Here is a 57,671-nt window from a genome sequence, read left to right as displayed (position 1 = left end):
TTAATATTTTAAAAGATGCATTGAAAGATAAAGGCATGTCTTTTAGCAATATAGATGAAGATTTAAGAAAATTAAAATTTACCGTAATTGGTGATTTGAAATGTGATAATGCTCCTAAAAGGAAAATTATGAGAGATTTATTGATTGCTACTACTGTAGGGGATGAAAGTACAATTAATGAGTTACTAACTGATGATTTTATCTGGCATGTTCCTGGTGAATTCGATTTATACGGAAAAGACAATTTTATACAAGAAATAAAAAAGCATTTACAAAAAGTTTCGAGTTTAGAAGTTAAGACGATGCTTTCACATGGAAAAGAAGGTTCTACGCATGGGACGATAATTAACACAACTGGAGAGAAAGTATACTTTGCGGATATGTACACTTTCGAAAATCATAAAAAAGATGCACGGATAAACACTATTACTTCATATATTGTGATGAAACCGTAAAATTAAGAGCTTTATTATTAGGAATGTGGTAAATTATAGATGAATTATCAAATTTTCGGAGGTTTATAGATGGAAGCAATTTTACCTAATTGTCCTGAGTGTGAATCAGAATATACTTATGAAGATAGAGGGCTTTACATTTGCCCGATGTGTAACTTTGAGTGGACAGCTAATGATGAGAACACAAATGAAGAAGAAAATGTAATTAAAGATGTTAATGGTGTTGTACTGAATGATGGAGACACTGTTACAGTAGTAAAAGATTTAAAAGTCAAAGGTTCTTCAACTGCAATTAAACAAGGTACAAAAGTCAAAGGTATTAAGTTAGTTGATCCTGAAGATGGCCATGATATTGATTGTAAAATACCAGGCTTTGGCCAAATTGGACTGAAGTCTTCAGTTGTTAAAAAAGTAAATAAATAATAAATAAATTATAAAACATGTACTCCCTTAAAGCAGACACTAAAATGTGAAAGCTTTAAAGGGAGTATTTTTTATAGAAAAGTATAATAGGCATCCGTCTTATTAAATTTGCTTATAAATGTTAAGATTATATTATTCGATAAATCGTTACTTATATGATCAAAATCTTTTAGATGAAATAAAGAAATGATTTTAAAAGAAGGAGAAAATTATATGGCTAAAGGCGAAAATTCAATATTTATTAAGAATCTCCCTTTATTTATTGTGCTTTTATCGGGAGCTTTTATTACGATTTTAAATCAAACTTTGTTGGGAACCGCGTTGCCTTCCATTATGAAGGATTTACAAATCAATGAAAGTACTGTGCAGTGGTTGCAATCAATTTTTATGTTAGTTAACGGGATAATGATTCCTATCACTGCTTTTTTAATTGAACGTTATACTTCTAGACAACTATTTCTAACAGCAATGAGTTTGTTCACATTAGGGACGCTTATATGTGCGGTAGGACCTAACTTTGCTGTGTTATTAATAGGACGTGTATTACAGGCATCTGGTGCGGGGATTATGATGCCATTGATGCAGACAATTTTATTCCTATTATTCCCAACTGAAAAAAGAGGTACAGCAATGGGGCTGTTTGGCTTAGTAATTGCATTTGCACCTGCTATAGGACCTACTTTATCAGGTGTATTAATAGAACACTTCCCTTGGAGAAGCGTGTTTTATGTGATCTTACCAATCGCAGTATTTAATATTATTTTTGCTTACTTTTTATTAGTTAACGTAACCGAATTAACTAAACCTAAGTTAGATAAACTATCAGTCATTTTATCTACATTAGGATTCGGTGGTTTATTATATGCGTTTAGTATTGTAAGTGAAATAGGATGGGCGAATGCTACTTTCATTATTATACTTATCTTAAGTGCAATAACGATGTTTATTTTTGTAAGAAGACAATTAAAACTGGAAAGACCTTTATTAGAATTTAGAGTCTTTTCTTATCCTGTTTTTACACTTGGAACAGTTTTAAGTATGTTTGTTTTTGCGGCAATGATAGCTACAAATATCATATTACCGTTATATATGCAGAATATGTTGCACTTTTCAGCGTTACAATCAGGACTCGTTTTATTACCTGGCGCTATATTAATGGGGGCGATGAACCCAGTTACTGGATATTTATTTGATAAGTTTGGAGGGAAATGGCTTGCTCGTATTGGACTATTCTTATTAATTTTAACGACATTGCCATTTACACAATTAACTTCAGACACTAGCTTTACATTCTTGTCAGTTGTTAACATGTTCCGTATGTTAACAATCGCAATGGTTATGATGCCTATGACAACTTTATCAATCAACCAGTTACCTAAGCGCCTTATACCTCATGGAACTGCAATGAACAATACATTCAGACAAATGGCAGGCTCAATAGGAACGGCTTTATTTATAACAATAATGACATTATTTGCAATACCTAGCGAAGGCATATCAGGGTTGATACACGGCGTTAATATATCCTTTGTAGTTGCTGTTATTATTACAGGCTTAGCATTTGTACTATCTCTCAAATTGAAAGATGAAAAGTAAATGTTAGCTAATTAAAATTTAAAAATCTACTATCTATATGAAGAACCAGTCCGAGGACATTTATATATGTTCCAGACTGGTTTTTTATTTATAAAATTGTTAGATGTGCTAAATACAGATTATTCAAATGAACTATAAATTTAAAATAATAATAACCTTTAATGTTTCGAATTAATAATAAAAAATTATTTTTTAAAAGTATTTATACAACAATTTTTTTATGTACATATAATTAAAATTGTGGTACATATGGTATAGTAGTACGAGAAAAAAATAGCTTTATTAAGGGGAGAAAAATATGAAGGCTTATATGCAAAAATTTGCACAGTCCCTCATGTTACCAATTTCAATATTACCTGTAGCAGGTCTGTTACTAGGTATAGCATCATTTATTGATTCTGGTGCAATTAATGGGGAAGGAAACAGCGTTGCTAACTTCTTAGCAAGTGGAGGATTAGCAGTTATTGATAGTTTACCGATTCTATTTGCAGTCGGTTTAGCTTTCGGGATGTCAAAAGATAAAAACGGGGCAGCTGCATTAAGTGGGCTTGTATCATTTTTAGTCGTGACAAATGTTTTAAGTACGGAATCGATGGCTAAGACGTTACATATAGCCGAAGGAAAAGTAGATTTAGCTTTCGGAGATATAAGTAATGTGTTTGTCGGTATTATTTGTGGTTTAGTTACAGCAGCTATATACAATAGATTTAAAGATACTAAATTACCAACAGCATTCGCGTTCTTTAGTGGTAAACGTTTAGTACCAATTTTATCTGCAGCAACGATGTTGGTTATCTCAGTAGCGTTAATGTTTATATGGCCACCAGTATATAATTCACTTATTATGTTCGGTGAATTTATTTCTAAATTAGGACCAACAGGAGCAGGGTTATATGGGTTCTTTAACCGCTTATTATTACCGTTTGGTTTACACCATGCTTTAAACCAAGTGTTCTGGTTTGATATAGCAGGTATTAATGATATTGCCAACTTCTGGTCAAGTAATGGAGAACAAGGTATTACTGGGCGTTATCAAGCAGGCCTATTCCCAATTATGATGTTCGGTTTACCGGCAGCAGCATTAGCAATTTGGAAAAATGCTGAAAAAAGAAATAAAAAAGTAGTAGGCTCATTAATGTTAGCAGCAGGGCTTGCTTCATTTATAACGGGTATTACAGAACCACTTGAATTTTCATTCTTAGTTGCAGCGCCGTTATTATTCGGTATTCATGCAGTACTAACAGGTATTTCACTATTTATCGCAGCAACATTCCAATGGACAGCAGGATTTACATTTAGTGCAGGATTGATTGATTACTTGTTAAGTTTAAGTATTCCAATAGCAAATAAACCAATTATGTTGTTAGTATTAGGACTTGTTATGGGAGTTATATACTTCTTAGTATTTGATTTTGCGATAAGAATATTCAACTTAAAAACGCCAGGTAGAGACGGTCTGATGGAAGAAGCGGTTAAACAAGATCCAAGCTTAGCAGAAAACGGGGAAGGTTCACTAGGCAAAGATGGCGACTTGAATGTATCTAATAAAACGAAATTAATTTATGAAGCAATTGGTGGTAAAGATAACATTGAAGCTATTGACCACTGTGCAACAAGATTAAGATTGACGTTAAATGATACAGGAATCGTAGATCAAGAAAAAATTAAAAAATCTGGTGCTTTAGGCAATAAAATAATCAGTGATAAGAATATACAAATCATTATAGGTACAGATGTACAATTTACAGCAGATGAACTGATGCAAATGGAACAAGAGGATAGATAAATAAAAAACAGCCATTCGTTTAATCAACGAATGGCTGTTTTTTATTGGTTTTTAGTTCACAATATAATCAGGCTCTTCGCCATTTAATTTTTTGATTGTATTGTTTGCGACGATTTCTGCCATCATATCTCTGGCTTCGAAAGTTGCATTACCAATGTGTGGTGTTAACACAACATTGTCCATAGATTTAAGTTCGTCTGTGATTTCAGGCTCGAATTCATATACGTCTAATGCAGCACCTTCAATTTCTTTATTATTTAATGCATCTACTAAAGCTTTTTCATCTACTATTGGGCCACGTGATGCGTTGATAAGATACGCTTTTTCTTTCATTTTTTTGAACGTTTCTTTATTAAATAAATGATGTAAATCATCAGAATATGCTGCGTTCAATGTGATGAAATCGGATTGTTCTAATAGTTCATCTAGACTAACATAAGACGCCCCTAGAGCTTCCTCTTGTTCTGGTTTTCTGTTTGGTCCAGTATATATAATGTTCATGTCAAAACCCTTGGCACGTCTAGCTACAGCTGAACCTATTTCTCCTAGGCCAACTATCCGATAGTCTTACCGGAGACTTCTCGACCTCTAAAGAATAAAGGCGCCCAACCATTAAAGCCTGTTGTGCGACAAAGTTTATCTCCTTCTACAATTCTTCTCGAAGCTGCAAGTAAAATACCAATCGTTAAATCAGCAGTTGCATTTGTTGAAGCTTTTGGAGTATTTGTAACATCAATACCTTTTTCTCTTGCATATTTCACATCGATATTGTTAAAGCCAGCTCCGTAATTAGCAATGAATTTTAAGTTTTCAGCTTGATCAATTACTTCTTTATCTATATTAGTAGAAAGTGGACTGATAATTGCATCAGCATCTTTTACATTTTCAAGTAATTCTTCTTTAGTAATTAATTTTTCACCTTTGAAAACAGACACTTCGAAATGTTCTTTTAATAAATTTAAACCTTCAGTAGGTATTTCCCCTGTTATAAAAACTTTTGCCATAATATTTTACCTCCTAAAAATCTATCCATATCTCATATATCATATATTAGTCTATACCCTGATGTAGCTGTTTCCATTCACTATACTTTCGAACAATTATTTCAAAAGCTATATGGTAAGGAAGAAAGCTTGAATATGATATTTGGTTAAACAATTGTATTGGAGAACTATTAACATAAATATTGTATTTAGCATTTTGCGCTAAGAAGTTATCTTTTAATGTTGTAATAGAAATATACTGTATGTTTCGTGTATGCATAATCTCAATGTTTTGTTTAAGGTGCGCTGTATCACCAGATAAAGAAATGATAAACAGTAGGTCGTTCTCATCCATTTGATCCATCGCTATTTTTAATTCATTTTCATCATTGATGACCATTACTCGTTTATTAATAGATAGAAAATGACGTTGAGCTTCTCTTGCAGCATTTAATTGTGCAATACCAGTACCATATATATAGATGAAAGGCGCCTTATCAATTTGCTCACTTATAAAATCATAATCAATCATCTTCAAGTGTTTAAATGTTTGTTGTAAATCTTGTTCTAAACTATCTATTATATCAGTTGAAACTGTTGTGAATTCTCTGTTCAGTTTAATATATGCCTTGAAATCACTGTAACCATCAAAACCGAGTTTACGTGACAGTCTATGAATAGAGGAAATAGAAGTATGTGAAATATCAGCTAATTCCTGGATTTTCAAACGATGTATAAGATTAATGTTTTGATTCATCGTTTGTATGATGTGTATGTCATTATCATTTAATTGTTGATAGTATTTATTGACGAGTTTATCCAAAATCATAATGCAACCTCCAGTTAGTGTGAAAAAAATTTCAATACATGAAAATATAATCTAAGTTTACTATGTGATTTCTATTTACGTCAAACCTATTGGAAATTGTAAGCGCTTCCTATAGTCTAAAGGTAATCAATGATACAAAAGGGGTGTTGGTATGAACGCAATCAAACGATTTGGTAGTGCGATGATAGTACCTGTATTACTATTTGCGTTTTTCGGGATAGTTGTAGGGTTAGCAACTTTATTTAAAAATCCAGATATAATGGGCTCTATAGCAGACGAAAGTACGATGTGGTTTAAAATATGGAGTTTAATTGAAGCAGGCGGTTGGACTATATTTGATCATATGGAACTTGCATTTGTAATTGGGCTACCGATTTCACTAGCGAAAAAGGCGCAAGGTAGAGCGACGCTAGCAGCTTTAATGATTTACTTAGTATTCAATAATTACATTAATGCGATTTTAACGTTATGGCCAAAGACATTCGGTGTCGATTTATCTAAAGGCGTTGAGAATTTAACAGGTGTTAAAGAAATAGCTGGAATACCAACTTTAGATACAAGTATTATCGGAGCAATTTTTATTTCAGCAATTGTTATTTGGATACATAACCGTTTTTACGATAAAAAATTACCGGAAATGGTCGGTATATTCCAAGGGTTACCTTTTGTTGTAATGATAGGATTCTTCGTTATGATTCCACTAGCATTTATTGTTTGTACTGTTTGGCCAACTGTTCAAGACGGTATTGCTTCATTACAAGGCGTCATGGTGAAATCAGGATTTGTAGGTGTATGGTTGTTCCATTTCTTAGAAAGAATTTTAATACCTACAGGCCTGCATCATTTTATTTATACACCATTTGAATACGGCCCAGCTGTAGTAGATGGGGGATTAAAACCTTATTGGATAAAGCATTTATCTGACTTCTCTAGCTCAGCAAAATCGTTAAAAGAAGCTTATCCGTACGGCTTCTTATTACAAGGAAACATTAAAATGTTCGGTTGTTTAGGTATTGCATTAGCGATGTATGCTTCGACACCAAAAGAAAACAAGAAAAAAGTTTTAGCATTAGTATTACCAGCAGGATTAACAGCTGTATTTGCAGGTATAACTGAACCACTAGAGTTCACATTCTTATTTATTGCACCGTACTTATTCTTAATTCATGCATTGTTAGGTGCAACAATGGTAACAATCATGTATTTATTTGGTGTAGTTGGTATTCAAGGCGGAGGGGCTATTGAAATCGCGGCCATAAACTGGATACCGTTATTCTCAAGTCACGGCAATACGTATATTGCCCAATTTATAATTGGTATTATTTTTGTAGTCATTTACTTCTTCGTATTTAAGTTTATTATTGAAAAATTCAACGTACCATTACCTGGACGTGTTCCGGAAGATGGAGATGCTAAATTATATACGAAAGAAGATTATAAAGCGAAACAAGGAAATGGTGATAATGTTCCTAGTGACGCATCAGAATATGATACAAAAGCAATTTATTATTTAGAAGGTTTAGGTGGAAAAGATAACATTAAAGATGTTACGAATTGTGCCACAAGGTTAAGGGTGACTGTTAATGATCCAAGTCTTGTGAAAGATAATGATTATTTCACACATAACCAAATGGCTCACGGCGTAGCTAAGAGCGGTACTAACGTACAAGTAATTGTCGGTTTAAGCGTTCCTCAAATCAGAGATTCATTTGAAACAATGATATAAAAATAAATGGAGGTTGTTATGATGAAAAAGTTTAATATATCAATAGCAGGTGGCGGTAGTACATTTACGCCTGGAATCATACTTATGTTGTTAGATCATTTAGAGGATTTTCCAATTGATACAATCAAATTATATGATAATGATGGGGAAAGACAACAAACGATAGCAAATGCCTGTGAAATACTACTTAAAGAACGCGCTCCAGAAGTAAAATTATTAGCGAGCACAGATCCAAAAGTAGCTTTTGAAAACGTTGATTTTGTAATGGCACATATACGTGTAGGTAAGTATGCGATGAGAGAGCAAGATGAAAAGATTCCATTAAGACATGGCGTAGTAGGACAAGAAACTTGTGGGCCGGGGGGAATAGCTTATGGTATGCGCTCAATAACAGGCGTCTTAGAAATTATCGACTATATGGAAAAATATTCACCAGATGCATGGATGCTTAACTATTCAAATCCCGCTGCAATTGTTGCTGAAGCAACACGTAAATTACGACCTAACTCTAAAATATTAAATATATGTGATATGCCTATCGGAATTGAAGAGTTAATGGCTAGTAATATAGGATTATCTTCAAGAAAAGAAATGGTCGTAAAATATTATGGTTTAAATCATTTTGGTTGGTGGACAGATATAAGAGATAAATCAGGTAAAGACTTGAAGCCTAAAATTATTAAACATGTAGAACAACACGGTTATGCAACTGATACAGGTAGCGATATGGAAAAAGAAGCAAGTTGGAGTGATACATTTAAAAAAGCACGAGACGTACAAGCAATAGATAAAGATACATTGCCAAATACTTACTTAAAATATTATTTATACCCAGATTACGAAGTAGCACATTCAAATAAAGAATATACAAGAGCAAATGAAGTGATGGCAGGAAGAGAAAAATTTGTATTTACAGAATGTGAAAATATCATCAATAAAGGTACAGCAGAAGGAACAGAATTAACGATAGATGAACATGCGTCTTACATCGTTGATTTAGCTAGAGCAATCGCATTCAATACGAAAGAAAGAATGTTAATGATTGTTGAGAATAAAGGCGCAATATCAAACTTTGAACCTACAGCAATGGTTGAAATACCATGTTTAGTGGGTAGCGAAGGACCAGAACCATTATCAGTAGGTGAGATTCCTAGATTCCAGAAAAGTTTAATGGAACAACAAGTAGGCGTAGAAAAACTTACAGTAGAAGCATACGAAGAACAATCTTATCAAAAATTATGGCAAGCACTTACTTTATCGCGAACAATACCAAGCGCTAAAGTTGCTAAAGATATATTAGATGATCTGATAGAAGCAAACAAAGGATATTGGCCAGATTTGAAATAGAAATAGAATAGAGTAGGTACAAATTTGATTTAAAATAAACCCTCCAACCGCTGGAAATAGAAGCGGGTTGGAGGGTTTTTGGTTATTACAATATAAATCAAGATGAATACAGGTCTAACGAGCTTGTTATCAAACTCTTGCCCGTTAGAAAATGTAACGAGCTTGTTTAATTTTTCTTGCCCGTTAGAAGGCTATATCGCACGTAATTAGGATAAAATTCTATTTAGAGGATAAGGAATGAAGGTCTAACGTGCTTGTTATCAAACTCTTGCTCGTTAGAAAATGTAACGAGCTTGTTTAAAATGTCTTGCCCGATAGAGACACTACTCATTAGTCATTTATCCATCATAAATAAAACAAAGGTAAGATACTTAAAAATATAATTTAAATTTCGTTATTTATTTAGAAAAATAAACAAAACTCTTACTAGTTTGCTAAAATTTATAGTAGCAAATTTAAGGAGTGGTGAGGAATGAATATAACTGAATTTCAAAATTGGGTAAATGATTATTATGAAGATAGAGGATGGTCAGGTTTAGATATTTTTATACGTATAGGTTTTTTAGCTGAAGAAACTGGGGAAGTGGCGAGATCTATAAGAGCTCTTGAAATAGGGAGAGATAGACCAGATGAAATAACAGATTCATTTATGAACAACAAAAATGATTTGATAGAAGAATTGGGAGACGTATTAGGTAACGTTATAGTGATTGCTAACAAATATGATATTTCTTTAGAAGAAGTGTTTAACGCTCATAAAGAAAAACTTTCGAAGCGGTACACTGATGAATAATAAATATAATTGAAACAAAATCACAAAAGTCATTCGTTTATAACTAAGTAGTTCAGTTTTGGAGTACAAAAAGTGAAAATGTAAACCTAAATGAGTATCAAATTGCAACTGAATTTGATACTCGTTTTTTATTGTTAAATCAACGTTTGTTGTTAATTTACACCACAAAATGTAAGTTAAAATGTATATAAAAATGCGAACGTGAAATAATTATTGTAGGAATGCAAATTGGTGTGTTAAAATGGTTACAATTTACTAAGCAAAAAGGGGTGCATTTTCCTATGCAATTTCTTGAGCCAAAAAATAAGAACGCTAAGTCTGTGGATTGGGAAATATCAGAGCAAGTAAGGGTGATAGTTAAGCAATACGCTGAATATGCAGAGCGTACTGAAAGCGAAGCAGTGGATGAATTCTTATTGAACATTTTAGACGATAAGAAGTTTATTGAATGGATTGCCAACAAGCGAAGTAATAAGCGGATTGTTGAAAAAATGGGTATCAAAGATAGAGTGGGTTGATAGACAATGACCAAGCTTAAAAGATTAGCCACGAAGGAAGATGAAATTGTAGATGTTAAAATTCCGATTTCAAACGAAGAATTAAAAGATAGGGCTAAACAATATGATTTATTAACTCCAAAACGATTTGCAACAAGGTATAACAAAATGTTGTTCTTGCCAACGTCTTTTAAATGGAACGGTTCTGAATATCCCATTCAATATAATTACTGCATCAATCCGTTTTGTTGTAATTTTGGGAAAGAACAGCACAAATTCAAAGATGTAAAAGGGAAACCAAGTCGATATAAAATGACTGGTAGTTCCAAAGATAAAGGTCATAAAGGTATGTACTGCAATGACAATCCTATTGGCAGAGGTGTATCGCAAAACTGTACAGTAACCCCTTTATCTAATTGGTCTGTTGTTGAAGAAATTAAACGCCTTATAGAAATCAATAGCATCCAAGATGTTGAGCCAGATTATCAATTTCATAAAGAAGGCTGCTCGGAAGAAGAATCAACCCCATTCAATGAGCCGAAGCAATTTTACAAAAGGGGGAAAAGTAGGGGCAAATCTCAACGCTATCAATGTAAGGCGTGTAAGAAGTTCACTAATGTTCTACCAAAAAGAGAAGAAACCACTACTTATCACCAACAAAAGAACACCATTCTTCCAATGTTCGCTAAGATGGTTGTTGGAAGGGTTTCAGTCAGTCGTACTTGTGATATTTTAGGAATTGGAGTTGGAACCTACTATCATAAGCTGGAGTGGCTGTATAGGCGTTGTTTGGAGTTTTTAGAACGATATGAGACACAACCCCTTCAAACAAAGAAATTTAACGAGATGTGGCTTAATACGGACAAGATGCACTACTACCTAAATAACGTCCGTAAGAAAGGACAAGGTTCAAAGAAATATACGGGGTTTGAAGACCTTAATATGCAAACGTATATAGTTGTATCTGCTGAGGTCTTATCAAGATATGTGTTCCGTTCTGATGTTGCCTATGATTGGAATATTTCAATGGATGAATTAAATGAAGATACAAGAAAATTCAAAGAAGACCATCTCAATACTTTTAGTCGTAAAAATGATAGGTTAGATTGGTCTTATTATCCACAAGAACCATCCGCTAACGATAGCGAAAATAGGAATGCTTATCTTCACGAATTAGGGAAAATTACTAATAGGAGTAGATTTGTCGATGGTTTAAATGTTGATGCTCCTTATACTACAACTGCTCACTATTGGTTAATTAAACAAATGGTTAATGCCGACGAATGGCGAATGATTAGTGATGATGACTTCTCTATTAGAAACGCCTTTTATAGAGTATTCACGAAAGAATTAAGGTTGAGCGATGCACATCATTTTATTTGCCAAGTTAACAAGACGAAAAGCAGAAAACAATGCTTAAAAGAATTCGGACAAGCAAAAGCAGAACTGCTCGATTGGGGAGATATCAGAGGATTCAAAACAAAGTTTCTACGGACTTTGGCATCTCATTATCTAACTGAATTACTAACAAGTCATCAATTCCACGAAGAGGCTATTAGTAAAGATGGAGAAAGATATCGCAAATATGCCGATAACCCTATCAAACATCCATTAGCCACTAAGGATAAAGGATTTTATTCAGTTGATTGTAGAACGGATTTATCTGCTCTGGAACCAAACGAAATCGCAAAGATGCTATTAAATGTTAATGACCATTCGACCAATAGCTTTATTCAACAGATAAGACGTTATATATCATCTCTTGAAAGACCATTAACAACAGCTCGTGGTGATAAGAAGAGCTATATTTACGCTAACTTCAATCCGAAGTATGCTCAATTTGCGATTACAATTCTAAGAACTTACTACAACTTTTGTCGCCCTTTTAAATCAGCGGATAAAAAGGTTTTGACACCTGCTCAAAGATTAGGGATTACAGATAAACAATTTGATTGGAAAGATATAATTTATTTCAAATGACAAAAAGAGCTTGGAGTAATCCCAAGCTCTTGTGCTTTATCTTTACTGTTCTTCTTCAATTAACGCACCCGTTAACTCAATAAGTTTTTTCTTTCATATACATGAAAATAGTAGTTATACGGATTTTTATCATTCTTTATCCCTTTTTGGGCAAATACCTCATTCCATTCCTCATAATTCACTTCTGGAAAAAAAGTATCTCCTTCGAATTCATGATGTATTTTTGTGATGTACATTTTCTCAACATAAGGGAAAAACAAATTATAAATCTGTTCTCCTCCGAAAATAAAAATTTCTTCTTCGTTTTTACATAACTCAAAAACATCTTCTATTGAATGAACAATTTCACAACCATTAAAGGTAAACCCCTTATCTCTCGTCAGAATAATATTTCTTCTGTCAGGTAAGGCTCTTCCGATTGATTCAAGGTTCTTCCTACCTAATATTATCGGATGTCCCTTTGTAGTATTTTTAACATATTCCCAGTCCTTGGGAATCCTCCAAGGAATGTCATTCTCTTTGCCAATCACTCTATTCTTATCCATCGCAGCAATCAAAGAAACTTTCATTTATAACACAGCCTTTTTAACTAATTTACCATCTAATTTCTTATTTCTATCAAAAAACCTTTTCTCATTATCCTGCCCGTTAGTTGAATAAGCAATTTTTTCTATAAGTTATATTATCATAATACCACAAAATCACAAATTTTCATTCAATTATCATTTTCAATTGCATTTTATAAATCATTTTGTATGTAATTTGGTATGTAAGTTAAAATGAAAAAAGTAGTCCATTTTGAAGTACATTTTGTCATTTTGTACTCCAAAACTGAACTACTTAGTTTATAACGATTGGCTTTTTTTGATTTTTAGAGCGTAATAAATCTATATTAGTAAAAGTATATATTCATTTAGGCAGAATCTTAAAAAAAATATTCAATAAATTGTCACTTATTTGGTGAATTTATTTTAGCTACAATTAAATATATGATTGCTACAGAATGAGAAGATAATATCATAAAATAGGAGGAACAAGAGTGAATATACTAAAAAATGAATTACCTAAAGACAAAACACCTTATGTGATTGAAAATGGGGAAGGTGATCATTATATTTGGAATAAACAGGTTTATACAATCATTGCTACAAATCAAAGTACAGGAAACTTGTTCGAAGTTATTACAATAACTGGTGCTATGAATGAAAGCTTTCCTATGCATCTTCATAAAAATATGTATGAATCATTATTGGTGACTGAAGGCGTTGTTGATATACAATTAGAAAAAGATATAATCACTTTAACTCGAGGAGATTATATTCTTATTCCACCTGGTATAGTACATAAATATGTTATGAAAGCTCATAGAACAAAAATTTTATCATACGTCGTTAATGGAAGTGCAGTAGACATATATAAAGCTTTAGGAGTACCATATAATCATTCTAAACACCCATCATATATAGAAGAAACTTATTCACTTAATAAACAAGAATATAGAATATAATTATGATATAGAATTTACTTTTAACAATATCAGTAATGAAGAAATCACTTATTGGCGGTCAGGTGAAGGGGAAAATCTTTTAACAGGAGATCAATTGCATTCAATAATAACTACACAAAAAGACACTAACGATAGATACATAGTCGTTTCTTCAGAAGGACCAATTGGCGATCCTATTGTTCCACATTACCATGAAAAACATACTGAAACATTTTATTGTTTTGAGGGTAAAGTAACAATGTGGGTAGGCAATCAAAATGAAAAAGTTACATTATATCCTGGAGATTTTTTACATGCACCAGCCGAAACTGTTCATTCATATCGACTAGATGCACACTATACAAAAATGATAGGTTTATTAGTTCCAGGTTTATTTGAACCGTTTTTCAGAACCCTAGGAGAGCCATATGAACATAATACTTTCCCAAATCTTCCTAGTTCATTAGACTTTAAAAAAGTTATAGAAAACATAGATTCTTTAGATCTTAAATTTATTGAGTAATAAGTCAGCAATTTCATAAATAAGCTACAAGAATTTATAAAATATAGCAACTTCAGAAATAGACGAAATATGTAAAATCATGGTATAATATAAATGTATATAAAGGACAACATGCACGAACATGCTGCCCGAAGAGCCCGTTAAAAAGACGGTGACTTAGTTAAAATTGATTAAAAATAACCATTAACCGGTCAAAGTTGGATGGTTATTTTTTATGGTCTAATTTAATAATTGCGATGACTACACTTATGAGAGCCAGTATAAACATACCAAAACTAAACATGAGATGTAAGACATCAACAAACGTTACCACAAAAGGCTTCTCCTTTCTAAAGATTTTGTAGATACGTACATACGCATCACCTCACTTTATACTGAGATAGCCACCATCTATCCAATTTGCTCAATGATATTATACCAAAAATTAGAAAGTGACTCTTGATTAATTTCCTATAATATATATTGAAATCTGCTTTCAGAAATAGACAAATTGTGTAAAATCATGATATTATTTAAGTGTAAAAATAAAGAAGGACAACATACGTGAACATGTTGTCCAAAGAGCCCGTTAAAAAGACGGTGACTTTCAGTAAATTAAGAAATAACCATTCTACCTACTCGGTCAAAAGTTGGGATGGTTATTTTTTATGGCTTAATTTAATAATTACGATGACTACACTTATGAAAGCCAGTATAAACATACCAAAACTAAACATGAGATGTAATGCATCAACAAACGTTACCACAAAAGGCTTCTCCTTTCTAAAGATTTTGTAGATACGTACATACGCATCACCTCACTTTATACTAAGATAGCCACCATCTATCCAACTTGCTCAATGATATTATACCAAAAATTAGGAGATGAACCTTGATTAATTTCCTATAATATATACTGAAATTATCTTTCAGAAATAGACAAATTATGTAAAATCATGATATTATTTAAATGTAAAAATAAAGAAGGACAACATGCGCGAACATGTTGCCCAAAGAGCCCGTTAAAAAGACGGTGACTTATAACTCTAATTTATTATAAAAATAACCTCTAGTTACTTCGTCAAAGTTTACGCTAGATGGTTATTTTTTATGGTTATAATTACTAATTAATACTAAACCAATAACTGTAAGTACAATCATCAGCATTTCATAACCAGATATGCTATTTATTACTCACCACTCTTAATTATCCTGAATGATGCTTTCGAATTCTTCTCTTACTTGTGGTACTGATAATCCGACAATCACCTGTATGCTTTTACCACTTTTAACTAAACCATGTGCCATTCTATCTTGTAAGAAATAATCGTTATCTGATACTTTATTTTCATCGTTAACTGTTAAACGTAGTCGGGTAGCGCAATTTGTAACGTCTTTTATATTTTCTTTACCACCTAGTCCGTCTAAGTAATAGTATGCTTTATCTTTAAATTCATTCCCTGTTGGAATATTTTCCTCTTTTTTACTGTTTGAGGATTGTTTACTCTCTTTATAGTCTTTTTTGCTATATAGTTTAATATTTTCTGCTTTCTTTTCACGCCCTGGAAGGGGGATATCAAATTTTAATATTAAATATCTAAATAAAACAAAATAAATACCTGTAAAGCTAAGGCCTATGATTACTTGGAGAACATAAAGTGACCAATAATTAGCGCCTAATGGAATCCAATTTGTAGCGACAAAATCAATTAGGCCCCCGCCAAAGTGTCCGACGATACCTACACTGTACATTATTAATGCCATAGTTGCTGTTAGAACAGCATGTAATACAAACAAGTATGGTGCGATAAATAGGAAAGTAAACTCTAATGGTTCTGTAATTCCTGCAACTACTGCTGTTAATGTTGCGGGGATTAATAATGCTGCTACTTTTTTTCTATTTTCTTGTGGTGTTGTAAAGTACATTGCTAATGCAATACCAATAGAGCTAAATATTTTCGCATTTCCTTGTAACATGAAACCATATGGAAATTGTTCTTTTAATGACTTTGAGCTGTTCGCAAATTCACTTACATGCTCAAACCAATACGCTTTTAAACCCTGATTTATTACTACAGGACCCATATCTATTGGTGTCCAAATGAAGTGATGCAATCCTGTAGGTATTAGAACACGTTCTAAGAAATGGTATAGCCAAACACCAATGTATCCTGAACCTATAATATAACCTTGTACTGAAGAGATTCCATCTTGTATGGTAGGCCAAATAATACAAGTTATAATTGCTGCTACTAAAGTAACGAAAAAAGAAATTGAAACAACAAATGTTAATCCTTGGAATACTTCTAACATTTCAGGTAGTTTTTTGCCATAATATCTATTATGTATCCACGTAATAATACTAGAAATAATAATAGCACCTAATATATTCGTATCTAGTGTTTCAATGCCTCCAATGGCTTTCATACCAGTAACATTCTCAACACCTTTTTCTAAGTTTGCACCAAATGTGTGAGGCCATTCTGTTAAGATAATGTTTATAAATGTGTTAAACATAAAATAGCCTATTAAAGCTGCTAAAGTTGCATGAGCAGGGGCTTTTTTAGCTAAGGAAATAGGTAATCCAACAGCAAAAATTAATTCCATATGATCAAACACAGTCCATCCACCTGCTTCAATAACAGACCATGCTTTAAACCAAGCTGTTCCTTCTTCAGCAAGACTTCCCATAATTGTTGGGTTTAAAAATACAGTGGAAACACCTAATACTATACCGAAAAAAGCAAATGTGAGTACAGGGACAATCATGGCACTTCCAAAACGTTTGATAACATTCATAACGGTTCCTCCTTAGATAGCTTCACATACTTATGTATGAAATTTGTGAAATAATATATATTCTAATTTTTCTACTTTAAATTGGTTACATTCAAACATTTCTTAAATTACACTTATGAAAAAATTTCTTTAATTTAATTTGAAGTTGTACTTCTAAACTTGAAGTTACCTTTAATCTTGATACGTCTGTTTGTGTTTAAGTCTCCTTTTAATAAAATTTTTATAGTTTCATTAACCATCGTTTCTAATGGTTGGGACCAAGTTGTTAATTGATAATTTGGCCAAGAAGCCATTTTAATATCATCAAAACCAATTATTTCAACCTCATCTGGAATATTAAGGCCTATCTCTTTTACTGCTTCTAGTACACCAAGAGCCGTGATATCATTAGCTCCAAATATTGCGTCTGGAATATTGCCAGCTTTCAAATAATCTAACGTTAGTTGATAAGCAGTTTCGAAAGTATAATCTCCTTTAATAACTTCAATTTCTTCATTTTTTTGTTTAAAAAAGCTATTAAAACCATAAAATCTATCTCTGTTAGTAGAAGTGTTATGGTTACCCGAAACATATAAAATTTTTTTATGCTTTTTATTATAAAAATACTTTGCTATTGATTGAGAAGCATAGATATTATCACTAGAAACGGTATTACATTGTAAATCTTCATTCTCTCTATTAAACAGAATGACTGGGATGTTTGCATTTTTTAATTTCTTAACCAAATCTGATGAGAGAAAAGCATCTGTGACAATAATTGCTTCTACATTATACTCCCAAAATTTAGCGATTTCTTCTTGCTGTATTTCTTCATTTTCAGTGTGGACAAATAACACAGAGAATCCATGATCTTTTAATTTTTGTGTGAATAAAGATAATACTTCATAGTAAAAAGGGTTTTGTTTTTCTTTCATAGCTATTCCAATCAATTTTGATTTATTAGTGATTAATCCACGAGCTAATGCATTAGGCTTATAATTAAATTCATTAGCAATATCTAAAACTTTTTTTCTTGTTTTAGCAGAAACATTGGAATCAGGGTCGAACGCTCTAGACACTGTTGATTGAGAAACTTGCGCTAATTCAGCAATTTGGTCAGAAGATATTTTTTTACGCATTACCAATCCTTCTTTCTATAACGAGATGAAGTATAGTAACAATCATTATTTTTAACAATAATTATCGTATCCTTAGAATTAATGCATACGTATTCATAAGGTTATCAAAATAATAAAGGGAGCGCTTACAATTGTCAAATTAAATTTATAATGAAAAATTACAAATGTTATATTTTGATTTTGTTTATTAAAAATAAATTTCGCCATGTCTTACGATTTGTTATTATAAAAATAAATATAATTTGAAAGATGAGTATTAGAAAAAGTTCATTCAGAGGTGTTAAGTGTGGATAATAGAAAGTTGTTTAGTTGGCCTATATTTTTTGTAGTAATTCTTAGTTATGTATTGATGTTATCTTTATTTTTATGGGTTTCTAACATTAGTAGTTTAAATACTTTTATCATTACAATTCCATTTCTTTTAATGACAATACTTTACGTATGTAATTTTATAAAATATTGCAGAAGACAACAGAAATATACTTAGAAAAAATACTGGAATAGGCTAAATGTAAATATTAATACAACAAATAACTTTATTAGCGAAGAATATAAGTAAGACACGAGAAAGTAATCATTCTCGTGTCTTTTTTATACCTTGTTATTATAAGTATAGTTATCGTTTATTCCTTATCTGGAATAATATATTTTGTTGAAATAAATGATAAGAACATAAATAAAGTACATACAAGAAATGCAATAAAGCTACCCATAGTACGAGATACTTGTTCATCAATAGCGAGATAAACAGTAGTAAATATAGTAATACCGAAAGCAGCTCCTATCGTTGCGACCATTTTATAAATACCTGATGCAATGCCTAGTTTTTCTTTAGGTGTGTGAACTACAGCAGTATTTAGTGCAGGCGTGGCGAAGAATCCGAGTCCCATACCGAAACATAAGAAACCTATTAAACTAACTATGATATATAGTGTTTGTGGTAAAAATGATAACGACAGTAATAAAATACCTACTGTTACGATTAGTGAACCCATTTTCATTGGTTTCTTAGCTTCATATTGTTCCATCATTTTCTCACCAATTCTAATTGTTGCGAGTACACCAAACATGTATGGAAGGGTGATTAATCCTGAAATAGAACCGGATATTTGAAAATGTTGTTGTGTAAAAAGATTATATAAAGATAGTGCTCCAATCGAAGTATTTAATAAAAAGTTAGATGTCACTGTTCCAATGAAATATCTGCTTGAAAATAGTGAAAAATCAATTAAAGGATTTTTTTTATGTTTTTCATAAAAATAAAAGAGTACCACTGAAATGATGAATATAAGTAGTAAAACAATAATGATAGGGCTTGTCCAACCAATTTCACTACTTTGTGTAATTACTATATTAATGCTTAACATACTGATAACAAATAATAATAAACCTAAGAAATCAAATTTCGACGTATTCTTTCTGTCGGCTTTAATTTCAGGTACATCCTTAATAAGTATAAGTACAATACCAGTCACAATAATGGATACTATGAAAATCCACTGCCATCCAATATATGCTGCAAGAAAGCCTGCAAATACAGATGAAAGTCCTGTACCACCATATGAACCTATAGACCACATACTTAATGCTTTATGACGTTCTTTACCATGATAATATGTATTAATTAATGAAATTGTTGCTGGCATTAAACAAGCTGCTGAAAATCCTTGAATGCCTCTACCTATTAGCAATAACGGCGTCAAATCAGATGAAATTACAAAAATAGAACCTATAATATTTAAAATCAGTCCTACGCGCATAATTTTTACGCGACCATATTTATCTGCTGTACCACCAGCTGCAACCATAAACACCCCAGTAAACAGTGATGTCAAACTAACCGCAATACTGATTATGGCATCATTAGTCATGTACGTTTGTTGTACAAGTGAGCCGATATTCAGAAATGATTGCGCAAAAAGCCAATACGTTAAAATCGACAATACAATGGCTAGAAGTAATTTATTTCCGCCAACATAAGTTTCATTTTTCAAAATGCCACCCCTTTATATAGTTAATTTGAGAAATAATAGCGCATACTATGCCTACGATATCAGCAAATAAAAACGCTTTCAACAGTGGGTTTAAACACTTTTAGTAAAATATTCAGAAAAGTGCAAAAAGTTATTTGTTTCTTTAATAAATGAAATAATAAACAAAATTTAAGTAATAACCTTTAATAAGTGGAAATATTAAATGGTGTTCCGCTCTTTTTACCATTTAAACAAAAAGTGTTAAAGTAAACTTTTAAGGTCGTTGACTTAAAGAGTAAGTTGGTTTTACAAAAGAAGGGGGAAGAGAAATGAAGCGAAAAAGTATTGTTTTTTTAATCGCACTCGTTTTAATACTTAGCGGGTGCCAAAGTGGGAAGCAACATGTAAAGAAAAGAAAAAAAGAGCATAAACACCAGAATAAAATAGAAAATAAATATGATAAAAGACATCATAAGGATGAAAAAAACTTAGTAGAATATGATGGTAAAGTAAGTCATGTCTTTTTTCATCCTATCATCTCGGATCCACAGAAAGCTTATACAGATAATCAACAACAAGCAAAAGGGAATTATGATTGGATGGTTACAGTAAATGAATTTAATAAAGCTATTGAAAAACTTCATGAAAATAACTACATATTAATAGATCCACATGATGCTTATGATTTAGAGTCAACGCCTGTTAAACGAAAAAAACTTAAATTACCTAAAGGGAAAAAACCATTAATAATGTCCATGGATGATATGAATTATTATGAATATATGCAAGGAAATGGTTACACAGAACGTTTAACTTTAAATAAAGACAACGAAACAGTTGCTGAAAAGAAAAATGACCAAGGGAAAATGGAACAATCAAAAACAAACGATGCAGTACCACTATTAAATGATTATGTAAAAAAACATCCTGATTTTTCATATAAAGGACAAAAAGCAGTTGTTGGTCTGACAGGTTATGAGGGAGTACTTGGTTATCGAACAAATGATTTGGAACATCCTAATTATGAAAAACGAAAAAAACAAGCTAAAAAAGTAGCTGACTCAATGAAAAGAGATGGATGGACATTCGCAAGTCATTCTTATGGTCATATTAATTTTGAAGATAGTTCAGATGAGCAAATTATTGAAGATACAAAAAGATGGAAAAAAGAAGTGGAACCTATTGTAGGTAAAACTGACTTATTCATCTTCCCACATGGAGCTCAAGATCGAAATTCTACTTCCTATAATTATATGATAGACGAGGCTGGATTCAAATACATGGCAGGTGTTGGTCCAGATAATTTTACAAGCCTTTCAAACAAAGATATATATCAAGATCGTGTTGCTATAGATGGCCTAAACTTACATCAATTCAAATATAAACTTAAACCGTTTTTCAAACCTGAAGAAGTTTATAATAAAGAAGATAGACAATACTATAAAGGTAATAAGGATTATGAAATAGAATAATACAGTTATAATTTCCTTATAACAATTTTAACCATAAACCTGTTTGAGAGTTTAGTAATAGAAAATTACTTTATACTAAATTCCCAAACAGGCTTATTTTTCTTTTACAAAAGTATATTTAGGGTACTATATAAGTAAGAGGTACTTTAGTACTAAAAACATGGAGGTTGGTAAATATGTTTAATAATGTTTTATTACCTTATGATTTCGGGAATGATTTTAGTTCTATTCCAGCGCAATTAGAAAAAGTAGTAGATAAAGACTCCACAGTCATCATTTATCATGTTGTAACTGAAAATGATCTTGCAACTAGCGTTAAATATTATAATAAGCACTCAAATGATATTGCTAAAGAAAAAGAAGAACAACTCGCGCCATTTTTACAAGAGTTAGATGAAAGAGGTATTCGTTACAAAGTAGAAATAGAATTTGGACCTATTAAAGATACAATTTTAGAAAAAATTAATAAGGGAGATATAGAAAGTGGGGATTTCGATTTAGTAATAATGAGTAACCACAGAGTTAGCTTGAATATTAAACATGTTTTAGGAGACGTTACACATAAAATTGCTAAAAGAAGCCCAGTTCCAGTATTAATTGTTAAATAAGGGTTGTTTCAGGTAGTCTTTTAAAATTATTTCAAGAAATATAATGATTATTATAAGAGTTTGAGACATAAATAATTGTCTCAGACTCTTTCATTCATTGTAATACGATATTAGTGTGAATTATCTTTAGTATTTGTGTTGAAGGCGAATATTACAATTAAGATAATTAAAGGAACTATTAAACTTTTTGCCACTTCTAATTCTCTACCTAAAATAATCTCTATTGAGTTAAATGTCATGAATAAAAATAAATAATATAATAAAAATTTTAGTAAATATCTCATAAAAACTCCTAATTTAATTTTATAGAAAGGATGTATAGTTTGGAAAATCTAAATAATTATGAAGGACATAAAGACTATTGGAACCCTGATTTGTATGATAAAAAACATTCTTTCGTTTCTGAATATGGTAACAATTTAATTGAATTATTAAAACCTCAAAATGATGAAAATATACTAGATCTTGGTTGTGGGACAGGGGATTTAGCTCATCAAATCTATCAACAATGTCCTAACGTTGTCGGCATTGATAAATCAAATCAGATGGTTAATCAAGCTAATGAAAAGTACCCTTATATTTCTTTTTCAACACAAGATATAATTGATTTTAGCTATTCAGAATCGTTCGATGCGATATTCTCTAATGCTACAATGCACTGGATTAAACAACCTGAAGAAGCTTTGGAAAATATTTATAAATCTTTAAAACCAGGCGGACGATTTGTTGCAGAGTTTGGGGGTAAACATAACGTTCAAACCATCACTGATGAAGTGATCCATCAAATTCAAGAAGAAAACATAAATTATGATAGTAAACACTTTCCTTGGTATTTTCCTAGTATTGGAGAATACACGACTTTAATGGAAAGAATGGGATTCACGGTTACTTTTGCCGAATATTTTGATAGACCAACACCTTTAATAGGAGAAGAAGGGTTAAACAATTGGATTCAAATGTTCAGTAATGAAATATTTGAAGGTTTGAACGAAAATACGAAACAAAATATTATTAAAAATACTGAAAACAATTTAAAGTCTGTCTTACATGATGGAGAAACGTGGATAGCTGACTATAAAAGAATACGTGTTGTTGGAGTAAAATAAATCTACTTGCTATATTAAAATAATATATTGGTTGTTAAAATGAGTCTTTCAATAAAGTTTGAACTAGATATAATTAATTTAAATCTTAAAGAGTCTGGGACATAAATAATTGTCCCAGACTCTCTTTTTGTATTGGCAGTAGCTGACTGTTATGAAAATGCGCTTATAACAAGCTTTTTTCATACCTAGTCATCCTTGCCGGGGTGGGACTACGAAATCTTTTTAATAAAATGAGATTTCTGTCCCACTCCTTTTGTTTTAGAATGAAGATAGTTTTTCATAATATTCGTCTATATTGATTGACTGACCTTGATTTAATCTTGATTCTTCTGCAGCAAAAGCCATTAAATGGCTAATTAAAGACTTACTAGCTACTGATCTAGAAGCTTTTTCATCAGACTCATTAATTGCGTCAATAAAGTCTCTTATAATTCCTTCGTCGCCACCACCATGACCACTGCTCACTTCAGGGAATTTAACAACTTTTTCTTCTCTTGTTAAAAAGTCGAAAATGCTTATTTCATTTGTTTGCATATTCCCTCTAATTTCTCCTTTAGTACCCATTATTTGAACAATTCTTGTTTGCTCTCTTGTAAATGCGCTCATGCTAAACGTTGCTGTTGCACCATTTTCGAATTCCATATTAACGACTTGGTGGTCAACCACGTCATTATCTGATTGAAACACACATTTACCGTAGTCAGTATGATTTAATCTTTCTACAATTGCTTCATTAGAATTCTCTTCTGTAAATTTCATCGCCCAACCTCGTCCGATACCTAAATAATAACGTCCTGCATGGAATGGGCATTCATTCTCTACTGGGCAACCATCTAAACAGCGTAACGGTGCTCCTTCAGGTTTGTTATTTTCATTAAAGTACATGAGTGATCCGAAAGAATTAATCCTTTTACAGTCTTTATCCATAATATAGCTGATAATATCCATATCATGACATGATTTTGCCAATATCATTGGACTTGATGTTTCTTTATTCTTCCAATTACCTCGTACAAAACTATGAGACATGTGCATATATTCAACATTTTCATTTAATTGAATGGAAGCAATCTCACCGATATCACCATTTTGTACAATTTTTTTAATTCTGTCCCAAAACGGAGTATATCTTAAAACGTGACATATCGTTAATGTTCTATTCATTTCATCAGCTTTTTCCACCATTTTAATACATTCTTCTGGACTAGGAGACATCGGCTTCTCAAGTAATACATGATAGCCTAACTCCAACGCCTTCATAGTTGGTTCAAAGTGTGCTTTATCTTGTGTGCAAATAATTGCAATTTCTGCATCTGGTTTCAAATCGAGTAAGCTTTTCCATGATTGCTGTACTAAGTTATCATCAAGTTCATGATTTCTCTTTATTCTTTCTCTTCGTTCAAGTACAGGTTCTGCTACACCTACTAGTTGTATTTTGTGAGGCAGTGACTTTATTAAATTCGCATAAACTCGACCCCCTCTATCACCTGCACCTAACAAAATTGCTTTTTTAATTGTCATTGAAAAGTCCCCTTTATGCTTTAAAAGTTTTATATTAATATAATAGATTGCTTGTTAAATATGATTTTTTAATATTGTTCATAGTTGATTGTCCTATCGGTCTAATTTTACATGTTTATATTCTTTTGTCCCTACGTAATGAATAATACGCCCATTTACTTCTTTCTTTGTTAATCTCGCTTTACCTTTTTGATAAAGTGGTATGACCATCGCATCTTCTAGCAACATTTCTTCTGCATTTGCTAATTCATCCCATCTTTTATCTGGGTCTTTAAGCAATGTTGTTTTACCGTCGTTTATTATTTTATCGTACTTAGGATTATTGTATCCCGTTTCTCCTTTAGTAGTTTCGCTCAGGAATAAATCTAAAAATGTCATAGGGTCTGGATAGTCTGGGCCCCATCCTGTTAGAGCTACATCATAGTCACCTTTTTTAGTTAAAGCGATTTTTTGTTTGTTAGGTTGTTGCTTAATTGACATCGTAACACCAGGTAGATGTTTTTCAACTTGTTCTTTAAAATATTCTGCGTCTCTTTTAGCATTGTCTTGATCAAATGTTAAAAATTCAATATTGATTTTATCTTTTCCTAAATCTTTTTTAGCTTTTTCTAACGATGCTTGTGCTTTTTTAACATCGTAAGAATAAGGTGGGTTAACTAATTTGTTATAATCTTGTTTCTCGTCATTTGTAAAAACTTCTTTAGGTGTAAAAGTATCAATTGGTGCTGAACCATCGTTTAAATTATTGTTAACATATGCTTTTTTATCAATCGCTTGTGCAATTGCAGCTCTTAAATCTTTATTTTGAAGGTCTTTATTTGTCTGTGTGTTTATTTGTATATAGTAAGTTGCAGATTCTAGTTTTGTGTCGAAACCTTCTTTATCTTTATTTGAATTTACATTTTGTGAACTTAACTCTGTCGTATCAACTTTGTCATTATTATATAAATTGAGTGCTGTTTGCTCATCTTTAATAACGCTGTAATCAATACCTTTAAGTGCAACATTATCTTTATCCCAATACTCTTTGTTTTTCTTAAGTTTATAGTTATCTTCAACTTTCCAACTCTTCATAACAAACGGTCCGCTGTACAATGTTTTATCTACTGATGTACCATATTTACTGCCTTGTTTCTTAACAAATTTTTCATTTAGTGGCATGAATGTACCAAATGTTAACAATTCTTTGTAATACGGTAATTCTTCGTTTAAAGTCAGTTCTAAAGTATGATCATCAATCGCTTTAACACCTAATTCTTCAACCTTTTTCTCACTTTTATTAATAGCTTCAGCATTTTTAATGTCATACATGATATATGCATATTCAGCAGCTGTTTCAGGATCTACAGCTCTTCTCCACGCGTAAACAAAATCATGTGCTGTGACTGGTTCTCCATTTGACCATTTAGCATCTTTTCGTAAATCGAATGTCCATGTCCTACCGTTATTTGATTTTTTAGGATCACCTTTTGCAATTGCAGGTTCTGCTTTATCATCTTTATCTAAACGATATAAACCTTCTTGGGTTGCGTTCATGACTTCAAATGCTCCAGCTTCTACTGCCAAACTAGAATCCAAGGTCGTTAAATCGGAAGGTGCTATTAATCTCAGTGTGTCCTTAGGCTCTTTCTTCCCCGCATCTGTTCCACTACATCCAGCTAAAAATATTACCAAACCTAATACATAAATGCCCATTTTATAAAAATTATTCATCAAATCAATCCCCTTATTTGTTTGATAGTGTTAAATCATGTTTATACTATCATAGAAATTTGAATTTTCAATTAATTTTATGCAATAAATATTTTTATTGAAACAATGACGAGCGATTTTTAATATATAATTTTATACGATTGAGAGGCTTTATAACGGTGTTTCTATAAGTATTGATTCTTTATGTTTTGGTGTGAAAAAATATTATTATAATGTGTTTTATGAAAAAGTTACTCATTTCAAAAAAATTTGTTATTATAAATAAACATAATCAATCAAAAAACAACAATATTATTTTAAGCTAAAATTCAAAAGCTTGGTGAAATATGAGAAAAATAATGTGACTTTACATTTAATTTTAAAAGTATTAAACTAAAAGTGGTCATAACCAGCAAGGAGAAAAAATGAAAAACTTAAATACACCTTTATATTTTCAAGTCTATAAAGACATAAAGTATAAGATTCAAAATGGTCAATACAAAGAAGGAGAAAAATTACCTTCTGAACGAAATTTATATTCGCAATATGATGTTAGCCGTATAACTATAAGAGAAGCTCTAAAACTTCTAGAAGAAGAAGGCTATATTAGACGAGAACATGGACGTGGATCTATCGTACTAGGCAGTCAGTACAATCAAATGCTAGATAGTCTTTATAGTTTTAAAGATGAGATAGAAAAGAATGGAGACCAACCAAGCACGATAATGTTAAGCCTTAAAAAAATTGCTTCTACAGAACATTTACAAAAGAAAATGGGGATACTGCCACATCAAGAAGTTTATGAATTACGTCGTTTAAGGTTAGCCAACGACAAACCATTGATTTATGAAACGAGTTATTTACCAGTTAAGTTTTGCGAGGGTTTAGAAAAATTCGATTTTAATAGCCATTCTTTATATAACACATTAGATAAATACTATGATATCCAAATTATTCGCGCGTATGAAAATTTAACTGCAAGAAAATTATCCGAATCACAAGCTAAATATTTAGAAACAGATATAAACGATACTTGCATGTTTATAGAGCGCTTTAGTTATATTGAAGAAGGCATTATTGAATATACTGAAACGGTTGCCAAAGCAAAAGATTACAAATATACCGTTAAATTAATTGGCTAGATTTAACGGTATATAATTTAACAATACTGGTTATGACAACATGACCAATTAGGAGGATTTATATGTTGAATGAAACAAATACTTATAAAGAAATCAGGCAACAGCCAAAAATATGGAAAGAAACAGAAGGTATTGTAGCCTCATCTAAACAGGAGTTCGTTGATTTTGTAAATAAAGTTAATGAACATGCGGATGGTAAACCTGTGAAAGTTTATTTTACTGGTGCAGGTTCTTCAGCATATGTAGGCGATATATTACGCTTAGCTAAATCAAATAAATTTAGTGAAGGTTGGGATTTTGAGAATGTCTCTACAACTCATTTCGTAACTAATCCACTTTCATTTATTGAAGAGGGAACTGTTTATGTATTTGTATCATTTGCTCGTTCAGGAAATAGTCCAGAAACAAAAGGGACAATTGAAATAGCTGATCAATTAGCAGATAAAGCGTTTCATATCTTTATTACGAATAATAAAGATGGTTTTTTAGGTACATATGAAAACGACAATATTTTTAAAATTATATTACCTGAGGAAACAAATGATAAATCACTTGCTATGACTTCAAGTTTTTCTTCTATGCTTTTATCAGCATATTTGTTATTTGGCGGCGAAGTGTCCAACGACTTTTATGATAAAGCTGAAAAATCATTTGATAGTATCGATGAATTAGCTGACAAAATTTCTGGATATGATTACAAAAAAGTATTTTATGTTGGTACTGGGATTATAGGTGAGCTTACACGTGAAGTTGCTTTGAAGTTAAATGAATTAACTAGTGGTCAGATTGGTATATCACGTGAAACAACACTTGGATTTAGGCATGGTCCAAAAGCAGGGCTGAGTAAAGAATCAATATTTATACTATTGCGTAGTAATCACTCATACCGTCGTCAATACGAAAAGGACTTAATTAAAGAAATAGAAAGTGGTAATCCAGATTATCAAATACTTATTTTAGGGCCTAATAATGATGATTCCAATCAAGCGGTTGCTTTAAATAATGCTGAAGATTTCAATGACTTCGAATTAGCTTTAACTTATCTCATATTTGGTCAATTGTTAGCAAGCAAGCAGTCTATTAAATTTGGTTTGAATCCTGACAATCCGAGTCCTACAGGTTTTATTAACCGCGTTGTTAAAGGCGTTACAATTTATGACTTTGAGGAATAATGGAGGTATTTCATGATTATCACACATACTTTTAATCCATCCATAGATATCACTTACAATGTTGAGCAATTACAGTTAGGGAACGTACACAGACCTGTTCAAACAATTAAAAATGCGGGCGGAAAAGGGTTAAATGTTTCCAAAGTGTTATTGCAGCTCGGAGCAGATTTAAAAGCTCATACTTATTTGGGTGGAGAAAATGGCCAATGGATAGAAAGACAACTGAATGAAATAGGTATACCGACAATTGCTACTCATATCAAAGGCAGTACCCGCCAGTGTATAGCTATTAACGATGGCTCGAAACAAACAGAAATACTTGAGCAAGGCCCTGAAATTTCACAAGATGAACAACATGATTATCTAGATAATTTTCAAAAGAATCATAATCATATAGATGTTATGGCTATTAGCGGAAGTACACCTGCATTACAAGGCAATACACCAAAGAATCATGTTAAAAGCATTTTAGAAAATTCGAGCGATAGTTATAATATTTTAGATATAAGGGCGTCAGAATTAATAGATATATTAGAAACGAAAGCACCGGTACACTGTATAAAACCAAATGAAGAAGAATTTAAAACGTTAGTAAAAGAATCAAGTCTGAGTGACAAAAAAATTTACAACTTATTGAAAGCGCATACATTATTTAATGATTTAGATGTGTTTGTCACTCTTGGAGATAAGGGAGCAATAGTTAAATTAAAAGATAAAATATACAAAGCAGAAATACCTGAAATTACAGCTGAGAACTCTGTAGGTTCAGGTGACGCCACAGTTGCTGGTATTGCATTTGGTATGGAAAAATTTTATAACGAAAATGAAAAAATAATACGTTTAGCACTATCATGTGGTATGTCTAACGCAACACAAAAAGAAACAGGTCATATCAATCCAGAACAAGCTCAAGAGTTTGCTAACAAAATTAAAGTGGAGTTGTTATAAATGACAAAAAAAGATTTGAGTAAATTATTAGATGAAAATGGTGTATTTTCAGCTATTGCGATTGACCAAAGAGGCGCTTTGGAAAGGTTATTGAAAGATTATGCAAATGAAGAAAACATTTCATCATTTAAAAGCCTAGTTTCAGAAATATTAACGCCTTATGGTTCTAGTATATTATTGGATCCAGAATATGGGATGGAAGCGGCGCGAAAAAAAGATAAAGATGCAGGGTTAATTCTTGCATATGAACAAACAGGATATGAAAAAAGTGTGCCAGGACGTTTACCAAGACTTATTGAAAATCAATCAGTGCAAAAATTAAAAGAAAAAGGTGCAGATGCTATAAAAATTTTGATTTATTACGATGCTGATGAGTCTGATGAGATTAACGATAAGAAAAAGGCGTTTGTGGAGCGTATCGGTAGCGAATGCGAGACAGAAGATGTGCCGTTCTTACTAGAAATATTGACTTATGATAGTCATATTACTGATGAAAAAGGACCTGAATTTGCTAAATTAAGACCGAACAAAGTTATTCGTGCAATGAATTCATTTAGCGAACCACGTTATAAAGCTGATGTATTAAAAGTAGAAACACCTGTAAACATGAACTATGTAGAAGGATTAGGAGATAAAGAAGTTGTATACACACAGAAAGAGGCGGCGCAATACTTTGAAGAACAAAACAATAGCACAAACCTTCCTTATATTTTCTTAAGTGGTGGTATTTCGGCTGACTTATTTAACAAAAGTTTAAAATTTGCTAAAGATTCTGGTTCGAAATTTAATGGTGTCTTATGTGGTCGAGCTACATGGAAAGGTGCTACTGAAACTTTAGTTACTGATGGATGGGATGCTTCAGAAAAATGGTTAAATGATATAGGTTTACAAAACTTGAAAGCATTAAATCAAGTTAACCAAATTAACGCTACACCAATCAAATAACTTTAAAACGGGAGTGCAATTAATGAGTAGATTCGAAATTTCAGAAACATTTTATTTAGATGGACGTCCTTTACAAATATTATCTGGTGCAATACATTACTTTAGAATCCCAAGCGGGGATTGGTATCAAAGTTTATATAACTTAAAATCTTTAGGGTTTAATACAGTAGAAACGTATGTACCTTGGAATTTTCATGAAGTAATTGAGGATGAATATGATTTTACAGGAAACAAAGATATAAAGCGGTTTATTAAGATAGCTGAGGAATTGGGGTTATACGTTATAATTCGCCCTTCACCGTATATTTGTGCAGAGTGGGAATTTGGTGGATTACCAGCATGGTTATTAAATTATCGATATATGCGTATACGTTCTTCAGATGAAAGTTTCATCGAAAAAGTTGCTAAGTATTATGATGAATTATTTAAAATTTTAACGCCTCTACAAATTGACGAAAATGGACCGATTATTATGATGCAAGTTGAAAATGAATATGGTTCTTACGGTCAAGATAAAGAATATTTATCGCGCTTAAAAGATTTAATGTTAGAGCGAGGTACTACAGTTCCATTATTTACATCAGATGGAGCTTGGAACCAGTGCTTAAGTGCTGGAAGCATGATTGATCAAAATATTTTAGTGACTGGGAATTTTGGTTCTCGAACGCATGAAAACTTTAATAATCTTAAAAATTTTCAAGAGGAATATTCGAAGAAATGGCCATTAATGTGTATGGAGTTTTGGGATGGCTGGTTTAACCGCTGGGGCGATGAAATCATTAAACGTGATACGGATGATTTAATCAATGATGTAAAAATAGCAATTAGAGATGGTCATATTAACTTATATATGTTCCATGGTGGAACCAATTTTGGATTTTGGAATGGCAGTTCGGCACGTGGCAACACAGATTTACCACAAATCACATCATATGATTATGATGCACCACTTGATGAATCAGGTAATCCTACTGATAAATATTTTGCATTACAAAATTTAGTAAAAAACGAAAAGAACGATATCCAACAACGCCCTCCTAAATATCGAGAATTTATGGAAATCAATAATATAGAAGTAACAGATCAAGTAAGTCTATTTGAAATTTTAGATGATATATCAATCAAAACAACTTCTAAATACCCTCAAACTATGGAGGAAGCAGGAGATGGTTATGGATACTTTGTTTATCGTACTCATATCAAACGTGAAAGTCACAAAGAGAATTTAAGAATAATCGATGCTCGAGATAGAATACATTTATTTATCGATAATAAATTAGAACATGTAGCGTATCAAGATGAAATAGGAGCACAAATTGAAGTTCAATTACAAAATGATCAACCTCAAATTGATGTTTTAGTTGAAAATATGGGGCGTGTAAATTATGGTCATAAGTTACTTTCTAGCACTCAACGTAAAGGGCTTGGACAAGGATTAATGCAAGATTTACATTTTGTTCAGAATTATGAACAGTTCGATATTCAATTCAATAAATTAAGGTCAGAACATTTTCAAAAAAATTATATAAAAGGTATACCTTCATTTCATCGTTATAAATTTAATCTTGAAGAAACTTATGACACATATTTAGATATGCAACAGTTTGGTAAAGGTGTAGTTCTAGTTAATGGAATTAATATAGGTAGATACTGGGAAATTGGTCCTACTTTATCACTTTATATTTCCAAATCATTCTTAAATGTTGGAGAAAATGAAATCGTTATTTTTGAGACAGAAAATAAAGCGAATTCAACTATTAATTTAAAGAAATCACCTATAACAATTGATAATAAAATAGATAACTAACTTATTCAAAACAAAGGGGTAATTAATTATGACAATCATTGCAAATAGAGTTGACGGAAGATTAATCCACGGACAAGTAGCTAATTTATGGGCTACAAAATTAAATATTACGCGCTTTTTAGTCATTGACGATGAAGTAGCACAAAGTGATATTGATAAACAAAGCTTAAAACTTGCGACACCATCGGGAATTAGATTAAGTGTCTTACCGATAGAAAAAGCTGCTCATAATATAAATAATGGTAAATACGATTCTCAACGTTTAATGGTTATTGCTAGGAAACCAGACAGATTCTTACAATTGCTTGAACATGGCGTGAAATTAGATGAGCTAAATGTTGGTAACATGTCTCAAACAGAAGAGACTCAATCATTAACAAAATCTATTAATGTCACTGATACAGATATTGATGTTTTCAAAAAGTTGAATGATAAAGGGTTAAAAATTGTTTCACAGATGGTGCCTAACGATGAGGCAGTTAACTTTATGTCTCTACTCAATAAATAATAAAGGGGAGATGAATCATGGATATCTTATGGTGGCAAGTGATTTTCTTATCGATTTATGCAGGTTACCAAATATTAGATGAATTACAGTTCAATACACTGAACCAACCCGTATTTGCGGGGTTAATTGCCGGTTTGATAATGGGAGATATGAAGACGGGATTAATAATCGGTGGTGGTATGCAATTAGTTGTTTTAGGAGTTGGTACATTCGGGGGCGCTTCTAAAATTGATGCGAACTCAGGTACTATAATAGCTGTAGCATTTTCAGTTGCACTAGATATGAATACACAACAAGCTTTATCAACTTTAGCAATACCAGTTGCCAGTTTAATGATTCAAATGGATGTTTTAGCACGTATGACTAATACATTTTTTGCACATCGCATTGATACACACATTGAGAATATGAATTACAAAGCGATAGAGAGGAATTTTCTATTCGGAATAATTCCGTGGTCGTTATCTAGAATGATTCCAGTAGCTCTAGCATTAGCTTTTGGCGCCCATGTAGTACGACCAGTAGTAAATTATTTAAACACAGATCTTAAGTGGTTAGGGGATGGATTAACGACAGCTGGGGCAGTGTTGCCGGCTGTAGGTTTTGCAATATTATTAAGATATTTACCAGTCAAAAAACATTTTCCTTATTTCATTTTAGGTTTTATTATTACCGCAATATTCTCCACAGTATTTACTAGTGTTAATAGTGTTGGTAACGCAGTGTCAGGTATGTCTAAAAAATTCGATTTTACAGAATCTAGTTTACCAATGTTAGCTGTAGCACTTATTGGTTTTTCATTAGCAGCTATAGATTATAAACGCAATACTGAAAAGCCATCGCCTACTCAAAATAGTGCTTCTGCAGATGACGAGGAAGGGGAGATAGACGATGACGAGCTTTGATAATACACCAGAAAATAATGAACAAATACAGCCATCTTCTACAGGGTATCAATTAACTCAAAAAGACTTTAACCAAATTAACCGACGCAGTTTACTGTTTTACCAATTAGGTTGGAACTATGAACGTATGCAAGGTAGCGGTTATTTATTCATCATTTTACCTCAATTAAGAAAAATTTACGGAGACGATTCGCCTGAATTAAAAGAAATGATGAAAATACATTCTCAGTTTTTCAATACGAGTAATTTCTTCAATACTATTATTACAGGTATTGACCTTGCAATGGAAGAAGAAGAACAATATAAAGCTAAAGACACAGTAAAAGGGATGAAAGTAGGATTGATGGGATCTTTTGCTGCTGTAGGTGACTCTCTATTTGCTTCTTTAATACCTACTATTTTTGGGGCTTTAGCAGGTAACATGGCACAACAAGGTAATCCAGTCGGAGCACTAATATGGATATTTGCAACGGTAGCTATTGTGATCTTCAGATGGAAACAGCTAGGATATGCATATAAAGAAGGGGTATCACTTGTTACGACAATGCAACATCGATTAGAAACATTAACAAACGCAGCGACATTACTTGGGGTCTTTATGGTTGGCGCACTAGTAGCATCCATAGTAAAAGTTGAATTTGCTTGGAAACCAACCATTGGTGATGTAACTATTGATATTCAAGAAAACGTTGATATGATTTTACCTAAATTATTACCGTTAATTATTGCATTAAGTATTTATTGGTTACTTGGACGCAAACATATGAATGCTACAAGAGCTATATTTATTGTGCTAATTGTATCAATCATTCTATCAGCATTAGGTATTATTACTCCAAGTTAATAAATATTTAAAGGAGATAAATAATTATGGAGAAATTAATTTTAGTAAGTCACGGAAAATTTTGTGAAGGTATTAAAGACAGTGTTGAAATGATATTAGGTCCTCAAGAACATATTTTCACAGTATCATTATTAGAAGAAGACGGACCACAAGACTTAGAGAGCAAATTTACGCAACATATTGATAAAGATGATGATGTTGTAGTTTTTGTAGATATACTTGGAGGCACACCAGCAAATATAATAAGTAAACTTATTATGCAAGGTGAAGAACTAGAGCTATATACAGGAATGAACTTACCTATGATAATAAGTTATCTAAATGGCCAAATGATTAATGAAGAAGTAGATTATATCTATAAAGGAAGAAAAGGAATCGTAAAAGTAAACGATATAATAAACGAATCTGAAAGTGAAGAAGATGAATAAAAGTAATAATTTTAGAGCTAGGGATAGAGGTCCCAAGCTCTTTTTTGCTCAAAATTAAAGATAAAGCTGGCAAACTTTTCGATTTAGTAGAAACGTGTATTAAGATGTATTAAATATAAGTGATATAAAGATCGCACTAACGCGTTTGTTGAAAAAGTCTAGCCCGTTAGAGTACTTTTTCATATTTGTTTAGGGTAAAATTACATTGAAATCATGAATTATTTTGCGCTAACGTGCTTGTTTTGATTCACTAGCCCGTTAGAAAATGTAACGAGCTTGTCTATAGTTTCTTGCACGTTAGAGCACTTTTTATATTTGTTTTAGGGTAAAATTACATTGAAATCATGAATTATATCGTGCTAACATGCTTGTTTAAACTCACAAGCCTGTTAGAAAATGTAACGTGCAAGAGTAAAATATCTAGCCCGTTAAGGCTCTTTTAGTATTATCTAGATTTTCTTGAATAACCATGAATAATGCAATAATTAATCTAAAAGCTGAGTATAGGATAGGGAAAGTCTTAATGACTTTCCCTTTTTTAAGTTGCATATTTATATTTTTAATAGAATTAGTAGTTCGTATATTCTTAGGGTGTTGTGCTGGAAATCTATAAAACTGTATGACGTCTTCGAAGCTCTGATCTAATATATTTAAAGTTTCTGAATACTTAGGATAATTTTTGACTTTGCAACAGAAACAATCTATAGACAAAGCTATATTCCACTAGTATTTAAAAAATAATCCTTCCTATAATATTTCTACTAACTTGCCTAGAAATCATCCTGAGTGAACAGTAAAAATCTCTTTTTATTCAATTTTTTGTTGAAATCCAAAGTTTAAAAATAATCACGATTAAGGTGCTAGCATATAGATACCATCATTCATTTAAGAATTATCCTGTCAAAGTTATTAACAGTAGCACAAACTAACATTACAATTAATAATAATTGGTTAAATATGTTAATTTATTATGAAAAGAGATTCACGCAATATTATTTTTTAAATAAAATATTGTTGTGAGAAAAAATATTTTTATTAGAGCTTGGATATTATTAATTTATAGTGAGGATATAATTTGAAGAGATTAATAAAATTAAATCATATAACAAAAGAATACCGAAATGGTAAGCAAAGCTTAAACGTTTTAAAAGGAATTTCTTTAGATATAAATGCAGGTGACTTTGTTTCAATAGTAGGAAAGTCAGGGTCAGGTAAGTCTACATTATTAAATATTATAGGGTTATTAGATGTAGATTTTTCTGGAGAATACTTATTTGAAGAAAAAGAAATCAATAGAACAAGTGATTTAAAACTGTCAAAATTTAGAAACCAGAAAATTGGTTTTATCTTTCAAAATTTTAATTTAATTGATGAGTACACAGTGTTAGAAAACATTTATTTACCATCTTTATATTCTGAAACAAAAATTAATACAGAGTACATTCAATATTTGATAAAGAAATTAAATTTAGAGCAACAAGTAAACGAGTATGCTTGTAACTTATCTGGTGGGCAAAAGCAAAGAGTTGCGATAATTAGAGCTTTAGCAAATAAACCTAGCCTCATTATCGCAGATGAGCCTACGGGATCTCTAGACGAAAAGAATCGTAATTTAATATTAAATACATTTAGAGGTATTCATGAAGAAGGTATGACAATAATATTAGTGACACATGATCCGACAGTAGCTCAATTATCAAATAAAAAATACATTATGAAAGATGGGTTACTTTATTCAGAGCTAGGGGTGTGCGATGAAAATTATTAACGTATTTAAAGATGTATTCAAATTACTATTAAGAAATAAAAGACAAAGTATTTTAACAGCTATAGCTTTAGCGATTGCTAGTTTTGTTGTTCTAATTGTACAAGCAAGTAGTGAATTTACCAATGAGTCTTTATCAGATAATCTTCAATTAGAGAAAGAACAAACTACACTCAATTATGTAGGAGAAAATGTTATAGAACCTACAGGATTTACAGAAGAAGATAAAAACTCAATAGAAAAGTTAATTAAAACTAAAGCTCAATTAGTATCCAGTTCTTACGGAACAAAGGTGAATGTATTCTTAGGTACCTCTAAACAAATTCTCAGCTATAGAACATTAGAAGATTTAAAGAAAAACGAAGTGAACATGCCAAAGGTCTTGAAGGGAAAGAAACTAGGGGGACAAAAGGATAAATCAAATGAAATAGCAATAAGTGATAAGGCATTAATAGATCTAACTCGTCAAAATAATATAGAGAAATTTATTAATAGCAATATAAAAATTAAAAATAAAAACTATAAAATAAGTACAATTTATAAAGCATCTACTATTAATGAATTACTACCCTCGTTAATAGTTACAGAACAAACAAAGAAAGATATTATGCAAAATAAAATCTATTATGATGAAATGATTATATTTACACAAAATCAAACAGACATAAATAAAGCATTAGGTTTTCTAGATAAAAATGGAACATATAAGGGAACTGGAAGTTATACATATACAGACAATAAAGGTATTTATGAAGAAACAAAAACACAGACAGAAACAATATTGAACTTCATTGCACTACTTTCAAGCATTTCAATTTTTGTGGCGGGATTTGGAGTTATGAATGCTATGCTTTCGTCAATTAGTGAGCGTTCTAAAGAAATAGCTATTCGACGTGCTCTAGGAGCAAAAAAGAGCGATATACAAGTATCATATATCATTGAAGGTACACTACTCTCATCTATAGGTGGTATAGCAGGTATAGTTTTAACATTAATATTTATCTTTTTAATGAATATGATAGGTTTAGTAGCTAGTCTAACTATTTTACAAATTATCATAACGTTTTTAGCTACAGTTATTTTTGGAATACTATTTAGTATTATTCCTGCTATGGTTGCTGCAAATAAGAATGTTGTCGAAGGTCTAAAATAATGATATTGATGTGAAATATTATTTATAGGTTACATCTAAGGAGTAAAGCTTAATGAAAATAAATTCAATAATTATATTTATATTAATGCTAGAAATAGCATTTAGCTTAATATTCATAAATAATTTAAATATTTTTCAACATATGCTTTTCGTACAATTAATACCTTCATTTTTATTAGCAATATTTATAGGTAGGGGTGCAAGTGGAAAGAAATTATTTTGGCTCTATATAATTGTAGGTTCAATATTATATTCGATTATGATGTATATATTATTATTAGTAACACCAATGGATGTTATTGAAAATAATACAGTTCAATCTAGCACATCAATTTTTGAATTTAATAAAACTATTAAATTTACAACATATTTAGGCTTCTTTATTCAAGAGCTTTTATTGTCTTCCTTTGTAGTATTAATAATAAAAATAATAAGAAAAATTAACTTAGGAAGATTTTAAAAGTAACTCTCTATATTATACCCAATACCTAATAAAAAGACGGTATTTGTTAGCTTAGTTACATTTTAAAAACAAACGGTAAACAACTTGTTGTTAGTGAAAACTAAGCTCCGTTAAGCCAAATAATCATAGAACTCAGCCTCTCATTCTTTGATGTAAAATTTTTAAATGATATAATTAATACTAAGAAAATATATTTTTATTTAAAAATATAAGGAGAATATCTATGTATATAGAAAGAAAACCATCAATTAATTTAACTGAGTTGAAAAAAGAGTTCACAAATCATTTGAATGAAATTGAGAGGCCTCAAACGACGGAACAAGCGATGGAAGAGTTATTTAATTTTGTGGAATTGCAACATACTTACGCTTCGGCTTTAGAAGAAATTGGTACAAAGCTCAAAATTTTAGATGATGAATTTCAGGTAGCTTACAAACATAATCCTATCCATCATATGGAAAAAAGGGTTAAAGAATTCCCAAGTGTAGTCAAAAAGTTAAAGAGAAAAGGTTTTCCATTGAACGCAAAGTCAGCTCGCGATAATTTACAAGATATAGCGGGTATTCGTGTAGTGTGCAATTATTTAGAGGATGTTTATACGATTGAACAGTTGCTACTAAGACAAGAAGATATTAAATTATTAAAAAGAAAAGATTACATTAATAATCCTAAGCCAAACGGTTATAAAAGTTTGCATTTAGTAGTTTCTATACCAGTATTTTTAGCTGAAAGGGTAGAAGTGACGCCAGTGGAAATTCAAATTAGAACAATCGGTATGGATATGTGGGCAAGTTTAGAACATAAGCTTAGATACAAAAACACACATATTTCAACAGAACAATACCAAGACAAACTAAAAGAATGTTCAGCTGAAATTACTAATGTTGAAAGAAAAATGCAAGAAATGAACAATGAAATTTATAAGAGTACATTTATTGAAACAGAATAATTATATGGATTAATACACCTCAAAGTTAGATGAGAAATTTAACATTGGGGTGTATTTTATTATTCAGAAAAATATTTTGTTAAAAAAACTGAAAAATCAATCAAATCAATCCTTCTCATAACACTTTTGTTAAAGAGAATGATAAAATAGAAATGTTGAAAAAATATTAAGGGGGAAGTAAAATGGCTGATTCAGTAAAATTATTAAAAACATTAACAGACATTAATGGCATTTCTGGATATGAATACAATGTTAAATCTAAAATGCGCGAGTATTTAGAACCGGTTAGTGATGAAATTGTAGAAGATAATTTAGGTGGTATTTTCGGGAAGAAGAAAGCTAAAGATGGATCTAAAACAATTTTAATCGCAGGTCATTTAGACGAAATTGGATTTATGGTAACCCGTATCGATGACGATGGTTATATTAAGTTTACGCCAATCGGTGGTTGGTGGAACCAAGTTATGTTATCTCAAAAAGTGACTGTCACTACAGATGATGGTAAAGAATTAAGAGGTATTATTGGATCTAAACCACCTCACGTATTAAGTCCCGAAGAACGCAAAAAACCAGTAGAAATTAAAGATATGTTCATCGACTTAGGCGTAGGTGATAAAGAAGCGGTTGAAAAATTAGGCGTTGAAATAGGTAATATGGTAACGCCTTATTCAGAATTTGAAGAGCTAGGTGATGGAAACTATTTAACAGCAAAAGCATTTGATAACCGTTTTGGATGTGCTTTAAGTGTTGATGTATTAAATGAACTAAAAAATGATGAATTAGGTATTAACCTTGTTTCAGGTGCAACTGTACAAGAAGAAGTAGGTTTACGTGGAGCAAAAGTAGCAGCTAACAAAATTAAACCAGACTTATCAATCGCAGTAGACGTAGGTATTGCTTACGATACACCTGGAATGAAGGGTCAAGATCATGATACGAAGTTAGGTAATGGACCACTTGTATTATTAATGGATGGTACAAATATCGGTCATGTTGGCTTTAGAAAATTCATTAAAAATGTAGCGAAAGAGAAAAATATAGACGTACAATGGGATAACATTACTGGCGGAGGAACAGACGCAGGTAGTATCCATGTTGCAAACGAAGGCACACCAACTATCTCAATTGGTGTACCATTACGTTATATGCACTCTAACGTTTCTGTACTTCATAAAGAAGATTACTTAAATGCTGTGAGGCTTGTTGCAGAAATTGTTAAAGCATTAAATGACGATACTGTAAAAGATATCATGTGGTAACAGAACAAAAAATAAATAATGACTTTTAACATAAAAGGATTTCATCATTAGTAGTAAAACTAGTGAGAAATCCTTTTTATTTATAACCGAAATCCTTTAACAACAGCTTCTACATCTACTATTATGACTAAGTGCTAAATTATTATTAAAATAAAACAATTTTTTGTATTAATATTTTTTTATTTTTAAATGGCTATTGTTTGTAAACCTTGATATTATGATTTATTATAAGAACTAGAGATGGAAGTGCTTAGCTCTTTAAAGTAGTTCCTATTCTTATATTTATTGAATAAAGGGACGTGGAAAAATATCGAAAAAGAAAAGAAGAAGTTGCTTCGCAAAATGGTCAAACCGTTTGAAAACAACAATCTAAAGAAAAGTACTATTCAAATTATAAATACAATAATACCACTTGTATTATTGGTAACTGGTGGATTTTTAAGTTATCAATTACATTGGTCGTTATCGATATTATGTGGTGTGTTAGCTTCAGGATTTTTAATTAGAACATTTATAATTTTCCATGATTGCTGTCATGGATCGTTCTTAAGTGAGAAAAAGAACAACGATTTATTAGGGAATATAACTGGTCTTATGACATTTTTCCCTTATGAAAAATGGCGTAGAGAACATATCATTCACCATACAAGCAGTGGTAATTTAGAAAAACGTGGTATTGGTGATATTTGGGTAATGACAATTGAAGAATATCGTGATGCTTCTAAATTTACTCAATTTAAATATCGTATGTATAGACATCCGTTTGTAATGTTTATATTAGGACCAATATTCTTGATGCTTATTTCAAATAGAATGAATGCTAAAGATGCTAAACCTAAGGAAAAGCGCAATACTTGGATGCATAATATTGTATTGCTTTTATTCTACGTTGGAATGTTCTTCCTAGTAGGAGCAGTTCCATTTATGCTCGTTTTATTACCAATGTTATTTATTGCAGGTATGATGGGTATTTGGTTATTTTACATTCAACATACATTTGAAGATGCATATTTTGAAGAATCATCTGAATGGGATTATGTTAAAGCAGCGATTGAAGGTAGTTCATTCTATAAATTACCTAAAGTCTTTCAATGGATGACAGGTAATATTGGTTACCATCATGTTCATCATTTAAGCCCAAGAATACCAAACTATCAATTAGAACAAGCACACGAGAAGACACCACCATTACAACACGCGACGACAATCACGATTAAAGATAGTCTAGAATCTTTAAAATATAAATTATACGACGAAAAAAATAAATGTTTTATTACATTTAGAGAGTATACACGTCGTTTTAAAACTAGACATGTATAATAATTGAAATCGAATAATATATTCCAGCCTGTCGATAAAGTATAAACTTTGTCGGCAGGTTTTTTGTTTAATTATTACAAATATCCAAATTACGTTTAATATTTTTACTTGCTTTGATGTGAAATGTTTCGGATTATTAAACGAAGAAGTTTACACATCTAAAAGTATCGGTAAACGCTTACAATATAACTAGGGAGGTCATTTGATTGTTGAGTGAACGTCAAAGAAACATCGTATCTCATTTATCACCCGTTAAAGATTTTATAACGATTACTGAATTAGCATCTTTATTTCAAGTTTCAGAACGCACAATTCAATATGATTTGGAATATATTGAATCTTTTGCAGACCAATTAAAAATTAAAATCGAACGCAGTAAGAGTTTAGGTGTAAAAATTACATCTCAAGACGAAACTAGTTTTTTATCTGAGTCTAACGTAGAAATGGATGTACATTTTTCTAAAATTGAACGAAAAGAACAAATTATATTGAGGTTGTTTGAATCTTCTAAACCTATTAATTCTCAAACATTCGCGGATATTTTAAACGTATCTAGAAGAACAGTAGTAGAAGATTTGAAATCTGTACAGGAATGGCTAGGTAAATATTCATTACTTCTAGAATATAAGAAAAATAAAGGTTTTATAATCGAAGGTAATGAAAAAAACTTGAGAGAAGCATACGCAAATATCGTAAGCGAGTATTTTAGAAAAGCTACGCCTCACATCGGTATGAAAAACTTTTCTAAAGAAGATTTAGAAAAAATAAGACGGACTGTAATCAATATTTTAAATGAAGAAGATTTTCATCTCGTACAAGTAGGAATCGATGGATTGATATATCACATAATAATAGCTATTCATCGGGCTAAGGAACAGTATATGTTTGAAATACCAGATGAAGAATACGAACGTTTGAGACAAACTGATGTATTTGAAATTGCGATCAAAATTACTCAGCAATTAGAAGAAATATTCCCAATTAAGTTTCCTAAAAGTGAAGCAGCTTTTATTACATTACATTTATTAGGCGCTCGTGTTACTTCTTACCATGAGTATCAAGAACACAAAAATATAACTCAAATCTCAAAATTATTCATCCAAAAAGTAAGTGCACAAATAGGTATACCCCTAATTCATGATCATAAGCTAATGACTGGTTTAATCACACATTTACAACCCGCAATTCATAGAATGACATTTAACATGGCACATTCTAATCCTTTAAAAGGGGAAATCATTGATGAATATCAAGAATTATTTCACGCGGTAAAACAACAAATATACGTATTAGAGAATCCTTTTCATATAGAATTTAGCGATGATGAAGTAGCTTATCTTGTATTACATTTTGCTTCTTCTATTGAACGGTTATCTAGTGAACAAACAACACAAATTAAGGTCATATTATTATGTGGTTCAGGTGTTGGCACTTCACAATTATTAAAAAGTCGTATAAAAAATATTTATCCTGAATTTGAAATTTTAGACGCTTTTTCTATCTATGAGATTACTGAAAAAATTCTACAGTCCCATGGTGTGGATTATATTCTGTCTACTGTACCTGTCGAAGATTTTTCTGTTCCGACGATAGAAGTATCTCCTTTTCTTAACAGAGAAGATAGAGAGCGATTAAATCAACTGATTAATGACTTTAGGGAAAGGTACGTTTCAAGCTATAAAACTATAGGTCCAACTTTAGAAGATGTACTTCCTTTCAATCATATTCAAACTAATGTCATAGGTAAAAGCAGAGATGACGCTATAAAAGAGAGTGTAAAAGTATTAATAGATGAAGGGCATGTAAATGCAGCTTATGCAGGTGACATTATAAAGCATTTAGATAAATTTGGACCTTACATGGTCATTGGACCTAATATTGCGTTACTACATTCGAACTTTGAAAATGTAAATGTCCCTGTAAGTATGTCTATAATGCATTTTAAAAATGGTGTTACTTTTGGTCACGAGAGATATGATCCAGTTAAAATTATTATTATTTTAGCAACTAGTCAAGCGCAAATACATTTAAATGCATTAGGGCAACTTAGTCATTTAATAATGGATGAAGAAAAAAGAAAAGAACTACTAAATGGAAATAAAGAAAAAATTATAGAGCTCATTCATTCTGTTAGTCATAGTAAGGAGGAAATATAAACGTGACAGATTTTATTAAGGAAGAACATATCCTTTTAAGACAGAAGGTTAACAGTTGGGAAGAAAGTATACAACTAGCTTCTAAACCTTTGTTAGCTGAAGGGTATTTCACTCAAAAATATGTAGAGTCTATGATAGATAGCGTGCATGAAATGGGGCCTTATATTGTTATAGCTCCTGAAATAGCTATTGCGCATTCAAGACCGGGCAACAATGTTGAAAAAGTAGGTCTAAGTCTATTGAAATTAGACGAACACATTAATTTTTCTGAAGACGGACATTATGCATCACTAATATTTGTCTTGAGCGCTGTTGATAATGAAGCCCATCTTGATATTTTAAGACAATTAGCAACTAAACTAAGTGATAAAAAAAGAATAAATAGATTAATAGAAGCAAAAAATTCTGAAGAAATAATAAATATATTTAAGGAGAATGATTAATATGAAAATTTTAGTAGTATGTGGACACGGTTTAGGAAGTAGTTTTATGGTTGAAATGAATGCACAAGAAGCTCTGAGAAATTTACAAGCACCATCTGATGTAAAGGTAGAGCACAGTGATATTATGACAGCTAGTCCTGATATGGCAGATTTATTTATATGCGGAAGAGATTTAGAAGAAAACGCGCAAAGATTAGGTGAAGTTGTTGTATTAGATAACATATTAGATAAAGAAGAATTACAAAATAAACTAAGCGAAAAATTAACTGAAATGAATATTATTTAACTATAAAGGGGTGAGGGCATTATGAATTCAATATTAGGATTTATTGTAGATGTTTTGAGTCAGCCCGCTATTCTAGTAGCGCTTATAGCGTTCATAGGTTTGATTGTTCAGAAAAAATCAGGAGCAGATATTACATCTGGAACAATTAAAACGATATTAGGCTTTTTAGTATTAAGTGCAGGGGCAGACGTTGTAACTCAGTCATTAGAACCATTCGGTAAGATGTTCCAAGAAGCATTTGGCGTTCAAGGGGTGGTGCCAAATAATGAAGCGATTATATCTATAGCATTAAAAGATTACGGGACTACAGCCGCTTTAATCATGATGTTCGGTATGGTCGTAAATATACTTATAGCAAGGTTCACAAACTTAAAATATATTTTCTTAACAGGTCACCATACATTTTATATGGCTGCATTTTTAGCAATATTATTAACAGTAGGTAATATTACAGGTACTTTAACAGTTGTTATGGGTTCTATTATATTAGGATTAATTATGGCAATACTTCCAGCACTTGGCCAATCTACAATGAAAAAAATTACTAAATCTGATCAAGTCGCTATCGGTCACTTTGGAACAGTGAGTTACTGGGCAGCTGGAGAAATAGGTAAATTATTTTCTGGGAAATCTAAATCAACTGAAGATATTAAATTTCCAAAAGGTTTAAGTTTTCTTAGAGAAAGTACAATTAGTATTTCATTAACGATGATTGTCTTATATATAATTGCAGCGCTATTTGCAGGTCCACAATATGTACACGCTGAACTAAGTGACGGTCAAAACTTTATTGTGTTCTCGGTTATTCAAGGTGTAACTTTTGCTGCAGGTGTATTTATTATCTTAACAGGTGTACGTTTGATTTTGGCTGAAATTGTACCTGCTTTCAAAGGTATATCAGAGAAATTAGTGCCAAATACTAAACCAGCATTAGATTGTCCTATCGTATTTCCATATGCTCAAAACGCTGTGTTGATAGGATTTTTCGTTAGTTTTATAACTGGTGTAATCGGAATGCTTATTATGTTCTTAATCGGTGGAGTAGTTATACTGCCAGGAGTTGTACCACATTTCTTCTTAGGAGCTACAGCAGGTGTATTTGGTAACGCAAGAGGAGGTATAAAAGGAGCAGTTGCAGGGTCAGCATTGAATGGTATTTTAATTACATTTTTACCATTGCTATTCATACCATTTATGGGAGATCTAGGAGCAGCTTCCACAACATTCTCAGATACTGATTTCTTAGCAGTAGGAATTGTAGTCGGATATATTACTAAGTTCTTAGGCATTGCTGGCGTTATTGCATTAGTAATTATCATTGGTTTATTAGGTGTACTATTGCAAAGACGAGCTAATAATAAACTGTCTGAAGAAAAATCATAAATATATCGTTTTATTTGATATATATTATCCTGTCAACAGAGTATGGACTTTGTTTGGCTAAACAGTTTTAGTAAAATGATAAGTTGACATACTAAACTAAAAATCCCTTCACTAATGGAAATAGTGAGGGGATTGGTGTGTCTATACAAATCTTTTTGTTAATTGAAATTACTCTGATTGATAGAAATTAAAGTATCCATTTAATATTATTTTTTTGTAATAAGTTAATAGAGTCTTGAGTTAGTTTATAATCTGTAATTATGGTATCTACATCTTGTAAAGATAAGCTTTTATGAATATATTTATTGTTGAATTTTTCATCAGTTACTAGTAACACTAAGTGTTTAGAATTCCTTCTAAAGGCCTGTTTAATCAATGCTTCTCCTTCTGTAGTTTCAGTTGCTCCTTCTTTAAAATCAAATCCTCTGCATGATACAAAAGAGATATCTGCATAATAAGTTAAGGCATCATTAAAAGCTTTAGAACCATTTATGGTATTTCTTTTTTTTATAACTGTCCCACCTAGAATATTAATATGAGCGTCAGTAAACTCTGATAATAATGAAGCAGTAAGAACACCATTCGTAATAATTTGTAAACCTTCAAACTTAGCTAACATTTTAATTAAATGTAAAGTAGTGGTGCTTGAATCTATAAATATTACCATATCGTCATTAATAAGGTCTTTGGCTTTCTCTGCTAATTTATGTTTATTATCTTGTTCATTAAAGTTAATTATTTTCATTAAATAAGGCAAATCTATTTTTTGATTATCGATAATCATAGCTCCACCACGAGTCCTTCTAACGAGGCCCTTTTTTTCCAATTCTATCAAATCTCTTTTAACAGTAGCTTCACTGTATTTTACGAGTTCTATCAAGTCTTGTATTCTTGAAAATTGAACAATCTTTAAATGATTGATTATAATTTGTTGACGTTCTTCTATTATTTTAAGCATGGATTTAACCACCTTTGTAGAAATTACTTATATAATTTTGCTTTACCTATAGTGTTCAGTAAATTCATTTTATATTCAACTACTTTTTTTAATTTTTTATTTGCTTCTGGGTAAACTTCATTAGGTTCATACATATTCTTATTATCAATTAAAGTTTGTCTAACTTGTTCAAAAAAGACACTTTTTAAATCAGAACTTAAATTTACTTTACCCACACCATAAAGAACAGATTCACGTACTTCTTCATCAGGATTTCCAGAGCCACCATGTAATACAATAGGAATAGATAATCTTGAATTTATTTCTTTAAGTAACTCTATATTTAATTCTGGTTTCTTTCCTTTTGGATATAACCCGTGTGATGTACCAATGGCTACTGCTAATGTGTCAATGTTGGTTTCTTTAACAAAATATTCTGCCTGATCAGGATCTGTGTATATAATTTCATCAGTTCCACCTTCACTAGAACCATTATTTCCTATTGTACCTAGTTCTGCTTCTACTGAAACATCTACATTGTGTGCTAACTCAACTATTTGTTTAGTAATAGAAATATTATCTTCGAAAGATTGAGTAGAAGCATCAATCATTACTGAAGTATAACCGTTTCTAATTGCCCTTGTAACATCGAACAGTGTACTACCATGATCCAAATGAATAACGACTGGAACTTTACTATTAAGGGCATAAGCTCTTACAATTGACACAAAATTATTTCCTAAATATTCAATTTCATCTGGATGTATTTCTAGAATGACAGGACACTCTAGCCTTTCAACTTCTTCCATAATTGATTTAAGCATATCAAAACTAGATATATTAAACGCAGGAACAGCAAATTTATGCTCATTTGCAACTTTTAGTAAATCTTTCATATTATATAACATTATAACTCCACCTTATTTTTAATAATTTCATTTGATTTCTCTTTTTGTTCAAAAGTGATTTTTTTCTTTAGTAACCCAACTGACAAAGCTGTAACCACTGTTCCACTAATGATGGCGATGATATATATAAATATATGATTAATTACATTTGGAATAAATAAAATCCATATACCTCCGTGAGGAGCTAAAGAAGTTACACCACCACTCATAGATATTGCCGCTGCAGTTGCAGAGCCTAATATAAGACTAGGGATGACTCTAAGCGGATCTGCAACGGCAAAAGGTATCGCTCCTTCTGTAATATATGACGCACCTAATACCCAACAAGATTTTCCAGATGTTATTTCTTCTTTAGTGAATTTATTTTTGAAAATAAGTGTCGCTAAAGCTAGACCTAGTGGAGGAGTCATACCAGCTACCATACAAGCAGCAATAGGCGCATTAACACCGGCTGACATTAATCCTATAGAAAATGTAGAAATCGATTTATTAATAGGCCCTCCCATATCTGCTGCCATCATAGCTCCAATTAATAAGCCGAATAACATACCAGATGACTGTCCTAAACCATTTAACCAGTGAGTCAGTGTATCTAGTAGCCATGATATTGGAGTGTTGATTAGGAAAATCATTGCAATGCCCACTATAAATATAGAAAAAAGTGGTACAATTATTAATTGATAAAGTGCAGATACTGATTTTGGTATTTTAACTTTATTTGCTAAAATATTTGTTACATAACCAGCCATTAACCCGCTAATCATTCCCCCTAAAAATCCTGATCCATCAACTGTTGCAAGAGTTCCTGCAACCAAACCAGGCGCAAAACCTGCTCTGCCAGCTATTGAAGAAGCAATACCAGCAGATAAAGCTGGAACCATTAATTGGAATGCTGTATCTCCACCTATCTTAGAAAGTGCAGCTGCAAATCTATTATATGATTCTGAATCAGGATCAGCAGAATTTATACCAAAAGCAAAACTGATGGCTATTAATATACCACCTGCAATTACAAATGGGAGCATATAATTTACGCCATTCATGAAGTGATTATATATACCTGATTTATTATTTGTATTACTTTCATTATTTTCAATATTTGTCATATCGATATCATTTATAGCATCTTCTATAATGTTTTCAGGCATTTTAATTGCTTGTGCTGTTGAAATCTTTTTGACTTTTTTTCCAGAGAATCTGCTTAAATCGATTTCTTTATCTATTGCTAAAATAATTAAATCTGAGTTATTTATATCATCTTCAGTTAAAATATTTTCAGTCTTTGAACCTTGTGTTTCAATTTTTATATTATGACCTAGGTTTTCAGCAGTATTAGTCAATTTTTCAGCAGCCATATAAGTGTGGGCTATACCTGTAGGACATGCTGTAATTCCAATGATATTCATAATATTCCTCCTATACAGATAAAATATCTAAAATTTCATCTGCTTGTTCAGCATTTTTAATGTCATGTCGAAAATCTGGATTCATCAAAAGACGAGCCAATTCACTTAATAAATCTAAGTGTGAAGCTTGTGCAATTTTTGGTAATGCAATAAGAAAAACTATGTTAATTTCAGAATCATCTAATGCTTTGTAATCACTAATTTTAGAAGTTTTTGCAAAAGTAATAATAGGTTTATTTATATATTTAGATTGGGCGTGAGGTATACCGAAACCATCTTCAATCCCCGTAGAAACTATACTTTCTCGTTTAAGTAGATCTTTTAGAAACTTTTTCCTGTTCTTTAAATATCCGTGTTCATCTAATATTTCTGTGAGTGAATTAAAGAGTTTACTTTTAGAAGAAATTGTTTCGTCAAAAATAAAAGTATTTTTATCAATAAGTTCAAAAATCTTCACTATAACACCTCCTTGTATCTTTAGTAAGCGCTTACTAATTGGGTATAAGCATATTAATAGGATTCATAGTGTTCAATAGTTTGAACGGTTTATGTCATTAGTGATAAATGTAAGTCAAAAAGTTAATAATTATGAATGAAATCGTTCAATTAAATAAAAATGTATTTCTTTAACGAAGTAATTAAAAACAAATACAGAATACAAAAATTAATAATAATTATTGTTAATTTTATATAAGGAATTTCAATATATAAAATTCCTACCATAGCTATAAGCATTAAATTAGTAACTTCTAAAATAATGATGTTATAGTGTTATTTCATAAGGAGGACTTAAAAAATGAATGCGAAATATGAACCTTTATTTAAAGAACTAAAATTACCGAATGGTGTAGTATTAAGAAATAGATTTGTGTTAGCGCCTTTAACACATGTGTCTTCTAATGATGATGGCAGTATTTCTGATATTGAATTACCATATATAGAAAAACGATCTCAAGATGTTGGGATTGCTTTGACTGCAGCAAGTTATGTTGAACCGCTTGGTCAAGCATTTCCTGGACAAGCTTCTGTTTCTAAAGAAGCGGATATAAGTGGATTATCTAAGCAAGCTGAAGTTATGAAGAAAAATGGTGCTAAAGCATTAATTCAAATTCATCACGGCGGTGCAATGTCACTACCTGGTTTAACACCTGATGGCGACGTTGCTGCACCGAGTGAAGTAGAAGTTAGAGGGTTCGGTCAAAAAGAGACACATAAAGCTAGACCTTTAACTGTAGAAGAAATTGAACATTCTATTGAATCATTTGCAAGAGCAACACGTATCGCAATTGAAGCGGGATTTGATGGCGTTGAAATTCATGGTGCCAATCACTATCTAATCCATCAATTCTTCTCTCCTTACTACAATAGAAGAGATGATGAGTGGGGCGAACATTTACGTTACCCTCTAGCAGTTGTAGATGCAGTAACAAAAGTCGTAAATGAACATGCTACACCAGATTTTATAGTAGGTTATCGCTTTTCTCCAGAAGAAGTGGAATCTCCAGGTATTTCTATGGAATTAACTGAACAACTTGTCAAAACATTGTCTGAAAAACCGATAGATTATTTACACGTATCTCTAATGGATATTCACTCTGAAACAAGAGAAGGTGAATATAAAGGAGAACAACGTGTTAAATTATTGTTAGACTGGATAAATGGACGTTTACCATTAATAGGTATTGGCTCTATATTTACAGCTGATGATGCTATCGCTGCTCTTGAAACTGGTGCACCTCTTATCGCTTTAGGTAGAGAATTGCTATTAGATTACGAATTCATTAGCAAAATTAAACAAGGCAAAGAAGATGAAATTGTATCTATGTTCGATCCTGAAAGAACAGACAAACATGAATTAACAGAACCATTATGGAAACAATTTAATGCCGGTTTTTACCCGTTACCAAGAACAGATGAAGAACCTTCAAATACAAAATGATAATTTGTATGTTTTCACATAGATACCCTACAAAATAAATATAAAATGATAGTCACCCATAAAATTTAGATTCAATTCTAATTTTTATGGGTGATTTTTTATGAAATATCAAAGTATTCTCAATCAATACGTTAGGATGTTTGCACTATGTATATTTATAATGATGTTAAGTTGAATTTTAAACATATAAATATAGATTGAGGTGTCCATAATGAATCAAGATGAGTTAAAGGAAAGTGTAGCGATAGAGGCTATTCAATATATAGAAGATGATATGAAAGTAGGTCTAGGTACTGGGTCTACGATGTATTATGCTATTAAACATTTAGGTGAGCGGGTTAAAGAAGGATTAAATATTGTTTGTGTACCTACATCTGAAAAAACAGCAGAATGGGCTAAAAAATTTAAAATTCCTCTTAGTGATTTTTCAGAAATAAGAAGTTTAGATATCGCAATTGATGGTGCAGATGAAGTGGATGAGAATTTACAATTGATTAAAGGTGGCGGCGGTGCGCTATTAAGGGAGAAAATAGTTGCTGATGCAGCTAAGAAATTTATCGTTATTGTAGATGAATCAAAAGTAGTCAAAATACTTGGTAAGTTTAAGTTGCCGATAGAGGTCATACCATTTGGATGGAAAATTACAGCGCAATCTATAGAGTCGTTAGGATGTAAAGCAATTTTAAGAAAAAAAGAAGAAGAGATTTTTGTTACTGATAATCAAAATTATATTCTTGATTGTGATTTTTCAGAAATTCATCACCCTGAACAGTTAAATTATGCACTTAAATCTATAGTTGGAGTTGTAGAAACAGGATTGTTTATTAACATGACTAAAAAAGTACTCGTAAGTCGAAGTGCAACAAATGAAATTAATGAAATAAATATTTAAGAATTACTTTATGGTAGTTAATAAACAGTTAATGGTTTAATAGAGTTGTACTTTATACAATTAACATATCAAATTAAAAGGAGATGTGTTAAATGAAATTTTCAACTACGATTTTATTAGGTGCATGTGGTAATAACGATATGAAAAAAGACGAAAAAATGGAAACAAAAAGTGAAATGAAAGATAAAGAAATGGACAAAGACATGGATATGAAGGACAAAGAGATGAAAGATAAAGACATGGACATGAAAGATAAAGATATGAAAAAAGACGATATGATGATGTCTGGTATGTTTAAGTCTATGAATGGTGAAATGGTTGAAGGTAAAGCAACTATTAAAGATCATAAATTAATGCTTACTGATTATAAATCTTCTAAAGGTCCAGACTTACATGTTTATTTAACAAAAGATGGCGATGTTGAGAACGGTATACAAATTGATAAAGTAGATTATGACAAAATGGAACAAACTTTTGATTTAAAAGATATGGATGTTTCAAAATATAACGAAGTAACAATATATTGTAATAAAGCGCATGTAACATTCGGTAGTGCCAAATTAAAATAAAAAATTACTTCTATTAGGGGAATTCGGGTAAACCGTTTTTCCCTATCATGTTATATAAAGGAGAAAACATCATGAAAAAATTATATCAAATTATATTTTTAATCATACGCATTGTAAGTGGCATATACATTTTAAGACAAGGTTATGAAAAGTTAACAGGTGGTTTCAGTTTAGGTGGTCTTACTAAAGTCATTGCACAGAATCAAGACTCTCCAAAATGGTATAAACATTTCTTTAAAATTATTATTGAACCTTACACTTCTTATTGGGAATGGATTATTCCTATTGGTGAAATAATGATTGGTTTGGCTCTCATCATAGGTTTCCTAGAGTATTCTGCAGCTCTATTTGGTATATTTATTATGATTAATAACATTCTAGCAGATATGATTTTTACATACCCTGTACAATTATCTGGATTTATATTTATTGCGCTTAATAAAGAATGTATTAATTCAACATCTGTAAAAACATTTATCAATAAGTTTAATAAGAAGGAAGCAGGATGACAACAGGGCAAAAATACTAATCGTAGACGATGAACAAGATATTCTGGATATCTGTAAAACGTATTTTGAATATGAAGGGCACCAAGTAATTACAGGAACCAATGGACAAGAAGCAATTGAGCAAATAGATGATTCTATTGACTTGATGATATTGGATATTATGATGCCTGAGGTAAATGGCTATGAAGTGGTTAAGAAGATGAGAGAACAAAGTCTTGATATTCCATTTATTTATTTAACAGCAAAGACACAAGAAAATGACACAATTTATGCTTTAACTTTAGGGGCAGATGACTATATAAAGAAACCTTTCAGTCCTAGAGAATTAATTTTAAGATCACATAATTTATTAAATCGTAGTAGAAAATTTAATAAACAAGATTATTTAACATTCGATTCCATGACATTATGTAAGCAAGAGAAAGTATTGAAAATAAACGATGAAGAGATTCCACTACGTGTAAGAGAATTTGATTTATTATGGTATTTAGCTGAACGTGAAAAAACAGTTATTTCTAAATCTGAATTATTAGAGAAAGTTTGGGGATATGACTATTACGAAGATGCGAATACAGTGAATGTACACATACGTAGAATTAGAGAAAAGTTAGAACGACAAGATTTCCACGATTATGTTATTACGACAGTTTGGGGATTGGGATATAAATTCGAGAGGGCGAAATAAATGTTAACAATCAGAACTCAAATATTAATTGCATTTATAAGTAGCATTGTGTTAACGACAGCCATCTTAACGGTTGCATATAAATGGATGTGGTTCGATGCTCATACAACGTTGTTACTAACTATAAGCGCTATTATCGCAAGTTGTTTAACAACGGCTATTTGTATTTTATTTATTAATCCACTCGTCAGACGGATTCGTTTAATGAATTTGCAGACAAAACGTGTAGCCCAAGGTCATTATAATGAAACAGAACTTAATATTGATAGTCCGAAAGAGATGAGAGAACTTAGTCATTCATTTAATACGATGGCACGAAATATTGAAATACAAATTGAACAAGTGAAGCATGAACAACAGGAAAAATCAGAAATGGTACAAAATTTATCACATGATTTAAAAACACCTTTAGCAAGCATTACCTCATATTGCGGAAGGTCTCAAAGATGGTGTTATTTCAACAGAAGAGGAGCAAAATAAAGCTTACGATGTATTAATTAAGCAATCGCAAAGAATAGCTACTATGTTTGATGAATTAACGAGTGTTATGAGTTTGAATACTGTTTCAAGGAACAATTATGAACTTGAAACGATTTATATAGATAAGTTGTTCGTTTCTATATTACAAACTTATGAACAACAAGCCGCGTGCGAATCGAGAACGATTGATGTTAATTTATGTGATGAGGTGCAATCCTTTAAACAATATCGGGTTCCATTAGAATGTATTTTATTGAATATTATTGATAATGCGATAAAATTTACAGGCCTTGGTTCAAGAATAGAGTTAAAAGTGAATCAAGAAGCGGGGAATATTCTTGTTATAACTGTGTCTGACGATGGGACGGGTATAGCGAGCGAACATTTAAACCGTATTTTTGATAGAACGTATAGAGTTGAAGAATCTAGAAACAAGACTACCGGCGGGTCAGGGTTAGGTTTGTATATTGCGCGAAATTTAGCACATCAAATGGATGGTGTTTTAGAAGTTGAAAGTAAAATTAATATTGGATCTTCATTTATTTTAAAAATTCCTATGAAATAAAAGTGTTTAACTAAGATTATTGGTATAATAATATAAAAGAATTGATATAAATTAGGGATGGCTTTATTAAAAATGGGGAAGAATAAAATGAACTTAAACAGAGTATTAAATGATACGAATCCAATATCTACAAAAAGATATAAATATGTATTTTGGCAATCTATATTACTCATTATCATGCTAACTGGAGCGTACACTTCTATTGGTCTGGCTCAAAATTTATGGATATTGCTTTTAGGCGTTGTGTTATTTGGGTTGTCACTATATCTTATAGAAAAGTTTAAATTAAATATTTTTGAAGTAAAGCCAATTAAACGTACATATTTGTTATATATGTTATGTGCTACTTTAATTGGTCTTGTTATTTACTGGTCAATTTCATTAATAATTGGTCAGCCACATAATCAATTAGAGGTTTATCAAGATTTAAAATATTTACCTATCATGATATCCATTATAATTTTCGTAATTTTAGGACCGATTTTTGAAGAGCTCATCTTTAGGATGCTTATTATGAAAGGTATTTTTAGAGGTCATTTATTAGTTGGATATATAGTGTCTAGTGTTCTATTTGGCTTGATACATGGACCTTTAAACGTCGGGGAATTTTTAATTTATTGTGGGTTAGGTTTAGTATTTGGCGCAATTTATATTTTGACTAAGCGTTTTGAACTTGCCATACTATGCCACGCATTCAATAATCTTCTACATATTTTAATCTTTATATTATTTTATAATTAAATTATTATTTACCTCACTTTACATTAATTGGAAATAACGCTAGTATTATAACTATAAATATATTTAAAAAGGAGATGGGGACTTCTTGAAAAAAATACTAAACAGTATTATATATTTAATAGTTATCGTAACAGTACTTTCCGGTTGTCAACAAGATGAACAGAAAACGAATAAAGCACCAAAGAAGGCTACTGAAAATAAAGTTTCGCAAAAATATGATGCTAAACAAGATAAAGAAGATGAAAAAAGTTTGGAACCATATAATGGCGTTATCCATCACTTGTTTGTCCATCCTAATGTACCTTATCCTAAACGTGCGTTTACAGGAGAACAAGCAAAAGGATATTTTGATTGGATGTTAACAACACATGAATTTGAAGCTGCCATTAAAGAACTGCATAAGAATAATTATATTTTAATAGATCCTCATGATGCATATGATTTTTCAGGAGATAAAGTTAAGAAGAAAGAGTTAAAATTACCAAAAGGAAAAAAACCTTTAATTTTGTCAATTGATGATATGAATTATTACGACTATATGCGTAAAAATGGTAATGTTAATCGACTCGTATTAAATGAAAATAAAGAAGTGATTTCAGAATCAACAGATGATCACGGGAAGACCGTTAAATCTTCACAAGAAGCAATTGTACCAATTTTAAATGAGTATGTTAAAGAACATAAAGATTTCTCTTATAAAGGCGCTAAAGGTGTTGTTGCATTAACAGGCTACGAGGGCGTACTGGGTTATCGTACAAATGAATTAGACAGTAAAGACTATGAAGAAAGAAAGCAAGACGCTAAAGAAATAGTGAAAGTCATGAAGCGTGACGGGTGGCAATTTGGCAGTCATTCTTATGGCCATATAAACTTTACAAATAGTAGTTATAATCAAATTGTTCAAGATACGAAGAGATGGAAGAAAGAAGTAGAACCGATTATAGGTAAGACTGATTTATTCATTTATCCTTTCGGAGCAAGAGTAGAAATTGGTTCTCCAGCATTTAAGTATTTATCAGAAAAAGAAGGTTTTAAACTGATAACATCAGTTGGACCACAAGAATATGAACAGTTAACACCCCATGCCGTTACACAAGATAGAATTGCAATAGATGGTTTGAATTTATCAAAAGGAAAATATAAATTAAAGCCATATATGGACCCAGAACAAGTATTTAATAAAGAAGAAAGAAAATACTTTAAAGGTGGTAGTGATAGTAGTGGAGGTCAATTTTAAGTTTGGAAAATACAGAGCTAACGTGCTTGTTTGAAAAGTCTAGCCTATTAGAAAATGTAACGAGCTAGATAAAAATAACTAGCCTGTTAGAGGTAATTATCTCATGTACTTAGGATGAAATCATATTAAAATTATGGAAAATACAGTCAAGTCCATATTTATGTGTAATATCTTTAGAAGTAATCAACCATTGGTTTTTTAGAATGTATTAACAAAATAAATCTGTTTGATTTTT

General features: G+C 31.4%; 51 protein-coding genes and 4 pseudogenes (1 of these 55 running past the window's edge). 40 read left to right on the top strand and 15 right to left on the bottom strand.

What is annotated here, in order from left to right; translation table 11 throughout:
- The 4 genes from LQ615_RS05245 to nagE all read left to right on the top strand — a co-directional run.
- On the top strand, positions 1-455 hold the 3' portion of the coding sequence (locus tag LQ615_RS05245) for a hypothetical protein (RefSeq protein WP_016999350.1). Its footprint begins 133 nt before the window's first position; 455 of the gene's 588 nt are visible here — the last part of the coding sequence; its start codon lies beyond the left edge, outside the window; its stop codon occupies positions 453-455.
- Positions 456-524: 69 nt separating this feature from the next.
- The gene (locus LQ615_RS05240) at positions 525-878 is read left to right on the top strand and encodes a zinc ribbon domain-containing protein YjdM (RefSeq protein WP_016999351.1); all 354 of its coding nucleotides are present in this window, start codon (positions 525-527) and stop codon (positions 876-878) included.
- A gap of 213 nt (positions 879-1,091) precedes the next feature.
- Positions 1,092-2,474, top strand: a complete 1,383-nt coding sequence (locus LQ615_RS05235; RefSeq protein WP_016999352.1) for an MDR family MFS transporter — start codon at positions 1,092-1,094, stop codon at positions 2,472-2,474.
- A 298-nt stretch (positions 2,475-2,772) separates the two neighbouring features.
- Positions 2,773-4,260 (top strand): N-acetylglucosamine-specific PTS transporter subunit IIBC, encoded by a 1,488-nt coding sequence (nagE, locus tag LQ615_RS05230; protein WP_016999353.1) that lies wholly within the window; start codon positions 2,773-2,775, stop codon positions 4,258-4,260.
- Between the two features lie 51 nt (positions 4,261-4,311).
- Here nagE and LQ615_RS05225 read toward each other — a convergent pair.
- Positions 4,312-5,264, bottom strand: a pseudogene (locus tag LQ615_RS05225) (2-hydroxyacid dehydrogenase family protein).
- A gap of 46 nt (positions 5,265-5,310) precedes the next feature.
- The gene (locus LQ615_RS05220) at positions 5,311-6,072 is read right to left on the bottom strand and encodes a MurR/RpiR family transcriptional regulator (RefSeq protein ID WP_016999355.1); all 762 of its coding nucleotides are present in this window, start codon (positions 6,070-6,072) and stop codon (positions 5,311-5,313) included.
- Positions 6,073-6,223: 151 nt separating this feature from the next.
- Here LQ615_RS05220 and LQ615_RS05215 point away from each other — a divergent pair, with 151 nt between their 5' ends.
- The 5 genes from LQ615_RS05215 to LQ615_RS05195 all read left to right on the top strand — a co-directional run bounded on the left by LQ615_RS05215 (position 6,224) and on the right by LQ615_RS05195 (position 12,415).
- Positions 6,224-7,798: an alpha-glucoside-specific PTS transporter subunit IIBC gene (locus LQ615_RS05215; RefSeq protein WP_016999356.1), complete on the top strand. Its 1,575-nt coding sequence runs from the start codon at positions 6,224-6,226 to the stop codon at positions 7,796-7,798.
- Positions 7,799-7,819: 21 nt separating this feature from the next.
- Entirely contained in the window at positions 7,820-9,145 is a 1,326-nt protein-coding gene (locus LQ615_RS05210; protein ID WP_239704023.1) for a 6-phospho-alpha-glucosidase, read from the top strand.
- 472 nt (positions 9,146-9,617) lie between these two features.
- Complete coding sequence (locus tag LQ615_RS05205) at positions 9,618-9,938, top strand: MazG nucleotide pyrophosphohydrolase domain-containing protein (protein WP_214269705.1); 321 nt, start codon at positions 9,618-9,620, stop codon at positions 9,936-9,938.
- Between the two features lie 320 nt (positions 9,939-10,258).
- Positions 10,259-10,456 carry a hypothetical protein gene (locus tag LQ615_RS05200; RefSeq protein ID WP_095324597.1) on the top strand — a complete coding sequence of 66 codons (198 nt, stop codon included), beginning with the start codon at positions 10,259-10,261 and terminating at the stop codon, positions 10,454-10,456.
- Between the two features lie 6 nt (positions 10,457-10,462).
- A complete protein-coding gene (locus LQ615_RS05195) occupies positions 10,463-12,415 on the top strand; it encodes a hypothetical protein (RefSeq protein WP_000163792.1) in 1,953 nt (650 codons plus the stop codon).
- A gap of 71 nt (positions 12,416-12,486) precedes the next feature.
- Here the strand turns inward: LQ615_RS05195 and dfrG are convergent, their stop codons facing one another.
- Positions 12,487-12,984, bottom strand: coding sequence for a trimethoprim-resistant dihydrofolate reductase DfrG (dfrG, locus tag LQ615_RS05190; RefSeq protein ID WP_000868795.1), 498 nt, complete (start codon positions 12,982-12,984; stop codon positions 12,487-12,489).
- A gap of 470 nt (positions 12,985-13,454) precedes the next feature.
- On the opposite strand from dfrG, the pseudogene LQ615_RS13570 reads away from it, so the two are divergent.
- Positions 13,455-14,424 (top strand): annotated as a pseudogene (locus LQ615_RS13570) (quercetin 2,3-dioxygenase).
- A gap of 205 nt (positions 14,425-14,629) precedes the next feature.
- On the opposite strand, the gene LQ615_RS05175 reads toward LQ615_RS13570, so the two are convergent.
- From LQ615_RS05175 to LQ615_RS05155, 5 genes are all read right to left on the bottom strand, one after another.
- Entirely contained in the window at positions 14,630-14,737 is a 108-nt protein-coding gene (locus LQ615_RS05175; protein WP_016999360.1) for a putative holin-like toxin, read from the bottom strand.
- Positions 14,738-15,062: 325 nt separating this feature from the next.
- A complete protein-coding gene (locus tag LQ615_RS05170; protein WP_016999361.1) occupies positions 15,063-15,170 on the bottom strand; it encodes a putative holin-like toxin in 108 nt (35 codons plus the stop codon).
- A 436-nt stretch (positions 15,171-15,606) separates the two neighbouring features.
- Positions 15,607-17,202 carry an alpha-glucoside-specific PTS transporter subunit IIBC gene (locus tag LQ615_RS05165; protein ID WP_182093695.1) on the bottom strand — a complete coding sequence of 532 codons (1,596 nt, stop codon included), beginning with the start codon at positions 17,200-17,202 and terminating at the stop codon, positions 15,607-15,609.
- A 134-nt stretch (positions 17,203-17,336) separates the two neighbouring features.
- The gene (locus LQ615_RS05160) at positions 17,337-18,320 is read right to left on the bottom strand and encodes a LacI family DNA-binding transcriptional regulator (RefSeq protein WP_016999362.1); all 984 of its coding nucleotides are present in this window, start codon (positions 18,318-18,320) and stop codon (positions 17,337-17,339) included.
- A gap of 623 nt (positions 18,321-18,943) precedes the next feature.
- Positions 18,944-20,314, bottom strand: a complete 1,371-nt coding sequence (locus tag LQ615_RS05155; RefSeq protein ID WP_239704020.1) for an MFS transporter — start codon at positions 20,312-20,314, stop codon at positions 18,944-18,946.
- Positions 20,315-20,622: 308 nt separating this feature from the next.
- Here LQ615_RS05155 and LQ615_RS05150 point away from each other — a divergent pair, with 308 nt between their 5' ends.
- From LQ615_RS05150 to LQ615_RS05140, 3 genes are all read left to right on the top strand, one after another.
- On the top strand, positions 20,623-21,765 hold the full coding sequence (locus LQ615_RS05150; RefSeq protein WP_064204942.1) for a polysaccharide deacetylase family protein: 1,143 nt from the start codon (positions 20,623-20,625) through the stop codon (positions 21,763-21,765).
- 176 nt (positions 21,766-21,941) lie between these two features.
- Complete coding sequence (locus LQ615_RS05145) at positions 21,942-22,373, top strand: universal stress protein (protein ID WP_016999364.1); 432 nt, start codon at positions 21,942-21,944, stop codon at positions 22,371-22,373.
- A 323-nt stretch (positions 22,374-22,696) separates the two neighbouring features.
- Positions 22,697-23,479, top strand: coding sequence for a class I SAM-dependent methyltransferase (locus LQ615_RS05140; RefSeq protein ID WP_239704019.1), 783 nt, complete (start codon positions 22,697-22,699; stop codon positions 23,477-23,479).
- Between the two features lie 258 nt (positions 23,480-23,737).
- Here LQ615_RS05140 and LQ615_RS05135 read toward each other — a convergent pair whose 3' ends face one another.
- On the bottom strand, positions 23,738-25,000 hold the full coding sequence (locus tag LQ615_RS05135) for a Gfo/Idh/MocA family oxidoreductase (RefSeq protein WP_017001111.1): 1,263 nt from the start codon (positions 24,998-25,000) through the stop codon (positions 23,738-23,740).
- A 93-nt stretch (positions 25,001-25,093) separates the two neighbouring features.
- A complete protein-coding gene (locus LQ615_RS05130; protein ID WP_064211216.1) occupies positions 25,094-26,713 on the bottom strand; it encodes a peptide ABC transporter substrate-binding protein in 1,620 nt (539 codons plus the stop codon).
- Between the two features lie 404 nt (positions 26,714-27,117).
- Here LQ615_RS05130 and LQ615_RS05125 point away from each other — a divergent pair, with 404 nt between their 5' ends.
- The 9 genes from LQ615_RS05125 (at position 27,118) to LQ615_RS05085 (ending at position 35,391) form a co-directional block, all read left to right on the top strand.
- Complete coding sequence (locus LQ615_RS05125; RefSeq protein WP_182093697.1) at positions 27,118-27,834, top strand: GntR family transcriptional regulator; 717 nt, start codon at positions 27,118-27,120, stop codon at positions 27,832-27,834.
- Positions 27,835-27,896: 62 nt separating this feature from the next.
- Entirely contained in the window at positions 27,897-29,006 is a 1,110-nt protein-coding gene (locus LQ615_RS05120) for an SIS domain-containing protein (protein WP_239704018.1), read from the top strand.
- Between the two features lie 12 nt (positions 29,007-29,018).
- A complete protein-coding gene (locus LQ615_RS05115) occupies positions 29,019-29,954 on the top strand; it encodes a 1-phosphofructokinase family hexose kinase (protein ID WP_239704017.1) in 936 nt (311 codons plus the stop codon).
- Positions 29,955-30,899 (top strand): tagatose 1,6-diphosphate aldolase, encoded by a 945-nt coding sequence (locus LQ615_RS05110; protein ID WP_216683635.1) that lies wholly within the window; start codon positions 29,955-29,957, stop codon positions 30,897-30,899.
- A 22-nt stretch (positions 30,900-30,921) separates the two neighbouring features.
- Positions 30,922-32,706, top strand: coding sequence for a glycoside hydrolase family 35 protein (locus tag LQ615_RS05105; RefSeq protein ID WP_239704016.1), 1,785 nt, complete (start codon positions 30,922-30,924; stop codon positions 32,704-32,706).
- 28 nt (positions 32,707-32,734) lie between these two features.
- Entirely contained in the window at positions 32,735-33,214 is a 480-nt protein-coding gene (locus LQ615_RS05100) for a PTS sugar transporter subunit IIB (RefSeq protein ID WP_064204948.1), read from the top strand.
- Positions 33,215-33,231: 17 nt separating this feature from the next.
- The gene (locus LQ615_RS05095; RefSeq protein ID WP_017001104.1) at positions 33,232-34,119 is read left to right on the top strand and encodes a PTS mannose/fructose/sorbose/N-acetylgalactosamine transporter subunit IIC; all 888 of its coding nucleotides are present in this window, start codon (positions 33,232-33,234) and stop codon (positions 34,117-34,119) included.
- The gene (locus LQ615_RS05090) at positions 34,106-34,963 is read left to right on the top strand and encodes a PTS system mannose/fructose/sorbose family transporter subunit IID (protein ID WP_017001103.1); all 858 of its coding nucleotides are present in this window, start codon (positions 34,106-34,108) and stop codon (positions 34,961-34,963) included. Before LQ615_RS05095 ends, LQ615_RS05090 begins: the two co-directional genes overlap by 14 nt.
- Before the next feature lie 26 nt (positions 34,964-34,989).
- A complete protein-coding gene (locus LQ615_RS05085) occupies positions 34,990-35,391 on the top strand; it encodes a PTS sugar transporter subunit IIA (protein WP_182093701.1) in 402 nt (133 codons plus the stop codon).
- Between the two features lie 420 nt (positions 35,392-35,811).
- Here the strand turns inward: LQ615_RS05085 and LQ615_RS13565 are convergent.
- Positions 35,812-36,087 (bottom strand): annotated as a pseudogene (locus tag LQ615_RS13565) (transposase); the annotation flags it as partial.
- A 379-nt stretch (positions 36,088-36,466) separates the two neighbouring features.
- Here LQ615_RS13565 and LQ615_RS05080 point away from each other — a divergent pair.
- From LQ615_RS05080 to LQ615_RS05035, 10 genes are all read left to right on the top strand, one after another.
- Positions 36,467-37,159, top strand: coding sequence for an ABC transporter ATP-binding protein (locus LQ615_RS05080; protein ID WP_239704015.1), 693 nt, complete (start codon positions 36,467-36,469; stop codon positions 37,157-37,159).
- Complete coding sequence (locus tag LQ615_RS05075; RefSeq protein WP_239704014.1) at positions 37,146-38,309, top strand: ABC transporter permease; 1,164 nt, start codon at positions 37,146-37,148, stop codon at positions 38,307-38,309. The genes LQ615_RS05080 and LQ615_RS05075 overlap by 14 nt, the downstream gene beginning before the upstream one ends.
- 52 nt (positions 38,310-38,361) lie before the next feature.
- Positions 38,362-38,769, top strand: a complete 408-nt coding sequence (locus LQ615_RS05070) for a hypothetical protein (RefSeq protein WP_017001097.1) — start codon at positions 38,362-38,364, stop codon at positions 38,767-38,769.
- Between the two features lie 226 nt (positions 38,770-38,995).
- Positions 38,996-39,721: a GTP pyrophosphokinase gene (locus LQ615_RS05065; RefSeq protein ID WP_017001096.1), complete on the top strand. Its 726-nt coding sequence runs from the start codon at positions 38,996-38,998 to the stop codon at positions 39,719-39,721.
- A gap of 182 nt (positions 39,722-39,903) precedes the next feature.
- Entirely contained in the window at positions 39,904-40,980 is a 1,077-nt protein-coding gene (locus LQ615_RS05060) for a M42 family metallopeptidase (protein ID WP_064204954.1), read from the top strand.
- 342 nt (positions 40,981-41,322) lie between these two features.
- Positions 41,323-42,300: a Delta(5) desaturase DesA gene (gene desA, locus LQ615_RS05055; RefSeq protein ID WP_239704013.1), complete on the top strand. Its 978-nt coding sequence runs from the start codon at positions 41,323-41,325 to the stop codon at positions 42,298-42,300.
- A gap of 209 nt (positions 42,301-42,509) precedes the next feature.
- The gene (locus tag LQ615_RS05050; protein WP_345772343.1) at positions 42,510-44,456 is read left to right on the top strand and encodes a BglG family transcription antiterminator; all 1,947 of its coding nucleotides are present in this window, start codon (positions 42,510-42,512) and stop codon (positions 44,454-44,456) included.
- 2 nt (positions 44,457-44,458) lie between these two features.
- Positions 44,459-44,899 carry a PTS sugar transporter subunit IIA gene (locus LQ615_RS05045; protein WP_239704011.1) on the top strand — a complete coding sequence of 147 codons (441 nt, stop codon included), beginning with the start codon at positions 44,459-44,461 and terminating at the stop codon, positions 44,897-44,899.
- A gap of 1 nt (position 44,900) precedes the next feature.
- Complete coding sequence (locus LQ615_RS05040; RefSeq protein ID WP_239704010.1) at positions 44,901-45,185, top strand: PTS sugar transporter subunit IIB; 285 nt, start codon at positions 44,901-44,903, stop codon at positions 45,183-45,185.
- Positions 45,186-45,206: 21 nt separating this feature from the next.
- The gene (locus tag LQ615_RS05035) at positions 45,207-46,568 is read left to right on the top strand and encodes a PTS ascorbate transporter subunit IIC (RefSeq protein WP_064211206.1); all 1,362 of its coding nucleotides are present in this window, start codon (positions 45,207-45,209) and stop codon (positions 46,566-46,568) included.
- Positions 46,569-46,755: 187 nt separating this feature from the next.
- On the opposite strand, the gene LQ615_RS05030 is transcribed toward LQ615_RS05035, so the two are convergent.
- The 4 genes from LQ615_RS05030 to LQ615_RS05015 are packed head-to-tail and all read right to left on the bottom strand — an operon-like array spanning position 46,756 to position 50,276.
- Complete coding sequence (locus LQ615_RS05030) at positions 46,756-47,526, bottom strand: DeoR/GlpR family DNA-binding transcription regulator (RefSeq protein WP_218688602.1); 771 nt, start codon at positions 47,524-47,526, stop codon at positions 46,756-46,758.
- Positions 47,527-47,549: 23 nt separating this feature from the next.
- Complete coding sequence (locus LQ615_RS05025) at positions 47,550-48,413, bottom strand: ketose-bisphosphate aldolase (protein WP_216683645.1); 864 nt, start codon at positions 48,411-48,413, stop codon at positions 47,550-47,552.
- Complete coding sequence (locus tag LQ615_RS05020) at positions 48,413-49,819, bottom strand: PTS fructose transporter subunit IIC (RefSeq protein ID WP_218688603.1); 1,407 nt, start codon at positions 49,817-49,819, stop codon at positions 48,413-48,415. Before LQ615_RS05020 ends, LQ615_RS05025 begins: the two co-directional genes overlap by 1 nt.
- Before the next feature lie 10 nt (positions 49,820-49,829).
- Complete coding sequence (locus LQ615_RS05015) at positions 49,830-50,276, bottom strand: PTS sugar transporter subunit IIA (protein ID WP_064204965.1); 447 nt, start codon at positions 50,274-50,276, stop codon at positions 49,830-49,832.
- Between the two features lie 339 nt (positions 50,277-50,615).
- Here LQ615_RS05015 and LQ615_RS05010 point away from each other — a divergent pair, with 339 nt between their 5' ends.
- The 8 genes and pseudogenes from LQ615_RS05010 to LQ615_RS04975 all read left to right on the top strand — a co-directional run bounded on the left by LQ615_RS05010 (position 50,616) and on the right by LQ615_RS04975 (position 57,436).
- Entirely contained in the window at positions 50,616-51,758 is a 1,143-nt protein-coding gene (locus LQ615_RS05010; RefSeq protein ID WP_064204966.1) for an NADH-dependent flavin oxidoreductase, read from the top strand.
- 211 nt (positions 51,759-51,969) lie between these two features.
- A complete protein-coding gene (gene rpiA / locus LQ615_RS05005) occupies positions 51,970-52,650 on the top strand; it encodes a ribose-5-phosphate isomerase RpiA (protein WP_239704009.1) in 681 nt (226 codons plus the stop codon).
- 92 nt (positions 52,651-52,742) lie between these two features.
- Entirely contained in the window at positions 52,743-53,219 is a 477-nt protein-coding gene (locus LQ615_RS05000; protein ID WP_239704008.1) for a DM13 domain-containing protein, read from the top strand.
- 71 nt (positions 53,220-53,290) lie between these two features.
- Positions 53,291-53,728: a DoxX family protein gene (locus LQ615_RS04995; protein WP_017000656.1), complete on the top strand. Its 438-nt coding sequence runs from the start codon at positions 53,291-53,293 to the stop codon at positions 53,726-53,728.
- Between the two features lie 13 nt (positions 53,729-53,741).
- Positions 53,742-54,413 carry a response regulator transcription factor gene (locus LQ615_RS04990; protein ID WP_239704026.1) on the top strand — a complete coding sequence of 224 codons (672 nt, stop codon included), beginning with the start codon at positions 53,742-53,744 and terminating at the stop codon, positions 54,411-54,413.
- Positions 54,414-55,458: pseudogene (locus LQ615_RS04985) on the top strand (sensor histidine kinase).
- A gap of 87 nt (positions 55,459-55,545) precedes the next feature.
- Positions 55,546-56,199, top strand: a complete 654-nt coding sequence (locus LQ615_RS04980) for a CPBP family intramembrane glutamic endopeptidase (RefSeq protein ID WP_064204972.1) — start codon at positions 55,546-55,548, stop codon at positions 56,197-56,199.
- An 85-nt stretch (positions 56,200-56,284) separates the two neighbouring features.
- The gene (locus tag LQ615_RS04975; protein ID WP_147641145.1) at positions 56,285-57,436 is read left to right on the top strand and encodes a polysaccharide deacetylase family protein; all 1,152 of its coding nucleotides are present in this window, start codon (positions 56,285-56,287) and stop codon (positions 57,434-57,436) included.
- Positions 57,437-57,671: the final 235 nt, after the last annotated feature.

This window comes from Mammaliicoccus sp. C-M13 (assembly GCF_022386845.1).
Taxonomy (GTDB): Bacteria; Bacillota; Bacilli; order Staphylococcales; family Staphylococcaceae; genus Mammaliicoccus; species Mammaliicoccus lentus.
The sequence above is the reverse complement of the archived record's forward strand: the minus strand, read 5'-3'. Positions and strand labels throughout refer to the sequence as shown.

Excerpts from the sequence above, each read along its gene's own strand:
- LQ615_RS05240 (WP_016999351.1), top strand. The coding sequence starts at position 525 with ATGGAAGCAATTTTACCTAATTGTCCTGAGTGTGAATCAGAATATACT.
- LQ615_RS05235 (WP_016999352.1), top strand. The coding sequence starts at position 1,092 with ATGGCTAAAGGCGAAAATTCAATATTTATTAAGAATCTCCCTTTATTT.
- nagE (WP_016999353.1), top strand. The coding sequence starts at position 2,773 with ATGAAGGCTTATATGCAAAAATTTGCACAGTCCCTCATGTTACCAATT.
- LQ615_RS05220 (WP_016999355.1), bottom strand. The coding sequence starts at position 6,072 with ATGATTTTGGATAAACTCGTCAATAAATACTATCAACAATTAAATGAT.
- LQ615_RS05215 (WP_016999356.1), top strand. The coding sequence starts at position 6,224 with ATGAACGCAATCAAACGATTTGGTAGTGCGATGATAGTACCTGTATTA.
- LQ615_RS05210 (WP_239704023.1), top strand. The coding sequence starts at position 7,820 with ATGAAAAAGTTTAATATATCAATAGCAGGTGGCGGTAGTACATTTACG.
- LQ615_RS05205 (WP_214269705.1), top strand. The coding sequence starts at position 9,618 with ATGAATATAACTGAATTTCAAAATTGGGTAAATGATTATTATGAAGAT.
- LQ615_RS05195 (WP_000163792.1), top strand. The coding sequence starts at position 10,463 with ATGACCAAGCTTAAAAGATTAGCCACGAAGGAAGATGAAATTGTAGAT.
- dfrG (WP_000868795.1), bottom strand. The coding sequence starts at position 12,984 with ATGAAAGTTTCTTTGATTGCTGCGATGGATAAGAATAGAGTGATTGGC.
- LQ615_RS05165 (WP_182093695.1), bottom strand. The coding sequence starts at position 17,202 with ATGAATGTTATCAAACGTTTTGGAAGTGCCATGATTGTCCCTGTACTC.
- LQ615_RS05160 (WP_016999362.1), bottom strand. The coding sequence starts at position 18,320 with ATGCGTAAAAAAATATCTTCTGACCAAATTGCTGAATTAGCGCAAGTT.
- LQ615_RS05150 (WP_064204942.1), top strand. The coding sequence starts at position 20,623 with ATGAAGCGAAAAAGTATTGTTTTTTTAATCGCACTCGTTTTAATACTT.
- LQ615_RS05145 (WP_016999364.1), top strand. The coding sequence starts at position 21,942 with ATGTTTAATAATGTTTTATTACCTTATGATTTCGGGAATGATTTTAGT.
- LQ615_RS05135 (WP_017001111.1), bottom strand. The coding sequence starts at position 25,000 with ATGACAATTAAAAAAGCAATTTTGTTAGGTGCAGGTGATAGAGGGGGT.
- LQ615_RS05130 (WP_064211216.1), bottom strand. The coding sequence starts at position 26,713 with ATGAATAATTTTTATAAAATGGGCATTTATGTATTAGGTTTGGTAATA.
- LQ615_RS05125 (WP_182093697.1), top strand. The coding sequence starts at position 27,118 with ATGAAAAACTTAAATACACCTTTATATTTTCAAGTCTATAAAGACATA.
- LQ615_RS05120 (WP_239704018.1), top strand. The coding sequence starts at position 27,897 with ATGTTGAATGAAACAAATACTTATAAAGAAATCAGGCAACAGCCAAAA.
- LQ615_RS05115 (WP_239704017.1), top strand. The coding sequence starts at position 29,019 with ATGATTATCACACATACTTTTAATCCATCCATAGATATCACTTACAAT.
- LQ615_RS05110 (WP_216683635.1), top strand. The coding sequence starts at position 29,955 with ATGACAAAAAAAGATTTGAGTAAATTATTAGATGAAAATGGTGTATTT.
- LQ615_RS05105 (WP_239704016.1), top strand. The coding sequence starts at position 30,922 with ATGAGTAGATTCGAAATTTCAGAAACATTTTATTTAGATGGACGTCCT.
- LQ615_RS05100 (WP_064204948.1), top strand. The coding sequence starts at position 32,735 with ATGACAATCATTGCAAATAGAGTTGACGGAAGATTAATCCACGGACAA.
- LQ615_RS05095 (WP_017001104.1), top strand. The coding sequence starts at position 33,232 with ATGGATATCTTATGGTGGCAAGTGATTTTCTTATCGATTTATGCAGGT.
- LQ615_RS05090 (WP_017001103.1), top strand. The coding sequence starts at position 34,106 with ATGACGAGCTTTGATAATACACCAGAAAATAATGAACAAATACAGCCA.
- LQ615_RS05085 (WP_182093701.1), top strand. The coding sequence starts at position 34,990 with ATGGAGAAATTAATTTTAGTAAGTCACGGAAAATTTTGTGAAGGTATT.
- LQ615_RS05075 (WP_239704014.1), top strand. The coding sequence starts at position 37,146 with ATGAAAATTATTAACGTATTTAAAGATGTATTCAAATTACTATTAAGA.
- LQ615_RS05070 (WP_017001097.1), top strand. The coding sequence starts at position 38,362 with ATGAAAATAAATTCAATAATTATATTTATATTAATGCTAGAAATAGCA.
- LQ615_RS05065 (WP_017001096.1), top strand. The coding sequence starts at position 38,996 with ATGTATATAGAAAGAAAACCATCAATTAATTTAACTGAGTTGAAAAAA.
- LQ615_RS05060 (WP_064204954.1), top strand. The coding sequence starts at position 39,904 with ATGGCTGATTCAGTAAAATTATTAAAAACATTAACAGACATTAATGGC.
- desA (WP_239704013.1), top strand. The coding sequence starts at position 41,323 with ATGGTCAAACCGTTTGAAAACAACAATCTAAAGAAAAGTACTATTCAA.
- LQ615_RS05040 (WP_239704010.1), top strand. The coding sequence starts at position 44,901 with ATGAAAATTTTAGTAGTATGTGGACACGGTTTAGGAAGTAGTTTTATG.
- LQ615_RS05035 (WP_064211206.1), top strand. The coding sequence starts at position 45,207 with ATGAATTCAATATTAGGATTTATTGTAGATGTTTTGAGTCAGCCCGCT.
- LQ615_RS05030 (WP_218688602.1), bottom strand. The coding sequence starts at position 47,526 with ATGCTTAAAATAATAGAAGAACGTCAACAAATTATAATCAATCATTTA.
- LQ615_RS05025 (WP_216683645.1), bottom strand. The coding sequence starts at position 48,413 with ATGTTATATAATATGAAAGATTTACTAAAAGTTGCAAATGAGCATAAA.
- LQ615_RS05020 (WP_218688603.1), bottom strand. The coding sequence starts at position 49,819 with ATGAATATCATTGGAATTACAGCATGTCCTACAGGTATAGCCCACACT.
- LQ615_RS05010 (WP_064204966.1), top strand. The coding sequence starts at position 50,616 with ATGAATGCGAAATATGAACCTTTATTTAAAGAACTAAAATTACCGAAT.
- rpiA (WP_239704009.1), top strand. The coding sequence starts at position 51,970 with ATGAATCAAGATGAGTTAAAGGAAAGTGTAGCGATAGAGGCTATTCAA.
- LQ615_RS05000 (WP_239704008.1), top strand. The coding sequence starts at position 52,743 with ATGAAATTTTCAACTACGATTTTATTAGGTGCATGTGGTAATAACGAT.
- LQ615_RS04995 (WP_017000656.1), top strand. The coding sequence starts at position 53,291 with ATGAAAAAATTATATCAAATTATATTTTTAATCATACGCATTGTAAGT.
- LQ615_RS04980 (WP_064204972.1), top strand. The coding sequence starts at position 55,546 with ATGAACTTAAACAGAGTATTAAATGATACGAATCCAATATCTACAAAA.